Below are 57,671 nucleotides of genomic sequence, written 5' to 3'. Positions count from 1 at the left end.
GAGAAATCATTGATGTTCAGAAAGGTATTTTCACCAGTTATCCAAATGGAGAAAAACTTGTTGCTTCTGATCACAATATATTACATAACGGAAGACCAATTATTGGTGCCAGCGGAATTGGGCATAATGAAATGACTGCCACCGGCTTCTTTAATAGAAAATACCAAAATCCAAGTTTATCAAAAGCAGAAGTATTACTTGAAAATAGTGAAAACAACTTTATATTGTTCCGTTATGGAGAAGTTCTTCTAAATGAAGCAGAAGCTGCATTTAACATTGACGACAAGAAAAATGAAGCACTCATTGCAATTAACAAAATTCGCGATCGGGCCGGAGCGAAATTACTCACGATGGACGAGTTAACAGTAGATAATATAAGACGTGAGCGAAGAATGGAACTAGCGCTAGAGAGCCAAAATTTCTGGGATATTCGGCGGTGGAGAATTGCTGATTCTGAGATCAATAATAAGCAATTCACGTCTCTTTGCCCATATTATGTTGAGGACGAAAATAAGTATATCTTCACCAAGGAAAAAATCGGAGGAAATCTTACATTTCAACCAAAGAACTACTACGTAAAAATACCAGGAGAAGAAATTAGCAAAAATCCAAACTTAATACAGAATCCAGGTTATTAATTATAAAAAACATTAGCAATGAAGATTCATAAATTGATATTAGGCTTACTAATTCTGCTTACTGCCTGTCAAGTGGACAACTACGATGAGCCGAACCACACACTTACAGGTACACTAAAAGTAAAAGGGTCGGATGAAAACTTTGTATCAGAGCAACCCAACGCATATAGGATTAAATTGCTTGAAACAAGTTGGTCAGATAATCCAGAACCTCAGTATTTCTGGGGAAAAGCTGATGGCACCTTCAGAAATACCAGACTATTTGCAGCGACATACAAAGTACAACCCGTAGAAGGAGCATTTTTCCCGGTAGATGCTGTTGAAACGGAAATTAAAGGGACAAAAAACATCGATTTTACAGTTATACCTTATCTTGAATTTGAGAATGTAGATATTACAAAGTCGGGGAATTCGCTTAACGTTTCTTATCGCCTAAAACGGCAACAGGCGGGAGATAAGATTATCGATACAAGAGTGTTTATATCAAAAAATCCAAGTGTTGGAAACAACGTTTTCAGCTCAGAAATCAGCCCAATGGTTGATTTGCAAAATATCTCCGATGAAGAGATTCTGCAAACCACATTCAATGAGTCAATTAGTAACTTCGAGTCCAATTCTATTTACTATGTAAGAATTGGGGCAAGAACAGATAATGCACAAAAACGATATAATTTTACAAAGATTGTTAAAATTGAAATGTAGTATCTGAGTTAATACTAATTAAATAGATAGAGTATTTCAAATCATTGATACACTCTATTTTAGACTTGCAACAAAGAGGCTGTAAAATGAACTCTGTCTTACAAAATTAATACTGTTGGACGGAGTTTATTTTACAGTCTCTAATTCTACTTTTACAGATTTCATAAAATATTCAGTTCCAATTTTTTCTGCTTTCCATGCTTTTCCTTCCCAGATGAGAGTTCTCATAGCATCAATATTTTGATAAGCTTCTGGATTTGAGTAGTTATGCGGTTGTCAGCTCCACAGAGTTTCTTCATTAAACTGGATATGTTCTTTTTCAATTCATCCAAACACCATGGCGCCAAGCCTCCCTTTCCTAGGAGGAAGGGTTTTCACCCCAATGTTCAGGTGGGTTTTCGTACCACAGCTTATTGTCATGTCCACCCTAGCAAAAAGCAGGTTCTGCTACAAATAATAAAAGAAAAGTGATGTAACCGCTTTTGGTATTCATAGTTTGAATTAATTGTTTATTAGGGCTTAATTTTGACTGTACAATTCTTACTATGTTACGAACCCATATAAATCGGTTTTTGGCTGTCTGCGTAAAATAAAATCAACGCATCCATCAAAAGATTAAATACGTTGACTTTGTATTCATTTATCTTCTTTCAAAAATGCTTAATCAAAGCAAACTTTGACCATTAACTCTTCATTTTATATTATTGAATCTTTAAGACATAGGCATAACTACAAGGCTTCTGCTCTGGTAATTCAACTTTTAGCTCATCATCGTTTTGTTCCCATTTGATTTTTTGCGTGCTACCCAAAACTTCAATACTTATAATCGGAGTTTCGCCGTATAATGCTTTAGATAACGATTTTATGTTAACAACATTATTCTTTGGCCAGTCCATAAAAATAGCATACAAAGCATCCTGTTTTTTTGTAAACCGAATATCTTCACTGGTAAATGGCTTTTTGTTTTGCTGAAATTCTCCTTCCGGCACTATTGACGGGCCTTCTCCAAATTTCTCCCAAGGGCGGGTGTCAAAAATTGCTTCTCCGTTTACTTTTAGCCATGCTCCGATATTTTCGAGGCTTGTCATTTCATACTCCGGAATTTCTCCATCAGCAGTCAGGCCTACATTCAGCAGGTAATTTCCGTTTTTGCTAACCACATCACACAGGTTGTGGATAATGACAGTGTCGCTGATTTCGTTATGAGGGTTCCCGTTCCAAAACCATGTGCCAGATAAGGACGTATCGGTTTGCCAGGGGAACTTCTGAGTATCCGTATTCCCGCTTTTCTCAAAGTCGGCGGTAAATGCTTTTTTGTTGGGTATCGGGAAACCTTTCCATTCTTTAATTGCAATTACAGCATCATTTTTTCCGTTGTTCCAGGTAGGGTTTTCATTGAAATAGTGAGCTGCCATTCGTAACCCGTATTCTTTTGTCCATGACCTCGATTTGGCGCAAGCTTCGGTGGTTCCCATAATTGGGAGTGGCCCATCGAAATAAATCAAGTCAGGGTGATACTTGTCTATCAGTTCAATGGTGCGGTTGTACCATTTTTCGCAGTATTCTTTCGTAAATGTGGCCGACGAATCGTGTGGCGTTGTATATAGGTCAGCAGGGTCGTATCCTTCCCACCAAAGTCCTTTGCCATCTTCTTTTGTATCCCATCCATCGTATTTTACTCCTTTCATTGGGCCGCTTACATCGCTTCCGAATGCGGGTTCTAACCAGGTCCAGCTGCGGTCGTTATGAGACGAAACCCCGAAGCGAAGTCCGTATTTTTTTGCTGCCTCAGCCCATTCTCCGATAACATCACGTTTCGGCCCCATATTAACAGAATTCCATGGTTGGTAGGAAGAATTGAATAAGTCGAAGTTGTCGTGGTGAACTGCCACCGGAACGATATATCTTGCTCCAATTTCCTTATACAGTTTCACTATTTTGTCAGGATTCCACTTCCTTGCTTTCCAAAGAGGGATAAGGTCTTTGTATCCCGATTCTGAAGGATGTTCATAGCGCTCCAAATGTTTTTGATAGTCTTGCCCCCATTCGTTATTAACCTGCATGTACATATGGCGGCCATACCATCCGCTATTACCTTCTACAACACTCATTACCCCCCAGTGCATGAATATGCCAAATTTAGCATCTCTAAACCATTCCGGGCACTGGTGCTGTCCTAATGATTCGAGCGTTGGCTCGTATTTGATTTGCGGTTTTCTTTGTTCTTTGCAGGTAATAAATAGTACAGCCAATGTAATAAGTCCTGCATATTGAATTAGGAGGAGAATCTGATTTTTTTTCATAAGGATTTAAGTTCAGTTTAGTTAGAAAAATATATGTTGATCGGAAGGTTGGCGTTTTTGTCTGAGGCAGTTAGGGTGATTGTCATATCATTTCCATTTAAATCAATTGTAGCAGTTGCTTCCGATTTTACTTCTTTCACTTTTAATCCATCCGGCACATGCACAAATATCTTCATTGGCTCGCCGCCGATCAGCTTTGTTACAAACGATAGCTCCCGTCGATTCTTGTTCCATTCCTCATTCTCAACTTCAAACATCCCGCACATTACATGACGGTTTGTGCCAATAATCTGAGGATATGCTTTTAATTCTTTTACTGAATAAATAAGAGCTTCACCCTTATCGAGATGGCGGACAAATGTGTCGTTCCCCGAATAGACTCCCAAGCTTTTGCTGTTCCAAAAATCAAATACAACATATTTTCTCTCTGCATTGCATCCCATTGATCCGGTGGCTACCTGATCGCCCGAAAAAGGTGCCGAAATATCCTGAGCATTCTTCGTGTCGTTGTTAACCATGATCAACTGTTTCCACCCTGGAACAACATCATATACATATACAGAAGGGTGTTCGTTCCCGAGAAAACAATCCACCGGGCGAAAAGATTTGCCATTCGGGAGGGTAGGGAACATGCGGGTAAGGTCGTAGAACATACTGTCGGTCATCGACCCAATGCTGGTTCCCAGTTCAATGCGGCCTGACAGTAACCCTACCAGTGTAAGGAAAGTCCTGCGGTCTTTGGCGCTGAGTGCAACACCCTTTAGGTAGAAACTTTTCCCATCGGGGTAATAGCGATATGCCACTCCCTGTTTGTACCATCTAAGTCCCATTCGGGAAGCCATCTCCGGCTCGAAGTGGCTGGCATCGCCCCAAACACGCTGTAAATCAACAATGCCAACAGTGCAATCTAACCGCGGCGCATTTTCATGAGTCTTTCCTCCCAGGTTTCTTTCATGAATAAATGCTTCTTTGCCCATGCCCTCGCGGCAGAGTTTAAAAACTTCGCGGTAAGCAGAAGTGGTTGTGAATGATTTATCGTCGAAGCCACCCCCCGATGCCCAGGCTGTTTCCGGGTAATCGAATTTAATGCCTTTTACTCCATCGTTGCCCAGTCGCGACCACATTGCAAGCATGTATTTCTGAAAATCGTGATTTGAATAGTCGTATCGCACTAAAGGGCGGTGGTGGTAATGATCGGTGTGTAACAGGGATATATCTTTATTCAACATCCAATCGGGATGTGCAACAGCAAAATCGTTGCTTGGCATAGAACTCTGAAAATAGGTAAAAACCCGTCCTCCTTTTTCCTGAACACCCGAGCTGAATTTTGAAAAGGTTTCGTAAGGCGCTTTCAGCGAACCGAATTTTGCCCAATGCTCATCGTCCCACCAACCTTGCTGCGTATTTCCAAAATCTCCATAGCAATAAAAATCGGGTTCGAGGCGCACAGCTAACGAAGTGTATTTGTTCAAGCCTCTTTCCCGTGCCAACTCCATTTGGTCGACCAAAGCCGGTGAATTGTTGATTGGCTTTCCTTCGCCGAGGCTTTTGGTAGAAACCATCCAGCCACAAAGTGTCGGAAAGTTATATCTGTTTGGATTGGCATGGTTTACTTTGGCCAGTTCCTTTCCGTATTGCTCCAGTGAAATAAAAGGATCTTCAGTAATAAAATCAAGATAATAACTGTCTTCTGAAACCCATGTTGTATGTGGGGCAATGCGCTTTCCCTGTGGATCGGTAATTGAAAAAGTGATGTACGGTTGCTTGCCCTGGTAGCTGAATTCACCATCGGAAGTGCCTGTTTTGCGACCCGCATAAATTTCTATCTCCCGGTAGAACTCGGCATATTTATAACCTCCTGCCACAATTGTTCTTCTTTTACTTTCCGACAATGAATCGTTGTAAGTAAGCATTGTGCTGTTCAGTGCGTCTATTTTCCATGTTTCTTCCACGAAATTTGGTTCGGCGCCTGCACCGCCCCTCAATACTTTGGCATTGGTGGGGTGCTGTCCGTCGAAAAGCCTGCCTTCGTATAAAACATCAGCTTGGCGTACTCGTACCTCATAGTCGAAATCATTCTTTACTCCCCATCTAAAAATAATTTTCGGGCTGTTGTCGAACAGGCAGATATCTAGGAAGCGAATCGGATCGTAACCCTTTTCTGGAATGTACCATACCCGAAGTTTTTTGCCAATGGCAGTACTTATTTCTTCTGCTTTAATAAGCAGTGGTGGCAAGTTCCACATTTTCTGACCACGGTCGAGCAAAAATGTTGCATCAGAAAACATAAATGTACCGTCAGCTTTACAGACTCCGGAGTAAGTTCCAGCCTCAAGGTTAAATTCGATTTTAATTTTTTGATTTTCTAAAATGGCTTCGTTTTCTCCAACAGAAACCGTTTGTGACTGGGAGTACAGTGCGATACTGCAGAACAAGATTAAAAGTTTCAAAGTCTTCATAATTATTGATTTATCGTTAGCTACGTTTGAATGTTTTTTTCATTAAGAGTTAGTTTAACGGACTTGATTTACCGTTTATGAAAAATAGTAAAAAGACCAATTAAGCAGTCTATGGAATCGTCTGGGTATGTCATTTTTAATAATTCCAAATTAGAATCGTATTGGCTATCGAGACCGCTATATTTGAATTTCAAAATAATCATTTCCTGGGCTTCAAAGGCAATTGTAATTGAACACAAAACGAAACATGTTTGTCTAATACTCAAAACTATTGTGAGAGGATATTGTTTAACGTCTAAACCTGTTGAACAAATTTCTCTATAAACCTAAGATACTTTTTACATTTTAAAATTATTGTTAAGGGAGTGTAATCTAAACTCTGTCTGGTAATTTTCTATCAATCAAAATTAATTCATTTTCTGGATTTTTAATCGTAAAAGCTTTTTTGAACGGGATTTGAGTTCTGTCAGGGGCGGCTGAGTATGCGAAGCCATTTATATACCCTTGACAGGTTTTAAATCCTGTTTTTACTTTGCTTTTAGAGATTAAAATCAGAGGTCAAGTTTCATTCGGTCTCCAAACTTTATTTTCAACTGCTGTGCAGTAAGGCCCCAGTTCTGGAGCGGCTGTGTCCATTTTTTTGAGATATGTTCGGTTGTCAGATAAATCAGCTTCAGCAAAGCCATATCGTTGGAAAAAGCACCTTTTGTTTTGGTTACTTTTCGTACCTGACGGTGAAATCCTTCCACAGAATTGGTTGTGTAAATGAGCCTGCGGATTTGCTTATCGTATTAAAAATTAGTTCTCTTTTTCAATAGTATTTGCTCTGTAAAGCCACCATCCCCAATACTGGTCAACAATTCGAATTACATTTTTTGGTTCCCAGTCATTGTTATAAAGGCCAAAAGTGCTATTACTATTATTTATCACATTGGTAAACTCAAAACCAAAACGTGTTCCTTGCTTTAGCGCATTTTCAAGAATTTTTTCAATACCACTGTCTGAATGTGACAAGAAATCACTGCCATTTAATGTCATGTGCTCAGTAATTGCCCAGTCTTTCCCTTCATTATTTTTAACTTGCCAAACTCTATCATATGCCTTTTGGTTAGGGGCATTATTCCCAAGATGCCAGTGCCAGTTAACCTGGATAATATTAACCGACGTAAGGTGGGTTAAAAATTCAATAGGATCACCATCCCTAAACTTCTGTACTTCTTCACTTGCATCTAAGTAATCTACTGCAACATATGCTGATGCACCTGCAATTTCCCGATAAGCCTGAGCATCCCCATTAACCCATTTCGCCAAAAACTGAGCTCGAAATTTATTCCAGATAGAATTATTAACAAATTTTGATGAAACAGGAAAACCTGTAGGCATCTCAGAAGCTTGGTCTGTAATATTATTTGCCTTCCTCCAATTTACATAGGCAGTCTTTGCAGCCTCGCTATAGCACAACCTAACATCTCCCATATATTGGGGCTCAACAGTTGTTTCAAAATATAGAATCTTTTTTGTGTCAATACCACTCGCAAGATTTTTAATAAATTTACGAGTTGTTTCGCGATATCCTTTATGAAAAATAGAAACCACTGCGTTATTAAAACCATACTCCGTATCTCTTACCTCTTGGCCCTTGTCGTCAATAGCGCATGCATCAGGATAAATATCCCAAAACCCACTTGGTATCTGACCTCCTCCTACAGAATAAGTTTCAACAGACAGGCAAGGATACATTCCTCTCTGATATATAGCATTAATGAGATTATTAAGGGGAGCTAATGATTTATCAATTTCACCATCACCATTAGTATCAAAATGATGCCAATAACAATTTATTTCTATTGTATTATAAAACTTACTTCTTAACGTGTCAAGGTCTGCAATTAGTTTATCAACCTCACCTTGATTCGCAAAATTTCTCAATGGTTTGGCAATCTTTAGAAATTTCCATTTACCATTCATATAAAATTTTCCATTTTTGATTTTCCACTTTGAGTAATCGACAATTGGATTATTTTCAATATCCGGATTTGGATAAGTCTCCATTGCAAGCCCCTCTTCAATATCAGGTATCGAATCTACATCATTTGATGCTGAACAAAAATTTATAATGAGAATAACTAAGGCTAGAAATATATAAACTGTAATTTTCATTTCACACACATTAATGTTAAAATATTTTCAATAACAGGGGCACTTTCTGTTGCAAAACAACACTTCGTTTAAAGCGATAAAAAAACCCGACTATCAATCGATAATCAGGCTTTTTTTGTACCCGGGGCGGGAATCGAACCCGCACTCTGTTGCCAGAACTGGATTTTGAATCCAGCGCGTCTACCAATTCCGCCACCCGGGCATTTCCCTTTGCGGAAAATTGGTGTGCAAAACTAATTATTTAACCGGAACTGACAAAATCTTACTCCTAAATTTCATCTGTTTTAGTTTTTTTGATTTCTAAGCGTTCAAAAAACCGGAAGAGATTCATGATTTTAGCGAAAATTTCAGCATTACTGATTGCAATACCTGGATAAAAAAACATGTTTATTTCATTCAATACTTTTGTTTTCAGGAAATAACATCGTTTTTACTAAATTAGTCAGGCAGTTTTAACAGGCGTAATTAATGGACAAGCAAAGGGAAAATATTCTTCTTGCAAAAATCAGGGGAGGCGATAAGAAAGCGTTTGAAGCGCTTTTTAGACAATATTACCCCCATTTATGCCTGTATACCACTAAAGTATTAAAAAACCCGTCTGCAGCAGAAGAAATAGTTCAGGAGCTGTTTGTTCTCCTTTGGGAAAACCGGAAGAAAACTAAAATTGAATCGTCTCTACAAAACTATCTGTTCAGAGCTGTAAAAAACCATTGCCTGAATTACATCAAACACAACCAAATCGTAAACGAACATTCTAAAAAAGTGTTGGCCCAAACTGAGAAATTCTATTCCGGAGAAAACATTGACACCCAACAAGAACTGTTTCAAAAAATTGAGGAAAGCATTTCTGAGCTGCCGGAAAAACGACAAAAGATTTTCAGAATGAGCAGGGAAGAAGGATTGAAATATAATGAAATTGCCCTAAAATTGAACATTTCAGTAAAAACAGTAGAAACCCAAATAGGACTCGCAATTAGCACTTTACGTAAAAAATTGCGCCATTTTTTAATTTTCTGATTAATTTTTTCAAACTACATTCAGGGTAAAACTCAGATCATTTGTCTTCATTACAGATGAAAACAAATAATTCCATAGAAAAACCAAAGTACGAACTGCTGCAAAAATATTGTTGCCACCAGGCAAACATCGTAGAAAAAGAAGCAGTAGAAAACTGGGCATCCCAATCGGAACAAAACAAAGATGAGCTGGAAGAAATAAAAGTTTTGTTGGAAAAAACAGACGATTATTTTCTACTCAACAAATTCAATTCTGATGCGGCCTGGAAGAAAACGAAACAGCGTATTCAGCCTAAAATAACTCCTGCTTTAACACGCAGAACTATCATTTCAAAATTTTACAGGTACGCTGCAGTTATTGTTGTAGCAATACTTGCAGGCAGCGCCGCCTTCTACTTCGCACAAAAAAACCAGGGTTCAGTAAATTACAGTGAAATCATTTCGGACAAAAATCAGGTTGTTAACGAATATGTTCTTCCTGACGGAACACTGGTTACATTAAACAGCAATTCGAAACTCGAATTTCCCACAAAATTTAATAACAATGTGCGGGAAGTAACAATTACCGGAGAAGCATTTTTTGATGTTGCACACAACCCCGAAACACCATTCATTATCAATGCCGGAAATGCCCGGGTACAGGTTTTAGGAACGTCGTTTAATGTAAATGCGTATCCTGAAAGCAAAACCGTTGAAGTAGTTGTTAAAACCGGAACAGTAAAAGTAACAGGCAATAAAAACACAAATATTTCCGACTTAAAAGAGATTACACTAAAACCGGGAGAGAAAGGCACATTTATCAATTCAATCGGAAAGTTGGAAAAGTCAACCAATGCCAATCAAAACTATCTGGCCTGGAAAACCCGGATTCTGCTTTTCAACAACACTCCTCTTAGCGAAGTAATCTTCTATTTAAACGAAACATATCACACTGATATTCAATTAAAAGAAGAATATTTAAACGATTTAATCCTCACGGCCCAGTTCGACAAAAAACCTGTTGAATTCGTTCTGAACGTTATCCGGTTAACATTCGATTTGAAATTGGAAAAAGAAAACAATACCTACATTTTATCAGAAAACAGAGCAATAAACAAGTAATACTCAAAGCCATGAAAAACAATAGAAAGCCACCGTAAGCCGGCGCATCGCATCAGTGATTCAATAACCAGTAAAAACTAAAAAATTACACGATGAAAACTATTGGAACAAAAATCGGATTAATAGTGGCAATGTTGCTGGCAGTGTTGCTAACAACTTCTACTACTGGGCTTGCGCAACAACCAAACAACCAGGCGCTCGACCAAAATATCTCCATTTATGCTGAAGACGAAGCGTTATCAGATATCATCGAAAAAATCTGTAACTATTTGAATCTGGACTATTCGTACAATTCGAGTATTGTAGAAGGCAAAAAAGTCAACCTCAATATTTCGAACCGGCCCATAAAATATGTGCTGGATAAACTGATGAAAGACTTTTATCTGCTATTCGAAATAGAAGACAACATTCTGGTTGTCAGAGATTATGTTCCGCTTGAAGAAAGCATGGGATACGAAAATTCACAGAATTTTTTAAGTGCCAACCGCGGTTTTCTTTTTGACGATCCGCGAGAAAAATCAATTACCATAAAATTTAAGTCTGCCAGTAACCTAATTATCATACCGGTAACCATTAACGAGTCAGACACACTCAATTTCATTCTCGACACCGGGGTGCGTTTTCCGATTATTACAGAACTTCCTTTTGTTAATAAGTTAAATCTCAATTACCTGATGCCGGTAAAAATTCAGGGATTAGGCGAAGGCTATGATTTAACAGCATACCGCTCGGCCAACAACAGCATTAAACTGAACGGGCTCACGGCATGGAACCAGGAAATACAAATGATAATCGACGAAAACTTCCAGATTTCACACATGCTCGGTCTGCCGGTACACGGATTAATCGGATTCAACCTGTTTAAAGATTACATTGTAAAAATCGATTATTCAAACGAAAAAATAACGCTATTCCGCCCTGAACACTACAAATACCGCGACAGAAAAAAGGATATTATTTTGCCGCTGCATCTCGATGGGAACAAGCCGTTTGTGCGTACCAGTATTGTGACCGAAGATCTTCAGGAAGTTCCGGTAAAACTGCTTGTAGACACCGGTGCGAGCGATGCGTTATGGCTTTCCGAAAAATCGGACGACCGGATTGACATTCCTCAAAACCACATAGAAACTTTTTTGGGAAAAGGACTGAATGGAGATTTGTATGGCACCAAAGGAAGGATTGACGGTCTTTGGGTAGGCCCAATGGTACTGCCCAAACCAATTGTTGCTTTTCCAAACTCGGAGTTGATAGACCAGCTGATTTCTTCCAACGACAGAAACGGAACCCTTGGCGCAGAAATTCTACGCAGGTTTATTGTTACAATGGATTACAGAAACAGCAGAATGACGTTGAGGCCAACCTATCGGGTAAAAGAAGAGTTCAATTACAACATGAGCGGAATGGAGGTAATAAACCCGATGCCGGGATTACCAATTTTCACTATAACAGACATCAGGGAAAATTCTCCCGCCTATTTTGCCGGCCTCCAGGTAAACGACCAGATTCTTTCTCTAAACAACAACCATCATCAATCGATTGAACTGAATGACATCAATCTTTTATTGCAAAGCCGAGAAAACAAAAAAATTAAAATTACCGTATTACGTGACGGAGAGGAATATAAAACCTCGTTCGAACTGAAAAAAGTGTTTTAATGCATATCAAACTAATTGGGGTAGTTGTTTCCATCCTGTTGTTTTGCGTTCCTGTTACAGGCCAGCAACAGGATGGCTCCGTTTTGGAACGCCGTATTTCCATTCAGGTAAAAGACCTGCCGCTAACTGCTGTTTTAGACCAGATAAGCTGGCAGGCAAAAGTTTATTTTTCTTACGATGCCTCTTTAATCAACACAGAAAAAACGTTCAGTTTACAGCTCCTTGACAAATCTCTTTTTCATGTTCTGAAAAAAATTTTTAACCCCGAAATATTCCGGTTTACAGAACTGGAAAATCAGATTATCATCACAAAGAAAGCTCCAAAAGAAGCGTCATCTGTGGCGAGACCAGACACTGTTCCTGTTAAATATTTTTTTCTTTCCGGTAAAATTCTGGACAGAAAGCACCTCCGTCCAATTGAATATGCATCGATTTCGGTTTTCAATCAACCGGTTGGCACCATTACCAATTCTGATGGCGATTTTCTTTTAAAATTGCATCCTCAGTTTATTGACGATACAATTGCTGTTTCGAGCATGGGTTATGCACAAAAGCAAATGCCTGCAAACCAACTTCTTGATGAAGACTTAATTTTTCTGGATCCCATTTCAATCCGGATAAAGGAAATAAAAGTAACAGCGATATCGCCCGAAAAACTGCTCGAAAATATTCGTGCTAATTTCGAGGAAAACTATTCTTCGGACTCAAGGCTGATGAACGCATTTTACCGCGAAACTGTTAAACAGGATGGGAACTACATTAATGTTTCTGAGGCTGTTATCGAAATACTAAAAGCTCCGTACTACAACTCAATCAGAAATGACATTGTCCGGTTAATAAAAGGCAGGCAAAGCCAGGATGTTCAACCATTTAAATGGCTGAATTTTAAACTTCAGGGAGGACCGTTTTCCATCACACAGCTCGACATAATAAAAAACATGGAGTCGTTTATTGACCCGGATTTTCAACACTTTTACAAATACAAAATCAGCCGCGTAATTTGGTACAACAACGATCCTGTTTATATTATTGAATTTGAGCCGATTAACGGACACAGCTTCCCTGGTTTTGTTGGTGAACTGTTTGTTCACCGTGAAACATTTGCGATTGTACGCGCACAGTTTGGATTCGACAGAACCGGATTAAAAAAAGCAACACCAATATTAATTAAACGAACCCCGCAGGGCGTAAAAGCCCGACCGTCTTTTGTCCGATACACAGTAAACTACCAGCAATACCAGGGAAAATGGCAGCTGGCAACAGCGCAGGCTTCCATCAAATTTAAAATCCGCAGCCGAAAAGAAAACATCAATTCCGAGTTTCACAGTGTTTCCGATCTACTTGTAACCAACATACAAAACACCAAACTGAAACGGTTTCAACGCGACCAGTCGTTTTCCAAGCGCGACATTTTTGTTGAAATGATTGGCAGCTACGACTCGCAGTTCTGGGAAAACTACAACATTATAAAACCCGACGAAGATTTACGAAACGCCATCCAAAACCTTTCGTCAGAAAAGTGAAGAGGCGGTTTCCAATTATAACACATCGAAATATTTTCTGTAATTTTGTCATTTTGAAACAGGAAACAACGTTTATCATGGAACAATTCAGTACCAGACAGAATAAAATTTCAAGGCTGATTCAGCGCGAAATGGCCGATATTTTACTACAGTTAAATAAGTCGAAATACCACGGAAAACTCATAACAGTTAGTATTGTGCGGGTTACCAAAGATATGAGTATTGCACGTATTTTTCTGAGTATATTTCCATCGGAATTTGCCAAAGAAATTCTCGGAGAGATAAAGCAAAACAGCAAAGCCGTGAGGGGTGAGCTGGGTCGCCGGATTGGTAAAAGCGTTCGGATTATTCCGGAACTTGAATTTTATATTGACGACAGCCTCGATTACATTGAACATATTGATGAGCTGCTTCAAAAATAGCTTTCAATAAAATATCTAAATTCCCGTTTAATAGCAAAAAAGCTTGAACTTACCACTCTTTATAGCGCTACGGTATTTGTTTTCAAAGAAAAAACAAAACATCATCAATATTATTTCCGGAATATCGGTTTCCGGAATTATTGTAGGAACCATGGCGCTTGTAATTGTGTTGTCGGTTTTTAATGGGTTTAACAGCCTGATCGGTACGTTCTTCAGCAATTTTGACCCCGACCTGAAAATTACGCCAACTCATGGAAAAATGTTTGTTGCTTCCGACAGCCGGTTCGACAAAATAAAAAACCTGCCCGGGGTGTTGCACTACGCAGAAGTAATAGAGGAAGTTGCGCTTCTGAAATACGGAAACCAGCAATACCCGGCCGTTGTAAAGGGCGTGCCGCCAAATTATTCGAGCTACACCAACATCGATACGCTAATTGTTGACGGCATTTTTATGCTGGAAGACGAAGGTATTGATTACGCGGTAGTGGGGCAGGGAGTTGCATACAATCTGGGGCTGGGGCTCTCGTTTGTAGATCCCATTCGCATATTTGTTCCCCAAAAAGGAAAGCAAACATCTGTAAACCTGGCGCGGTCTCTCAATTACGACTATATTTTCCCGTCAGGCGTTTTTTCTGTGTTGGAAGAAATTGATTCAAAATACATGATTGTTCCCTACCATTTTGCCGCCAGCCTGTTTGAAAGCGGAAACCAGGTTTCGGCAGTAGAATTGGGTATCGATCCGAAAGCAAATGGGAAAAAGCTACAGAATCAAATACAGGAAATACTGGGAGATTCGTTTCACGTGAAAAACAAATACCAGCAGCACGACCTGATTTTCCGCACCATGAAATCGGAAAAATGGGCTTCCTATTTAATCTTGGTTTTCATTCTCATTGTAGCGTCTTTTAACATGCTGGGGAGTTTGTCCATGCTGATAATTGACAAAAAAGAAGACCTTTTTATTTTGCGCAGCATGGGCGCCGATTCCAAACTTATTCGCAAAATATTTTTATTCGAAGGGTGGCTAATTTCAGTATTTGGAGCTGTAATTGGCTCCTTATTGGGAGTCTTTATCTGCTGGCTTCAAATCCGGTTCGAAATTGTTACCCTGCCCGGCGCAGGCTCATTTATCATTTCAGCCTATCCGGTAGAAATTGTTTTTTCCGATATCCTTTTCATTCTAGGCATTGTACTAGGCATCGGGTTCGTTGCTTCGTGGTACCCTGTTCGTTTTATTTCTCACCGGTTCCTCTCCAACGAAAACATTTAAAACACTTATTTACAAAGCATTAAACCAGAATTATTTTTCTTTGCGTTTACTGAGTTTCATTACCATTTACCGCAATATTTTATACTAAATTGCGTGCAGTTTTCGTAATAACTTATCAAATAAAAACACCGTGAAAGCACTGGTAAAAAGCAAGGCAGAAAAAGGAATTTGGATGGAAGAAGTTCCTATGCCGAAAGTAGGACCAAACGACGTTCTCATCAAAATAAAAAAAGCAGCCATTTGTGGAACAGATTTGCACATTTACAAATGGGATGAATGGGCGCAACAAACCATAAAAACGCCGGTAACAATCGGCCACGAGTACATGGGAACTGTTATAGAAACAGGTTCAGAAGTGACCCGCGTTAGGGTAGGGGAGAGGGTTACGGTTGAAGGACACATATCGTGCGGCTTTTGCAGAAACTGCCGCCGGGGAAGACAACACATCTGCGATAACACAGTTGGAATTGGTGTTCAGCGCGACGGTGGTTTTGCCGAATATATCTCGGTTCCGGCAAAAAATGTTCTACACGTCGACGCCAATATTCCGGATGAAATAATGTCAATTATGGATCCGTTTGGAAACGCTACCCACACAGCCTTGTCATTTCCGTTGCTCGGCGAAGATGTATTGATTACCGGAATTGGCGGCCCGATTGGTGCAATGGCTGCAGCCATTTGCAGATTTGCCGGCGCCCGAAATGTAATTGGGACTGACCTCAGCCCGTTTCGCCGTGCACTAGCCAGAAAATTGGGGGCAACGCGCGTTATAGACCCAACCAAAGAAAGCATTACAGAAGCCATGCAAAAGCATAATATGGTTGCTGGTTTTGATATTGGGTTAGAATGCTCTGGCTCGCCTGCCGCTTTTAACGACATGGTAAACCACATGTACAACGGCGGTAAAATTTCACTACTTGGTATTCTGCCTCAAAAAACGCAAATAAACTGGAATAAGGTCATTTTCAAAGGGTTAACACTAAAAGGGATTTACGGCAGAGAAATGTACGAAACCTGGTATCAAATGGAAATGATGCTCACGTCAGGATTGGACATTTCACATGTGATTACACACCGCTTTCCTGCCGATGATTTTCAACAGGCATTCGAAATAATGGAACAGGGCGATTGTGGAAAAATAATACTGGATTGGGAGTAAAAGCGCATTGTTTCACGTGGAAACGAATGTGACTCAAGCAATCAAGACAACATATCCTCTATTTCGTTCCAAAAAACTATTTTTGCAGTAAAATTAGCGATGTGAAAAGAGGTTTAGTCATAAAAACTACCGGCAGTTGGTTTACTGTTGAAGACGAAAACGGAGATATTTTTGAATGCAAAGTAAAAGGAAATTTCCGCATAAAAGGGATAAAAAGTACCAACCCGGTTGCTGTTGGCGACCGGGTTATTTTTACTGTCCAAACCGATTTAAAATCGGCTTCGGATTTAAATACCGGGTGGATCACTTCTATTGAAGACAGAAAAAATTACATCGTCCGGCGTTCACCCAATCTCTCAAAGCAATCACACATTATCGCAGCAAACATCGACCTTGCTGTTCTGGTTGTAACTGTTACCTCGCCGGTAACTACAACAACCTTTATCGACCGCTACCTTGCCTCTGCAGAAGCGTACCGGATTCCGGTTCTAATTGTTTTTAATAAAACTGACCTTTACAATAAGGATGAACAACAGAAAATGGCCAAACTCATTTCGATGTACTCCAAAATCGGCTATCCGTGCATGCACACTTCTGCAAAACAACAAATGGGAATTGAAGAGCTAAAAAGCCAATTAAAAGGAAAAACTAATGTAATTAACGGACACAGTGGGGTAGGGAAGTCGTCGCTCATAAACCTTATTCAACCCGGATTAAATCTGAAAACGTCTGAAATATCCGAAATGCACAAAACCGGAAAGCACACCACTGCATTTTCGGCAATGTACAAACTACCATCAGGAGGTTATATTATTGATACTCCAGGAATTAAAGGATTTGGAATGCTAAATATGGAAGCCTGGGAAATAGGACATTACTTTCCTGAAATATTTAAAATTTCAAAAAAATGCCAGTATAATAACTGCTCGCACACACACGAACCGGGGTGCGCCGTAAAAAATGCAGTAGAAGAATCTGAAATAGCTCAAAGTAGATACAACAGTTATTTGGGATTGCTGGAAGGTGACGACAAATACAGAAAACCGTACTGATTACTCTGAGCCCTCTATAAAACCACCGCCCAGCACACAGTCATCCTCATAAATTACGGCTGTTTGCCCTTTTGCAACCATTGCGAGGGGCTCTTTCAATTGAACAATTGCCCGGTTTTCGGGCAACAACGTAATTGTACATAAATTTTCCTGTAGGCGATATCTTATTTTTACCGAATACGTTTTATCCGACCTCACTAATTTTTCTTCAACAAAATGAGTATTTTCAAGAAAAATTCTGTTCCGGTACATTGTATCAAAATCTGATAAAAACACCTCATTTGACTCCACCCTTATCTCAGAAACAAATAGAGGTTTATTCATTTGAAGGCCTAATCCGCGCCTTTGGCCGATGGTGTAATAGTAAATGCCCTTATGTCGCCCCAAAACATTTCCCTGTAGATCAATAAAATTGCCGGGACTACCAGTCAATCCATTATCAATCAGAAAATTACGATAATTATTCCCTTCTATAAAACAGATACCCAGGCTTTCCTTTTTTTCATTTAATGATACAAAGCCTCTTTCTTTCGCATACTGGCGAATATCTTGTTTAAGCAAATCTCCCAAAGGGAAAACCAGCTTTTCAATTAACTCCTTTTTTAGTCCCCAAAGGAAAAAAGCCTGGTCTTTGTCTCTATCTCTCCCGGAAGAGATATACTTAATTCCCTGCTTCTCGGTAATTCGAACGTAGTGACCGGTTGCAATAAAATTGCAGGAACAATCAGACGCTATTTTCTCAAGAAACTTAAATTTTAATTGCGGATTACAAACAGCGCAAGGAAAAGGCGTTTTTCCTGACACATAATCATTTATAAAATAATTAATTACCAACTCCTTAAATTCTGTTCTTAAATCAACAACAATATGACTAATTCCCAATGCGTCTGCCAATGATTTAGCCGCCTGAGAACTGTGGTGAGAATTCGATTCTACATCTCCGGAAAAAATAAAAGTAACGCCCATTACTTCAAATCCGCGCTCCTGAAGTATCATTGCCGCCACAGAACTGTCAATACCGCCACTCATCCCCAACAGCACTCTCTTTTTCATGCCTGTTCTTTCGAATTGAAGTACCGAAAAACGATGTCACCTTTTGACAAACCAACAGATTTGATTATAGCTTCTTTGTCAGACTCTTTTATATTTTTTACCGATTTAAAATCCAAAAGCAATTTTTTGGCAGTTTTATCACCAATTCCTTTAATCTGATTCAATTCAGAAGTTGAAATACTTTTCGAACGCTTACTCCGGTGAAACGTTATCCCAAACCGGTGCGCTTCATCTCTTAACTGCTGTATTATTTTTAATGTTGCAGAATTTTTATTGATATATATAGGAACTGAATCACCTGGAAAATAGATTTCCTCAAGCCTTTTTGCTATTCCTATTATCGAAATCTTATCTCGCAGATTAAGCTTCTCCAACGCTTGCACAGCAGACGATAGCTGCCCTTTACCACCGTCAATTACTATCAACTGGGGCAAAACCTTGTTCTCTTCCGTCAACCTTTTATATCGCCTGTAAACTACTTCCTCCATCGAAGCGAAATCATTTGGACCTTCTACCGTTTTTATATTGAAATGGCGGTATTCTTTTTTTGCCGGTTTGGCATTCTTAAATACAACACATGCGGCTACCGGATTTGAGCCCTGAAGATTACTATTGTCAAAACACTCTATTTGAACAGGAAGTTCAGTCAACTGAAGGTCTTTTTTAATTGTAGTCAAAATCCGCTCGTCCCTTACTTTCGGATTTTTTAAAACCATCTGCTTATCCTTCTCCAAACGAAAATACTTCGCATTCCTATACGACAAATCGAGCAATTTCTTTTTGTCTCCTCGTTGTGGAACTCTAAAACCCACGTTATCCAGGTTTGCTTTTACTCTAAAAGGAACAAGAATTTCGCGGGCATTACTAAAAATCTTTTGTCTAATATCAATTATCCCGGCAACTAAAAGCTCTTCAGCAGATTCATCCAATCCTTTTTTTATCTCTAAAGTAAACGTTTGGATTATGGCGCCTTTAATTACTTTGAGATAATTTATATAAGCAAATTTCGAATCCTGTTCTATTGTATACACATCAACATCTGTAACAGTAGGCGAAACAACAGTAGATTTACTCTGATAACGCTTTAACGCATCGTATTTCTCTTTGATTTCCTGAGCGCCTTCATAGTTCATTTCGCTTGCCATTTCGTCCATTCGAAGCTCTAAATGCTTAATTACGCCCGAAATATTTCCTTTCAAAATATCAACAATATCTTCAATACCCCGGTCATATTTCTCTTTAGAAACCAACCCTTCGCAAGGACCTTCGCAACTTCCAATATGATATTTTAAACAAACTGAATATTTACCAAACTGAATATTTTCGTCGGACAATTGGTAATTACAAGTACGTAACTTGTATTCAGACTTAAACAACTCAAGTAATGTACGAACGGTATAGGTAGACGTATAAGGACCAAAATACTTTGAACCATCCTTAAACAAATTTCTGGTTTTAAAAACGCGGGGAAACGGTTCATTTTTTACACAAATCCAGGGATAACTTTTATCGTCTTTTAACCTGATATTGTAGCGCGGCTGGTACTTCTTTATGAGATTGTTCTCCAGCAAAAGGGCATCTTGTTCGGTTTCAACAACCATGTGCCTTATGTCTGCAATATTCCGAACAAGTAGCGCCGTCTTTCGATTTTCGTGCTGTTTATTAAAATAACTGGAAACGCGTTTTTTTAAATTAATAGCTTTCCCTATGTAAATAATCTTTCCTGTACTATCAAAAAACTGGTATATTCCCGGCTTACCGGGGAGTACGGAAAGCAGTTGCTTCAAATAATCAATATTCCCGTTATTTGTCTGGTATTTCACGAAAAAGAATTAATACTTCACCAAAATATGTGGATTCAATTTATAAATATTGCTTTTCTCCGGAGTTTGAATGAATTCCAAATCACAAACAAAACTAAAATAGACTTCTTTCACTCCTGCCTTTTTCACAATATTAAATACGGCATTTGCAGTTCCACCAGTCGCAAGCAAATCATCATGAATCAAAACAACATCATCAGAAGAAAGGGCATCTTTATGCATTTCAATTGTATCTACACCGTACTCCAATTCGTAAGATTCAGCAATTGTTTCAGCAGGCAATTTCCCTTTTTTTCGCACCGGAACAAAGCCAGCACCTAACTCTTTTGCCAATGCTCCTCCAAAAATAAAACCCCGAGATTCTATCCCCAGCACCTTGGTAATGTTTTTCGTTTTAAACTCCTCAACAATATTATCAACCACGCAGACAAAAGCCTCTTTTTCTTTCAAAAGAGTGGTGATATCTTTAAAACTAATCCCTTTCGTAGGGAAATCTTGAATCTCTCTTATTTTGGTTTTTAAATTCATTTTTATTTTTTGGTTTTGTTCCACGTGAAACAATTAGTTATCGACCGAGCAAAATTAGTAAAACATTTATGTCGGAAGGAGAAACTCCGGAAATACGTTTTGCCTGCCCAATTGTTTTAGGATTTATCTTTTCTAATTTCTGACGTGCCTCTATTGATAATGACTTCAATTTACTATAATTAAACTTATCTTCTATAGCAATATTTTCGAATTTATCAAGCTTTTCGGCAAGTATTTTTTCTCTGTTTATATACCCTTCGTATTTGATAAAAATCTCAGCTCCTTCAATAATTTCTTCTTTTCGAGCGTCGGGAACCCTGCCAAGAAACGATTTAAACGGGGTGATGACCTCGATTAAATCAAATATCGAAATCTGAGGGCGTAAAATAAGGTCATGCAACTTCACTCCTTGTTTCAATTCTGTTGTGCCTTTATCTATAAGTAACTGATTTACAAACTGTGGCTTCACGCTAAATTTCTTAGCATACTGGATTATCTCGGAAATAAAATGTTTTTTTTCATCCAACAAATTTTTGCGTTCCAGAGAGGCCAACCCCAATTCATAGGATTTTTCGGTCAATCTAATATCCGCATTGTCTTGCCGCAACAAAATTCGAAATTCTGCTCTACTCGTAAACATTCGATACGGTTCGTCAACACCTTTTGTAACCAAATCATCTATTAATACCCCAATATACGCCTCGTCCCTTTTTAAAACGAATTGGTCGTTAGGATTATGACTTTTTAAATGAGCATTAATCCCAGCCATTATTCCTTGTGCTCCGGCCTCTTCGTACCCGGTAGTTCCATTAATCTGGCCGGCAAAAAAGAGATTCTTAACCAACTTCGTTTCCAACGTATGATAAAGTTGGGTGGGTTCGAAATAGTCATACTCGATTGCATATCCCGGCCTGAAAATTTTAGCATTTTCCAATCCGGGAATTTTACGCATTGCTTTGTATTGAACCTCCCAGGGCAAAGAAGATGAAAACCCATTCAAATAATATTCAACGGTAGTTTCCCCTTCAGGCTCCAAAAAAAGCTGATGTTGTTGCTTTTCGGCGAAGGTTACCAGTTTTGACTCGATGCTCGGACAATACCGCGGACCAGCACCCTGAATAGTTCCATCAAACATGGGCGAAAATTCGAAACCTAATTCAAGTTCGCTGTGAACCGCAGGATTAGTATAGGTAATCCAGCAAGCGCGCTGTTTCAACTTAGATTTTGTACAAGGCAAATAGGAAAACTTATAATGATTATCGTCGCCATGTTGCTCAGTAAGCTGGGAAAAATCGATAGTTCGCCCATCAATACGAACGGGAGTTCCGGTTTTTAAACGGCCGGTTTTAAACCCGGCAGCGAAAAGCTGCTCGGTAATATTATAGGAAGCGGCTTCGCCAATTCGCCCGCCGGCCATGTGGGAAGACCCGACATGAATTAGGCCATTGAGAAAGGTACCGTTGGTTAAAATAACCGTACTTGACCGAAAATCAACTCCAATTTTTGTCCGAACTCCTTTCACCTGATTGTCTTCAATAATTAGTCCGACAACAGCATCCTGCCACAAATCGAGATTTTCGATGGATTCCAACGTCTCTCTCCACAATTCAGAAAACCGCATTCGGTCGTTTTGCGCACGGGGACTCCACATGGCCGGACCCTTTGAAAGGTTTAGCATCCGAAACTGAATGGTAGACTTATCCGCAATTATTCCGGAATATCCGCCCAAAGCATCTATTTCGCGAACAATTTGTCCCTTAGCAATTCCTCCCATAGCAGGATTACAGGACATCTGAGCGTACTTTCCCATGTCCATTGTAATCAACAACGTTTTCGATCCTAAATTAGCGGCAGCGGCAGCGGCTTCACATCCTGAATGGCCACCACCAACTACAATTACGTCATATTTTGGTATCATTATTTCTCCTCCTAAAACCCGGCTTTCACCAGATAAAAATCTTCCTTTCCCCTCATTACAACCTTCTCTTCGTCGGTTTTATCTTTATAGCCTACCAAGTGTAAAACCCCGTGCAGTACAACCCGGCTTAACTCTTTATCGAAATCAACTCCCAATTGCCCGGCGTTATCTTCCACTCTGTCGACACTGATAAATAAATCGCCCGAAATAACGGAATTTTCAACATAGTCAAAAGTTACTATATCAGTATAGTAATCGTGATGAAGGTATTGTTCATTTATTTTTAACAAATAATCATCAGAACAAAATATAACAGAAACTTCTCCGGGAAGTTTACCTTCATTCTCAACTAAAAAATCTACTGCTTGTTGTATTAGTTTTCGATTTAGTTTTAGGGGTTCAATTTCTTCGAAATAGAATTCTATCTTACTCACTTTAAATCAATTTTTATCTCTACACTTTTTCCCTGATTACTATATTCAACTTTATCACATAAAGACTTCATAATGTGAATTCCCCGCCCGGTTTCCTTTTTAATATTATTACACTCGGTTGGGTCATCAACCAACTCATAATCGAACCCTTCGCCTTCGTCATGCACATTAACATGTATAACACCATCTTCAGTAAAATCTATATGAATGTCGACTTCTTTGCTGGTATCATTTTTATTACCATGTTCAATTGAATTGACCACAGCTTCTGAAATACAAAGCAAAACTCTGTTAAAGCAGGATTTTGGAAGCCCTTCATTTTCGAAAATAGTGAGAAGAAACTGTTCTACCTTCTCCAATTCCTTTTTATCTGATTTAATGGCAAGCACCTCAGGGCGATTTTTCATATGATAAAATTGTTTTTCTACGATCTGTATAAAATTTTTTGATTTCTAAAATTTCAAAAAATTTAAAGACATTCAGAAACTTACAACTCAATTTTAACTACTTCTATAAACTATCGATGCACGTTTCATATTAGTCTTTTTGCATATTATTTAAATATTGTTTGTACTTCTTATTATAAAAATTATTCAACCTGTGAGAGTCGCGATTCAGATACTCCAACGTTGAATTATCTCGAATTTCATATTCAAAAAACTCGGCAGGATTACTATGAAATTCTTCGGCACTTCTACTCTCTCTTTCGTCTTCAAACTCACGCTGCAACTCTGCTTTTTCGGCTTCAAGCAATCGGGTTGTTATCAGGTTTTGCCGATTGATCATGTTGGCATGTACATTTTTGTTTACTAATTGCCGACGATTTTGTTCCAACATGTCATCGATTTCCTGAAGAGCTTTTCGGGTACCGCTGCCAACGCTTCCATTGTTCATGATTTCGCGCAACATTTGCTGCATCATTTCGTGTTGCATAAGCGACTGGCCCATTTGCTGATTCATATTTTGAGGAGAACCATTCTTCATCTGCTGAATCATTTGCTCCAACTGTTGTTTTATACTCTCAGATTGTTGTTTGAGCAAATTCATTCCGGACTGACCCTGCCCGGGATTTTCGCACTGCTGATCGCCCGGCTGAGCATTTGCCATCTGCTTTTCCAGGTTCTGTAACGCTTCGTCCAGCATCAATGCCAAATTATTAGAGGCAGTCATAACAAATTGCTGACTGGCCCTGGCTTTCGGATATAAACCTTCAGTCATCTCATCCATGGCTTTATCCAGATTAAGCTCCATTGTAATTAGCTCATTATTCACCAGGCTGGTAATTTGCGGAGTACGCTTTGAAAGCGCGTAAAGCGAATCTTTAACTATCTGGCTCTGATCTTTTATCCGGCGCTGCTGCAGATTTAATTCGTTCAACTTCGGGTCAATGGAATGAATATCCGACAAATCATCTAAAACACTTTCCTGCTGAAACGACAAATACACCAAATTGCTTAATATTTGCCTGAGGTTTTGAATGTTTTCCATGTTTTGCTTTTTGGTATTGGAATTGAGCATCTGCTGCATGGCAAAAGCAGTATTTTGCATTTTCTCTGAATTCTCCTTAAACCCGGAAGCCGATTTTTTTCGATTGTTTTTCTGAAGATCACTCTGACTTTCTTCCATACTCTTTTGGATATCGTCGAACTCTTCGTCAAAATCATCAAAATTCATGGGCTTTTCCAACTCTTTATTCATTTGCAATGCATCCTGAATTTCGTTTCTAAGATTTTCCAACTCCTTTTTATGCTCATTAAGCTTTTCTTCAATTTTATCGTGTTCGGCTTTGTTGCTGACATCTTCTGCCATTTTACTCTCTTCTTCAGCCATTCTGTTCATCTCATCGATTACATTCTGCAGTTTCTGCTCCACTTTCATTTTTCGCAACATCTCCAGATTTTTATCCAACTGCTTCTGCAAATCTTCGTAGGTAAAATTCATTTGCCGGGTTAATTCGTTCAACTTTTTATTGTCGAACTCTTCGGCCAGGTTCTGAAACTCTTCCAGCAACTTCTTTAGTTCATCCGTAAAAACCTCGTTAAACAACTCTTCAATTTGCTTTTGCTTTTCCTTTATTTCCTCGTTTTGCTCACTAAATGAGTCCAAATAATTATTCAGCTTCTGGTTATCCTGTTTAATTTTTTCGTACAAATTCTCCAGTGCACTTTGCTTGGACAAAATCTGATTTACCATTTGAGATTTTTCCCAGTCAGACACATTTGTATCCATATTTTTTAACTGCAGGTTTTCTAGATCTTTCTGAATATCGCGGGTTAATTGTTCGCTTTCCTGAAGCATTTTTTCCAAATTCTTAAACTGCTCTTTATCGCTGGAAGCAACTTCTTCTTTATCCGGAATGTTAAAAACAAAATTATCAGAAGTGGTCGTTTTAAACTTGTTCAGCACATCGTTATCTGATACAGAAAAGTAATAAGAAACCGCGCCAGTTTGCTTTTCCAAATCAGCAAAATCAAAACTGAAATAAAAATCCTGATCATTCAGGTTTTTCACAAAAGGAATTGCAATTGCCGAATCGGCATTATTTATATTGTAATGAAAATTAAGCCCGGAAAAACCGTAATCATCTCCAATTTCTCCTTTAAAAAAGAAACGGGTCATTTTCAGCGAATCCTGAATCTGAACGATTTTTATTTCCGGATACAAGTCAGGCAAAACGTCAACACCATAGGACAACGCCAGTTCAGGCTCTGTCAGATTATTTTTTATATAAACATGATAAGCCGACGCTTTAAAAAACTGCTTTTCCACTTCAAACCCCAATAAGTTTTGCGCTGCCCCAACATTTACAGAGTCTGAAAAATTCAAATAAAGCGTATCAATATCAATCCCCTGAAAATTCCATTTTACTATTGTTCCATGTGGAACCTGTAAATCTCCTACATTTTCGTGCTCCAAAACCGGAAGCCCGGTGTACGAAGGAGGCGAAACTATTACATCGAAATGATTAATCCCGGGTTTCGGCAAAAGCTGCAAAGAATAACTGTCGGAATTGTACTTTAAATCGGTAAAATAAAACTTCACCGGATTTATTACCGAAGCCATCTCGAATTCGAAAAACCCGGCAGCGGAACTTTTCATCAGATAATTGTTCCCTTCTATATTAATGTATACAATTTCGGGAAGCTCGTCGCCGCTTACTTCAACTTTAATAGTGAACGAATCGCCTTTGCGAGCCCGCAAACTCTGGTTAACCAGATTAAACTCAAAAGGCGCGGGTTTAACGTACTGCGTATTATAATGAATAATACGTTGCGGCGCAGTGGCAAAAACTGACCTGTTAACAACAAAAACAGAGACCGTAACTAGTAGACTCACAAGAAAATAGAATAACACTATCTTCAGATTTTTATATTGTACAGCTTGTTTGAAATCGAAAACACTTAGTTCGTCAATTTTCTGGTCGATACTTGCTAACACAATATCATTTGAGTACGAAGTATCTTCAATATTCGATAACTCAATGATATTCAATAATTTATCTTCCACTTTAGGGAAATATCTCTGTATAATAGCCGAACTGGTTTTAACATCGATGGGTTTTAATATGTGCAACAACCTAAATAACGGCACAAAAACAAACTGTACTGTTAGTAACCCACTAAAAATAACAAAGCCAAAAAAGAGAATTTTACGTATTTCAGAAGAAAGGTAAACAAAGTATTCAACCAAAGAAAATACTGTAAATAAGGCAAGTAAAAAGAATAAAGTAATAATTATTCCTTTCAGTAATTTGAAAGAATAGTACTTAGTTCTAAAAGCATTAAGTTTATGAACAAGTATGTTGAAATTTTCTGTCATTTTTTTACAATTTCTTTTCATCCAGCCTATTGGTAGAACTATCAATTGTTAGTAATTGTTGCAAAATCAGATGAAAAAACAAAAATAATCTTTTAAAACAATATTTGCATTCATCCCAATTTTATCCAATAAGATTAATTTTGAGATCAGAAAAAATTTAAGCCAAAAAATAACTTCAATATTTCCACAAAAAATGAACTGGTAAAAAAGAACCTTAATCCGCTGAACAACGTTATAAACACCTGTTGAAAACAAATATTTTCGTGCTGAATACAAACTGAATAGATACAAAGTTGCTGTTTACATTTTGGAAGATAAAAAGTGAACTCTATCTTTATAAAAAATTACAACTAGAAATTAACAACTATAAACAAGCCATTATCATTTACATTATTTATTTATTTAAAGTATATAATTAATAATACAGAAGAAATTGAAAATACTGTTAGTTGAAGATAACCTGTTAAATCAAAAAGTAGTCTGCTTTCATTTAAGAAAATTTGATTACGACGTTGTTGGTGTTACAAATTGGAAAGACGCAATGAAAGAAGTAGCCGACAACCGTCCAGACTTAATATTAATGGATATAATGCTTCCGGAAAAAAACGGCTTTGAAATAACTGCAGACATCCGCGAATACGAAAAAAGCACAGGCATTAAACAAGGAGTTCCCATTGTGGCGCTTACAGCTAATACCCTTGATAACGACAAAGACAAATGCTTGCAGGCGGGCATGAATGAGTATTTACCCAAACCCTTTTCGCCTGATGAACTTTACGCTGTAATTGAACAATTTACTACACCTGGTAAATGAGTGAAGAACTGGATATAAGAGGAAATTTTTACCCGGATACAGAACGGGAACTTGACCGTAAATTGCGGCCATTGTCATTCAACGATTTTAAAGGGCAGCGCCAAATTGTTGAAAACCTGAAAATTTTTGTAAAGGCAGCTGCCATGAGAAACGAAGCACTCGACCATGTTTTGTTGCACGGCCCACCCGGACTTGGAAAAACAACACTATCGAATATTATTGCCAGTGAATTGGGAGTTGGAATAAAAATTACATCAGGGCCTGTTCTGGACAAACCCGGAGATTTGGCAGGTCTTCTTACCAATCTGGAAGAACGAGACGTGCTTTTTATTGACGAAATTCATCGTTTATCGCCCATTGTGGAAGAATACCTCTATTCGGCAATGGAAGACTTCAGAATCGATATAATGATTGATAAAGGCCCCAGTGCGCGTTCTATCCAGTTAGAATTGCAACCTTTTACTCTTATCGGGGCAACTACCCGATCCGGATTACTTACTTCGCCTCTGAGAGCGAGGTTTGGAATTAATTCGCACCTGGAGTATTACGACAATACGGTGCTTACCGGCATAGTAAAACGTTCTGCCCGTATTCTGGATGTGAAAATAACCAATGAGGCTGCAGATGAAATTGCCGGAAGAAGTCGTGGTACACCGCGTATCGTAAATTCATTGTTGCGACGCGTTCGTGATTTTGCCCAGGTTAAAGGGAATGGAAATATTGACATTGATATTACCAAAACGGCTTTAGAAGCAATGAATATTGATGAGCATGGGCTGGACGAAATGGACAACCGTATTTTGCTCTGCATTATTGATAAATTTAAGGGAGGCCCGGTTGGTATTTCTACCATTGCAACGGCAGTGGGCGAAGACAGCGGAACCATCGAAGAAGTTTACGAACCGTTTCTTATTAAAGAAGGTTTTATTAAACGTACTCCGCGTGGAAGGGAAGCTACTGAATTAGCTTACAAACATCTGGGACGAATAAATTATGGCGGAACACCAACGCTATTTTGATTCTATCAGCTCAATTTCGAACATGCGGGGCCACCATTTTCCGGTAACAAAAAGACGTTTGTTTTCAGAATCGTAAGCAATGCCGTTTAGGTAGTCAACGGTGTCATTCTGATTGGTATACATATTTAATATGCCTTCCAGGTTGATTTCAGAAAGCACTTTTCCGGTTTCCGGTTCAATTTGTACAATCAGGTTGGTGGTATAAACATTTGCATAAATAGTTCCGTCAATGTATTCCATCTCGTTCAGGTAGTTTACAACTCCTTTGTTATTAGCTACCTGAACTCTTTTTACTTCGGAAAAATCAGTCGGATTCAGCCAAATTAATTCGTGGCCTCCGTTGTTCATGATCAGATAAGTGCCATCGTTTGTCAGGCCCCACCCTTCTTTTGAGTTGTACGAAAAACTGTCAACCAGGGCAAAATCGCTCAGGTTGTACACAAATCCTTTTTGGGCTCGGTAGGTGAGCTGGTAAATCTTATCGTTGAAAATAGTAATCCCTTCACCAAAATATTTGTCATCCAGGTGGTGTTGCATAATTGTTTCCCCGGTGTTCAGGTTTACTTTAAATAGTCCGGATGATCCATTTTCTCCGGTTCCTTCGTAAATATGCCCGTTGTAGAATTCAAGTCCCTGGGTATAAAACTTATGGTTATGCGGGTAATCTTTTTGTATTGAATAAGAATATTTTTTTGGCGCAATGTCAGAAACAACGTTAAAAGCAACCGAGCGAGTATTGTTCACACCATCGGTTTTTGTAGCTACTACATTCAGTGAGTTTTCTCCTATTTCATTAAAAGTTATATCCGAAACGGTAAAATTAAGCTCGTTGCTTTCTTTTAACAGCTTCCCCTGGTAGAATAACTGAATGTTATCTATTTTTCCGTTTTTGACCTTGGTCTCTACGTTTACAGCAACTTTGTTTCCGTAGATATAGTTTTTGGCTTTTGGAGTAATGGTAATTGTACTAACAGGTTTACGCGAACGCTTTGGCTTGTTTGAACATGAGAAAAAGGTAATAAACAAACTAAAAATTAGTACAAAAGGAAATACAGATTGTTTCATGCCGGCTTTTAATTACGCATTTTAAACTGATTAAAATACTGCTTTTTCGGCATAAAATTAATAAATAAACGAAGTGGTGCAATTGAAGAAGATGTCAAATGAATACTATCTTTGTTTCAAAATTAAACACTTTTGAATCCTTTTAAAAAATTAGCGGGTGACACGGCCATTTACGGCATGAGTAGTATTGTAGGCCGTTTTTTAAATTGGTGGCTGGTTCCGTATTACTCATTTATTTTTATACCCGAAGTTTACGGGGTAGTGACAAACCTGTATTCGTATGTTGCATTTTTTCTGGTGTTGCTTTTGTACGGAATGGAAACCTCCTTTTTCAGGTTTGCATCCAAGAGCAAAAATCCCGAGAATGTTTACTCAACATCACTGATATCAGTGTTTTCAACTTCAGCAATGTTTGTGTTGCTGGCAGCTGCGTTCAGTAAAGAAATTGCTTCGTTTATCAATTATCCTGAGCATTCTGAATACGTGGTTTGGCTGGCAATTATTTTAGGAATCGACGCTTTTACTGCAATTCCTTTTGCCCGGTTAAGGCTGAATAATCGACCCGTTAAATTTGCTGCAGTTAAGGTAATTAACATAGCATTTAATATTGGTTTCAATCTGTTTTTCCTTTCGGTTTGTCCAAAAATATTGCAAGGAAATCCCGATTCAATTGTGCGAATTGTTTACTCTCCCGAAATTGGAGTAGGATATGTTTTTATTGCTAATTTGCTGGCTTCTATAATAACCTTTATTCTGCTTTTGCCGGAAATTTTTAAGGTTTCATTAAAGTTCGAAAAAGAACTTTTGGCACAAATGCTCAGTTACGGTTTTCCAATTTTAATAGTTGGTTTGGCCGGAATGGTTAATCAAAATATCGACAAAATACTTATTCCTTTTTTGGTGCCCGAAGATCAAAACCCCATGTTTCAGTTGGGAGTTTACGGAGCCAATTATAAACTGGCGGTTTTAATGAATATGTTTATTCAGGCATTCAGGTATGCTTTCGAGCCGTTTTTCTTTTCGCGCGGCGAATCAAAAGACGACCCCCAGGTTTACGCCACTGTAATGAAGTACTTTGTTATTTTCGGGCTATTCATTTTTATAGGAATGGTGCTCTTTATCGATGTCATTACATTGGTTATTAGCTCCGGGTATCACGAAGGGTTAAAAGTTGTTCCCCTAATTCTGATGGCAAACCTCTTTTTCGGAATTTATTTTGCCCTTTCGCTGTGGTACAAATTAAAAGACATGACGAGATACGGCGCATATATGGCATTAACAGGTGCAGCCATTACACTGGCCTTAAACTTTTTATTGATACCTGTTTTTGGGTATATGGGATCGGCCATCGCAGTATTTATATGTTATCTGGCAATGATGATAATGTCCTATTTTATTGGGCAAAAGTATTACCCGATTCCGTATGATTTAAAGCGAATTGCCACCTATTTTTTAATTGCTGTAGCCATTTACGGTTTATCGTGGTTCTCAGCCTCATTGCCAACCGTATTAAAGTTTTCTGTGAACACTTTGCTTTTGTTTGCTTTCGTTTATGCTGTTTATAAGCTGGAAAAAAAGCAGTTAAAACGATTATTTAATCGAAATCTGACAAAATAAATGAATTAAATATCAAAAAGTATTAATTTTGCACGAATGAAAGAGTTGAGAGGAAAGACTATTGCCATTGCCAGTGACCACGCAGGTTTCGACAAGAAACAGGTTATCATCAGGTTTTTTAATGAAAACAATATTTCGTATAAAGACCTTGGCTGTTATTCAAATGAAAGTTGTGATTACCCCGACTTTGCCCATCGTATTGGCGATGCCATCGATAAAGGTGAATATGAAATTGGCATTACCTTTTGCGGAAGCGGTCAGGGAATAAATATAACTGCAAACAAACATCAGAATGTACGTTCTGCGTTATGCTGGAAACCGGAAATAGGAGCATTGGCCAAACAACACAACGATGCTAATATTTGCGCAATTCCTGCTCGTTTTGTTACTGACGAAGAGGCCGTAGAAATTGTAAAAGCTTTTCTGAATGCTGAATTTGAAGGTGGGCGACATGCCCGTAGAATTGAAAAAATTCCTTTGAAAAAGTAACGCAGAAATGCTCATTTTGATGGAATAGAATTTAAAATTATTGATATGCTGTCTAATACTTGTAAATATGCATTAAGAGCCCTGATTTATCTTGCGAAGTTTTCGAAAGAGGAAAAAATGATCGGGATAAAAAAAATCTCAGAAGACCTGAAATTGTCTTCACCTTTTCTGGGCAAAATTTTGCAAAACCTGGTAAAACAAAAATTGCTGGTTTCAACCAAAGGTCCCAATGGCGGATTTGCTCTGGCAAAACCAGCGAGCGAAATCACCTTGTGGGATATTGTTACTAAAGTAGATGGTGAGGAGTTTTTTACAAATTGTCTTATCAGATTGGAGCCGTGTCGTACACACGACCCGTCCAAACCTTTGTGCCCTGTGCATTCGCAGTACGATAGCTTACGTAACGAAATAGGTCAGTTTTACCATGGAACTACCCTGGCAATTGTTGGAAAAGACATTGAAAAGTACGAAGACCTGGTAAAACTCTAAGAACGCCACTTAAAAGTATTTTTCCCATTTTCTGCCCGACACAAAAAAGTAAAAGAAAAACGCCGCTGCGAAAATGCCGGCGCTGTTTGCGATAAAATCGTACAGGTTACTGCTTCTCGATGCTGATATCATGTGCTGCGTTCCTTCCAGAATTGCTGCAAAAAGCAGAGAAATAGCAGGTGCGTAAAACAAATATTTTGTTTTTAGCTTTTTAAAAGGCACAAAAAGTAACAGGCAAAACATAAAGAACAGTCCAAAATGGACAAGTTTGTCGAAATGGGGAATACTTAAAAATGGTTTTTTGGGTAAATCGTTGGCAGGGACAAACAGTCCGTAACAAATTATTGCTAACCAGATTAAGGGTTTTATGAAAATTCTTAATATCATCAGGTGTATTTTCATTAACACTGCAAAGTAACAAAAATCTATGGCAGGAATTTATATACATATCCCTTTTTGCCGGCAAAAGTGTTACTACTGCGATTTTTATAAAACAGTAAATGTCACTCAAACAGATAGCTTTATTGCTGCCTTAAAAAAGGAGGCAGCGCTTCGAAAAGCTTACATCGCAAAAGAGAAAGTAAAAACAATTTATTTCGGAGGAGGAACGCCTTCGGTGTTAACCGGCTCTCAGTTGTCGTTTATTATGAAGTTTTTGAACTACTATTTTTCGGTTACGCCCGATGCTGAAATCACCTTCGAAGCAAATCCCGATGACCTTACAAAAGAGTACCTTCATGTACTTAAAAATGAAGGAATAAACAGATTGAGCATCGGAATTCAGTCGTTTCAGGATGAATTTCTGAAAAAAATGAACCGCAGGCACAATGCCGAACACGCAATAGAATCGATAGAAAATGCAGCGTCTGCCGGGTTTTCAAATCTTAGTGCCGACCTTATTTACGGGTTACCCGGATTAACCCAACAGCAATGGAAAATGAGCCTGCAGCAAATGTTCAGCCTTCCGGTAGAACACCTTTCTGCTTACCACTTAACCTATCACGAAGGAACTCCTTTCTACACCTGGCTGAAAAAAGGTACATTGAAAGAGCTTGCTGAAAACGAAAGTGTAAATCAGTTTAATTTACTGCTCGACGAAACTGCCAAAGCAGGTTTTGAGCAATACGAAATTTCCAATTTTGCACAAAACGGAATGTACTCCAAACACAATTCGGCATATTGGACAGGCGAAAAATACCTCGGACTGGGGCCATCGGCTCATTCGTTCAACGGAGTTTCGCGCCGTTGGAACATTGCCCACGTAGACGGTTATTTGCGTGGCGTCGAAAATGAATCGGGTTGGTTCGAAGAAGAACAACTTTCTGAAAAAGATAAGTTTAACGAATATATTTTAACTCGAATTCGGACCAAATGGGGAATTTCTGTCCGCGAGATTAGCGAACGGTTCGGTAACGAAATTGGCAAGCAGGTAAAAACCATTGCAGGTAAATTTCTTCAATCCGGAAAAATGATTGAAAATTCCGGAATTTATACCCTCACCAGAGACGGGCTTTTTGTTTCGGACGACCTGATGACCGATTTTATGATTATTTGATTGTTAACCAAATGTTTGAATGGTATTTCAATGAGATAAATATTGTTAATGAATATGGGGTCTGTTCTAAAAATCCTATCTTAGCGGGTCTTTAAAAAAAGCTGATAATGATAATTAAAATAGTAAACGAGTCGAACAACCCGTTGCCCGAATACAGTACAGAAATGTCGGCCGGAATGGATTTACGCGCCTATCTGGAAGAACCGGTTGCTCTGAAACCAATGGAAAGAAAACTGATTCCGACAGGACTATATATCGAATTGCCAAAAGGTTTCGAGGCGCAAATAAGACCCCGAAGCGGACTGGCCATCAAAAAAGGAATTACCGTATTAAATTCTCCGGGAACAATTGATGCTGACTACCGGGGCGAAATAAGGGTGATTGTAATTAACCTTTCGCAGGAAGAGTTTATTATTGAAAGCGGCGAACGCATTTGCCAGATGGTTGTTGCGTCACACGAAACCGTGGAATGGAAACCCGTGGAAGTGTTAAGCGAAACACAACGAGGAGCAGGTGGTTTTGGGCATACCGGGAAAAACTAGAAGAATGAGAAAAACAACGATAAAGTGGTTTGTGCTGTTCCTTTTTACAGGTTTGCTTTTTGCTTGCTCGGGAACGAAAAAAGCCGTTAAAACAGAAAAAGCAGACGATGCGCCATCGGAGGCACAGGTAAAAACTGAAAAACCTCCGATAGAAGAGCAGAAACAAATGGAGTTTGATTATCTGTTTGTGGATGCTATCAAAGAAAAAAGTTTAGGCAACAGGCAAAAAGCCATTCAGCTTTTGTCAGGCTGCCTCGAAATAGATCCCAATTCTTCGGCTGCGATGTACGAGCTGGCAACATTACATGCCGACAATAACGATTTTACCAGCGCTTCGTTGCTGCTCGAAAAAGCCATTCAGCTTAATCCGGAAAACAAATGGTACAGTTTGTTACTGGCGCAGATTTACCAGCAAACACGCCGGTTTAACGATGCAGCAATTATTTATGACAAGCTTTTGCAGAAAGAACCCGACAACCTGGAGTTTTTGTATATGAAAGCGGCTCTGCTTGCCGGTTCAGAAAAAAATACGGAGGCAATTGTTGCTTACAATAAGCTGGAGGAAAAACTTGGCGTAAACGAACAGATTTCGGTTGCAAAACAACAACTCTATGTGAAAAACGGAGAGGTTGAAAAAGCGTTCGGAGAAATTGAAAAACTGATTGAGAGTAATCCCGAAGAACCAAAATATTACGGGTTAATGGCTGATCTTTTTCAAAGCCAGGGTGACTCTGTAAACGCGCTTAAATACTACAAAAAAATTAAAGAAATTGACCCCGAAAACGGGTTTGTACATTTTTCGCTAGCTAATTATTACCTGCAAAACGGGCAGCCCGAAAAATCTTTTGAAGAAACAAAAAAAGGTTTTCGGAGTAACGAAGTTGATTTGCAAACCAAACTTCAGTTGTACCTGATGTTGACCGCAAATCCTGCGCAATCGGGAATTAAACCGGAGCAGGAAAAAGAGCTTGTCGATATTTTGCAGGAGGCGCATCCAAACGAATACCTCGTGTATACCGTAAAGGCCGAAAGCCTTTTAAAAAGCGGAAAGCTGAAGGAAGCGCGTTCAGAGCTTTTGGAAGCTACCAAAATGGAAAAAAACGATTATGCGCTTTGGGAACGGGTATTGTTTATTGACAACGATTTGCAGGACTGGCAAGGTTTGTACAGCCACAGCAACCAGGCAATGGAATTGTTTCCCAACCAGCCGCAGGTTTATTTCCTCAATGCAGTAGCCTGTATTCAGCTCGAAAAATATGACGAAACAGCTTCTATTGTTGACGAAGGACTCATGTATGTTGTAGACAATAAACGGCTGGAAGGCCAGTTCCTGATGCTTAAAGGTGAGGCGCTTTACAAAACCGGGAAAATGAAAGAAGCTTTTGGTTTGTTTGACAAATCAGTGGATTTGGATCCGGAAAACTACATTGCCCTGAATAATTACGCATACTATTTGTCGCTTACCGGAGACAGCCTCGACAAAGCAGAGAGAATGAGCGGAAAAGTAATCGAACGTTTTCCTGAAAATTCGACTTATCTTGATACCTACGCATGGGTTTTGTTTAAAAAAGGCGAGTACAAACTGGCAAAGTTTTATATGGAATCTGCCATAAAAAATGATAAAGACCAAACTGCTACTCTTCTGGAGCATTACGGAGATATTCTGTTTAAGCTTGAGCAGACTGACGAGGCAGTAAAGTACTGGGAAAAAGCCAAAAACATGGGCGATGTCTCAGAGCTTTTGGACAAGAAAATAAGGGAACGAAAATATTTTGAAGAGTAGATGAAGAAGCTATTTTTGACCGGGCGCAGCAGTATTTTTATTTTGTTTTTGGTTGTTGTGGCATTTTCTTCGTGCCGCACTTCCCGGGATATTTCATCCGGCGCAATACGACCTTTGGCAGCCGAAAGATTGCTGGAACAGGTGGAACAAAATGCGTTTGATTATTCCGATTTGACCATTCGCAGGATAAATGTGCAGTTTTCAAACAACAACTCAAAAACCAGTTTTAGGGCTAATCTGAAAGCCGTAAAAGACGATAAAATTCTGGCTTCCATTAGCAAAATCAATATTCCGGTAGGAAAGGTTCTGCTTACTCCGGATCAGTTAACCTACGTTAATTATATTGACCGGAATTATTTTGAGGGAGACTATTCGTTTTTAAGTAATTTGCTGAATTTCAATCTCTCTTTTGAAACCATACAGGCCATTATTTCCAACAATGCGATTTCCTATCACTCTAAAAATCAAAAATTCAACTCTTTTATTGAAGACGGAAAATATGTTTTGCAGTCGGCAAATAAGCAACAGAGCGTAAAAACAGGGAGGTTGAAGAATTTTTTTTCCGGACTTGGCCTGCACGAACTAAAGTCTGAAGAGAATACAGAAAACAGTCTTGTTCAGACCATGTATTTCAATCCTCGAAATTTTACGCTGGAAAAACTGGTTTTTGATGATCCTGAAAATGACTGGCACCTGGAGGCGAATTTTAGAGATTTTGAACGCGTTGAAAAGAAAGATTACCCGGGAACCATTAATGTGAAAATGATGTCGCCCGACGAAACAATAGAGCTGAAAATAAAGTTGAACGGTTTTTCTACCGAAACAATCGATTCAATTAATTTAAATATTCCTGACAGTTACAAACGAATCAGGGCGCGCTAGCGTTTTATATAGAAATCCGGAAATCCATCGGGATATGAGGACACTGGTACTAGCAGGCATATTCATATTTTTACAGGCTTCTGCAATGGCGCAGTCGCTAACTGACTTGCAGCAACAAAAAGAAAAAGCAGCAAAGGAAATAGAATTAACTGCCAGTTTGTTAGGCCAGATTCAACAAAAAGAAAAAGCGTCTTTAAGCGGGTTGCAGCTGATTAACAGCAACATTAACCGGCGCAACGTTTTAATATCGAATTTTAACGCCGAAATAAAGCTTTACCAGGAGTTTATTCAAAACAATACGCTTGCTGTTGATTTGCTTTCAGAAGACCTCGACAAGATGAAGGAAGAATACGCCAGGCTTATCAGAATGGCGTACCTCTACCGAAATGCCCAAAATCAGTTGTTATTTTTGCTTTCTGCCGAGAATTTTAACCAGGCTTACCGCAGGTTACTATACATGAGAAGGTATACTTCGTTCAGAAACAACCAGGCTGCCACCATGAAAACAATGCAGGCTTTGTTGAATGAAAAGGTTGAAAAACTGGAAACTCTGAAATCTACCCGGCAACAACTACTGGCAGAAACCCGCAACGAAAATCAGAAGCTAGCGCAGGAAAAAGCCATTCAAAACCAGGAAATTCAGCAATTAAAAAGTCAGCAGCGCGACTTGCGCCGGCAACTGGCACAGCAGCGGCAGATTGAGCAGCAGCTGGAACGGGAAATTCAACGAATGATAGAAGAAGAAGCCCGCAAAAACAGAGCCGCCGGAGAGCCGGAGTACGCACTTACGCCTGAGCAAAAGCTGGTGGGCGAAAAGTTTGAGCAAAATAAACAACGGTTGCCGTGGCCGGTAGAACGGGGAATTGTTACCGAAAAGTTCGGTATTCATCGTCATCCGGTTTTGGAGAATGTGCAGATACGAAATAACGGAATTAATATTGCGACGGAAATTGGAGCCGGAGTGAGAGCTGTCTTCAACGGAGAAGTATCACGTGTATTTGGTATCTCAGGCGGCAATTCTGCCATTATTATTCGTCACGGGAGTTATCTTACGGTTTATTCCAATTTGCGCGAGGTAACCGTAAAAAAGGGCGATAAAGTAACTACGCGTCAAAAAATAGGCACCGTATTTACCGATTTTGAAGATGGTAATAAATCAGTCCTCAAGTTTCAAATTTGGCGCGAAAATCAAAAATTGAACCCTGAGGACTGGATCAGCAGATAGTTTTATTTTGATACCACATAATAAGCTGCAGTGGTAAAAAAATTCCGAACCCATGGAATTGCTGAAATCAGGTGTATTTGCCGGCGTGGTTTTAATCCGAATTTAGTTTCGTAATTGGGGTTAATCAGAAAAAATGTTCGTTTATCAATCGAGTAGTTTTCTTTTTTCAGAATTCGTTCTAAACGTTCAATCGAAATTCCTGTTTCTTTAATTTCCATTAAACTTTCCACCCGCGCCTCATTTTTTTCAAATGTTTTTAAAACCTGCCTGTAAACTGGTTTTGGAAGCAGATGAAAATACGGAAGTTTTGATAAAAATTTATTTTGACAAACCTGCTGGTGTCCTCCAAAAGGGTTTTGCCACGGCGGAAATCCCAAAAACAATTTGCCGTTTGGTTTCAGAAACTTTTTCACATAAACCAGAAATTTTTCCTGATTTGGGATGTGTTCAATCACATCGCGCATTACAATTATATCGAATTTTTTTCCGTCCAAATCTGTTTGGTAAATGTCGCTGCAAAAGAGTTGAAGGTTCTGTTTTTGCGGGTGATCTGCAAAAAACTCTCTGGCCAGTTCAACTCTTCCGCACGAAATATCTACACCTGTTGCTTTGCAACCCAAATCCAGAAAAGGTTTCAGGTTTCCGGCTTCGGCACAGCCAATTTCCAACACTTTGATACCCGGCCCTATTTTTAATAAACCGGTTAAGTACGGAATAACATATTTTTTAGTGGTTCGCTCCTGTTCTGCGAAATACCGTTTTTTGTCGTTGTGGCGTTCCTGCATGAATTTTTAAATGTTGGCAACCCGCCGCAGTCCGGGCGTATCCAGAAACTTGATTTTGCGGCCTTGCAGCTCTATCATCCTGTCCTGTTTAAACTCTGAAAGCAGCCTGATAACTGACTCGGTTGCGGTACCTACCATATTGGCAAGTTCCTCGCGGGTGAGCGAAATTTGCAGGGTGTTTTGGTTATCCAGCTCAAAGTTTTCTTTCAACAGCAACAACACTTCCGCAAGCCTCTCCCGAACTGTTTTTTGCGCAATATCGGTAATATAATCGTTGGCTTCCCGCAGTTCACGACAAACAATTTGCAACATGTGGTGCGAAAACTGCCAGTTGTTTTTTATCAGGAAAAGCAGCGTTTGATACGGAATATGGCATAAAATAGCTTCTTCTATAACTTTTGCTGTGGTGCACGCCAGCTCCTGACTCAGCAACGATCGGTAGGCAATAATTTCGCCGCGTTTTGCAAACCTGATGATTTGTTCTTTACCGTCAATCCCGGTTTTAAAAATTTTTACAATACCACGGGTCACACAAAAAAAGCCTGTAAGCCTGCTGCCTTCGCGGTAAATAACAGTTCCTTTTTTGTATAGTGAACAGGTTTTTTCGTAATTCAACCGGTTAAATTCCTCGTCGTCAAGTTTTTTAAATAGTTGGAAACCGCTTAAATCAGTTTCTTCTTCGGTAGGCCGTTTTAAAATACTTCTCATTTTAATTCAAAATATGTTTTAGTTAACTGGATATTGGTTTTCAGATCTGTTACAACTCCCTAAAAATATACAATTTCAATGAATATTCTAAAAACTATTTATATAGATAATTATATATGGTATCTTTGCACTGCAAATTAACTGAAAAACCATTAAAAGAAAAATTTCATGAAACAAGTTGTTGACATGTCGTGGATCGACAAAATGGCTTTTGAAACAGATATGGATGGACATAAGGTTGTTATCGATGCTTCAGAAGAATCTGGTGGTAGCGATTTAGGTCCGCGACCCAAAAAATTAATGCTGACTGCTTTGGCCGGCTGTACCGGAATTGATGTAATTCTGATTTTGAAAAAGATGAAGGTTGTGCCCGAAGCTTTTAATGTAATTGTTGAAGCCGATGATACAGAAGAACATCCCAAACATTACTATAAAGCAAAAATTATATATCAGTTTAAAGGGAAAAACCTGCCCAAAGATAAACTGGAAAAAGCAATTAAACTTTCGGGAGAAAAGTATTGCGGAGTAGCTGCTGTGTACAAAAAGGCCATGGAAATGGAAACTGAAATCAGGATAATAGAATAAGGCAAAAGACTTTATAAGGTGCAAAGCAACGAATTTCGTTGCTTTTTTTATGTTTGAACAAAATAAAGACTTTTTTGTCTTTTATTGTCAACAATTACAAATTTGAAAAAGTATGAAGACAATTGGAAAATTAACAGGTATTATTGCGTTGATCGCCATCTTTTCGGTGCAGGTATTGGCAACAAATTATAATGTCGATAAATCGAAAAGCACTGTAAAATGGAATGGCAAGAAAGTGACGGGAGAGCATTACGGCACCATCAATTTAAAAAGTGGAACCCTGGAAGTGGCAGATAAAATGATTAAGTCAGGTACTTTTAAAATGGACATGACAAGTATTGTTTGTGTGGATATTACAAGCGAATCTACCAACCAGAAACTTGTGGGGCATCTTAAATCGGACGACTTTTTTTCAGTGGAAAAACATCCGGTTTCTACACTGGTGTTGAAAAAAGTAAAAAGCAAATCAGGAAAGGTACATACCTTTTCCGGAGATTTAACCATCAAAGGGATTACTCACCCCGTTACTTTTGATGCAGAGGTTGCGTTACAGGACGAAACTTTGCAGGCAAAAGGAAAAATTGAAGTCGACCGCACATTGTATGATATCAGGTATGGTTCGGGTAAGTTTTTTGACAGCCTGGGCGACAACATGATTCACGATACATTTACGCTCGATTTTGATGTTGTTGCATCCGGCTCATCCGGTATGGCAAACATTAAATAAGGTAATTCCCGTTAAATAAAAAAGAACTGAACCCCGGAGCAATTCGGGGTTTTATTATTAAAATGGTTTTTATGGAAAAGATAGTTCACAGGAGTTCAGAAAGAGGTTTTGCTGATCACGGCTGGCTGAAAGCCACACATTCGTTTAGTTTTGCCAACTATTTCGACAGAAATAAAATTCAGTTTGGTATGCTCAGGGTATTTAACGACGATGTTATCGCTCCATCAAGAGGATTTGGAATGCATCCGCACGAAAATATGGAAATCATCACCATTCCGCTTTTAGGCGCATTAAAACATGCCGATAACATGGGAAATGAAGCAGTAATCACTGCCGGCGAAGTTCAGGTGATGTCTGCCGGAACAGGTGTTTTTCATTCCGAATTTAATGCTTCTGAAACTGAACCGGTAAATCTTTTTCAGATTTGGATTTTTACCGATAAAAATGGTCACCCGCCGCGTTACGATCAAAAACGGTTTTCTCCAGACGAAAGGCAAAACAAATGGCAGCTGCTGGTTTCTCCTGACGGAACAGACGATTCTCTTTGGATTCACCAAAATGCCTTTATTTCGGCGTTCGATTCTACTCAAAATACTGAAACTTTCTACAAACCAAAATCTGCCGGAAACGGAGTTTACATTATGGTTGTTGACGGGGCTGTAGAAGTTGAAGGAACAGAGCTTTTTAAGCGGGATGCCGCCGGTTTTTGGGCATTTGATGATTCGCTAAAAATTCGGTTTAATAAGCCTTCTGGTTTGCTGGTAATTGAAGTTCCCATGGATTAATCTGCATTTTCAACAACCCGGGTTCGTCTTTTTTCGTAGTAGTTTTTGTAATTTAGTTTTTTATTCTAATTCAAATCCTGAAATTATGATGAGATCGATTAACCCTGCCACCGGGGAGATAGTTCAGGCGTTTGAGGCGCATTCTGAAAAAGGGGTTGAAAAAATAATTAATTCAGTAGATAAGTGTTGGCAGCAGTGGAGAAAAACTACGTTTTTCCAACGAAGCCAAATGATGCAAAACCTGGCGACCTTGCTGAAAAGTAAACAGGAAGAACTTGCCCGGCTTATGGCCAGAGAAATGGGTAAAGTATTGCGCGAAGGAGTTGCTGAGATTGAAAAATGTGCCTGGGTTTGTGAATATTATGCGGCACATTCCGAAAACTTTCTGGAGAATGAAACCATAGCCACCAACTTTTCCAAATCGTATGTCAGCTACCAGCCGTTGGGAACAATACTGGCCGTAATGCCCTGGAATTTTCCTTTCTGGCAAGTGTTCAGGTTTGCTGCGCCTACTTTAATGGCCGGAAATACGGCTGTTTTGAAACATGCCAGCAATGTTCCCGGATGTGCAATGGCCATTGAAGACCTTTTTCGTGAAGCCGGATTTCCGGATAATGTTTTTCGAACTTTACTTATTAGGAGCAATTTGGTGGAGGCAGTTATTAAGCACCCCGCCGTTAAAGGCGTTAGCCTCACCGGAAGCACGCCGGCAGGTAAAAGCGTGGCTTCGGTTGCCGGCAGCGTGTTGAAAAAATGCGTTCTGGAGCTGGGGGGCAGCGATCCTTACCTTATTCTGGAGGATGCCGACCTGGTTTCGGCTGCTAAAATTTGTGCTACCGGAAGGCTTCTAAACGCAGGGCAGAGTTGTATCGGAGCTAAACGTTTTATTGTGGTCGACAAAGTATATTCAGAGTTTCTGGAATATTTTACCTACGAAATGAATAAGGCCAACTTTGGCGAGCCCTGGGAGCCGGACATTACCATGGGACCCATGGCTCGGATCGATTTGCGTGATGAATTGCACAAACAGGTTTCCGATTCGGTAAAGAAAGGCGCCGAAGTGGTTATTGGCGGGGCACGGCCAGAACGAAAAGGTGCTTATTATCCACCTACTATTCTTGAAAAAGTGAAGCCCGGTATGCCGGCATACGACGAAGAATTGTTTGGTCCGGTAGCGTCGGTTATTCGGGTAAAAGACGAATCTGAAGCCATTTCTGTGGCCAACGATACTGCTTTTGGCCTGGGCGCTGCTGTGTTTTCGAAAAACCTGAAACGAGCTGAACACATTGCAGAGACACAATTGCAGGCCGGATGTTGCTTTGTAAACGACTTTGTAAAATCTGATCCCCGGCTGCCGTTTGGCGGGATTGGAGAGAGCGGATTTGGCCGGGAACTATCTTCTCACGGAATCAAGGAGTTTATGAATGTAAAAACAATTGTAGTAAAATAAGCTGCAGAATAAATTTTGATCTAGATTAAAATCAATTGTTCTTTTTGAAAATGCAACTGTACTGGCTTTTTCTGTACGGCCAAACCGACCATATTTTGCGACCGAGAAACTGCCCCATGAAAAAGCTTCCCAAAAGGAAAGGCGCCAGTGACCATGTTAATTCGAGGCTGTGAAACTGGCGAATGAGAATAACCAACGGCACCGGGGCGTGAATGGCAATAAACCAGCAAAGCGACAGTTTTTGAAGCCCGCCACGCAGATACCCAAATGGCAGATTTATAATAATAGTGGCCACGCAGGTGTAAAATATTCGCCATTCGAGGCTCAGCATGTTTGTAAAAAACAGGGTGTGGTTGGCTACGAGGCTCATTTGGGTTCCGGTTTAAAGTGAATCCAGTCTATTCCTTTTTTCAACAGGTTCAATGTTTCCTCCTCGAAGCTTCCGGATTCGGGGGAGTAATTGTACTCCCAGGCTGCGTTTGCCGGAAGGCTGGTGAGGATTGATTCCGTATTTCCTCCCGATTCCAGTCCGAATTTTGTGCCGCGGTCATTAATCAGGTTAAATTCCACGTACCTGCCGCGCCGCAATGCCTGCCATTTCTTTTGACGTTCGGAGTAGGGGCGGCTGCCGTATTTTTTCATGAAACCGGTATAAACGGCCGGGTAGAGTTTTGCCAGGCTAACCGTAAATTCAAAAAGTTTATCAAACTCCACAGGCTGTCCGGGTTTTAATCGATCGAAAAAAATACCGCCCACGCCACGGGTTTCGTTCCGGTGAGGCAGGTAGTAGTAATTGTCGGCCCACAGTTTAAATTCGGGGTAGAAACCGGTGTTAAACTTATCGCAGGTGTTTTTTAATGCCAGGTGAAACGCAGCGGAGTCTTCCGGATTAGCGATGTGTGGAGTCAGATCAATTCCCCCGCCAAACCACGAAATATTGTTGTCTACGGCAAAGTACCGTACGTTCATATGGATGATTGGCATCCACGGGTTTTCGGGGTGCAGAATGGATGAAATTCCGGTAGCGGCGTAATTTTGTGCTTTTTCTCCCAGCAGGTTTTCCATTTGCGGCGTCATTTTTCCTTTTACAAACGAAAAGTTAACTGCTCCTTTTTCAATAATGTTGCCTTTTTCGATAACAGCAGTGGTTCCTCCGCCAATCTCTTTTTTCCACTGGTTGCGCGAGAACACTCCTTTTCCGTCCGCTTTTTCCAGGCTGTTGCAAATTTCCTGTTGAAGCGTCTGGTAGGTTTCTGCTATGTGTTGAATTTTGTCCATTTTCCCTTTTCTACATACAATAGATGGAAACACCAATTCACAGAAAAAGATTAAAAATTTTTAGTGATTTGGCGTTTCTTTTTCTATGTGTTTTGTTTCCAATCTGCGGTTTTTACCCAGTTGGCCAAAAATTTTGCATTGTCGTATGGAAGTCCGGGGATGAAACCATGCCCCAGGTTAAAAATCCAGTTTTGGTTTTTACTTCCAAATTCGAGGTAACTGTTCAGCGTGTTTTTAATTTCGTTTTGCTCAGCAAACAGCAGGCGAGGATCGATGTTGCCCTGCAGACCGATTTGCGGGTGCACCAGCTTGCGTGCTGCCGGCAGCGATGTTTGCCAGTCGATGCTCAGAAAATCGCAATGCTCAGGCGTTATTTCGGCAATGCCGGTTCCCAGTCCTTTCGGGAAAAAGATGAACGGAATGTTTTCTTCCCGAACAGCAGTAGCAATTTGTTTTGTTGCAGGCAAAAACAACTTTTTATACAGTTCGAAAGGCAGTAATCCGGCATGGGTATCAAAAAGTTGGAAAACCTCTGTTCCGTGTTTAATTTGTTCTTTTGCATAAATTATAGAAAGCCCGGTAATGGCATCCACCAGTTTTTTTGTGGCTTCCGGATTTTGATAGATAAATTTTACAGCATCCGGAAAATCACCTTTTCGCCCAAGTCCCTGCAACATAAACAGCAGCACGGTGAGTGGCGCTCCGCAGAAACCAATCAGTGGAATATTTGCAGGCCGGGTTTTAATAATTTCATCAATTACGTTGTAAATGTAGTCGAGCTTCGATGGGTCAGGGTTCAGGCTTTCCAGCGGATTGTCCCGCTGGGCAAGCGGTTTTTCAAAAACCGGTCCGGCGTCGGTAAAATCGAGCCCCATTCCCATGGCGTAGGGGATAACCAGAATATCGCTGAACAGAATAGCGGCATCCACTCCCAAATCGCGAACAGGCAGAAGGGTTACTTCTGCTGCTACCTTCGGGTTTTGCATCATTTGCCAGAACGTATATTTTTCCTTTATTTTCAGATACGATGGCAAAACCCTGCCTGCCTGGCGCATAAACCAGACCGGAGGGCGCGAAGTTGCTTTTCCTTTTAACGTTTGCAATAAAATGGGTTCCTGCATAATTATTCTTTCAGTTTTTTCATGGCCATGTAACTGGCTTCAACCGTTTTTTGAATATCCTCTTTGGTGTGTGCTGCCGAAATAAAGCCGGCTTCATACTGCGATGGTGCCAGGTAAATTCCATTTTGCAGCGACATTTTAAAGTAGTTGGCAAAACGGGTGGTGTCACATTTTTTTACATCAGCAAAAGATTTTACGCTGTTTTCTTTTGTAAAAAACAGTGTAAACATGGAACCTACCCTGTTGATTACTCCATCAAAACCAAGCTCTTTCATATTATTTTGCAGACCTTCTTCCAGTGAGGCAGAGGTGTTTTCCAGGTTATCGTAAAAATCGGGTGTTTTGTCCAGCAGGCGCAACGTGGTAATTCCGGCAGCCATTGCCAGCGGATTCCCGGAAAGTGTTCCTGCCTGGTAAACCGGGCCTTTGGGCGCCAGCATATCCATAATTTCCTGCTTGCCGCCATATGCACCAACGGGCAGCCCGCCGCCAATTATTTTACCAAATGTGGTTAAATCCGGAGTGATGCCAAGCAATTCCTGTGCGCATCCTTTTTTTATGCGAAAACCGGTCATCACTTCATCAAAAATGAGAACGGTTTTATTTTCGTCACAAAGTTTTCGCAATCCGTTGATGAATATTTGGTCCGGAATAATAACGCCCATGTTTCCGGTGATTGGTTCGAGAATTACAGCTGCAATTTCATTTTTGTGATCTTCAAACAGCCGTTCCACCGAGGGCAGGTCATTGTATTGGGCAATTAGTGTATCATGTGCCGTTCCGGGTGTTACACCCGGCGTGTTGGGCGTTCCGAAGGTCAGAGCGCCCGAGCCGGCCTGAATCAGGAAACTGTCGTTGTGACCGTGGTAGCAACCTTCAAACTTGATTACCAGGTTTCGGCCTGTGTAGCCCCGCGCCAGACGCAACGCGCTCATGGTAGCCTCTGTTCCGGAGTTAACCATTCTAACCATGTCAATGGAAGGTACCAGCTTTTTTATGAGTACTGCGATTTCGGTTTCCAGCTCAGTTGGTGCCCCAAAACTGGCTCCCAGCGCAGCTGTTTCCTGAATGGCTTTTACCACATCTGGATGTGCGTGGCCTAAAATCATTGGTCCCCACGAACCAACATAATCGATGTATTCATTCCCGTCGATATCGGTAATTTTGGAACCCGACGCTTTGGCAATAAAAGGCGGGTTTCCGCCCACGCTGCCAAACGATCGAACAGGGGAATTTACGCCTCCAGGAATGTGTTTTTGTGCTTCGTGAAATGCTTTTATGCTTTTATCAAATATCATTATTTGTTTTTTATAAATCCTGAATAATTTCCTGAGTGTGGTACGAAATGATGATGTCGGCGCCGGCGCGTTTCAGTCCGGTAAGCAGTTCGTGTACAATTCGTTTTTCATCAATCCAACCTTTGGCAGCTGCGGCTTTCACCATGGCAAATTCGCCACTTACGTTGTATGCAGCTACCGGCATGTTAAAGGTATTTTTCACCCTGAAAATGATGTCCATGTAATTTAAAGCGGGTTTTACCATTACAATGTCAGCGCCCTCTTCAATGTCGAGCTCTACTTCGCGCAGGGCTTCGTCTCCATTTGCCGGATCCATTTGGTAAGTTTTGCGGTCGCCAAACTGCGGCGCACTTTCTGCTGCTTCGCGAAACGGGCCGTAAAATGCCGAGGCGTATTTTGCAGAATATGCCATGATGGGAGTGTTGAAAAAACCGTTTTGGTCAAGCGCAGTTCGAATAGCCTGAACACGGCCGTCCATCATGTCGCTGGGGGCAACCATGTCAACTCCGGCTTCGGCCAGAGAAACAGACTGTCTGGCCAACGTGTCCAAAGTCATGTCGTTGTGTACATCGCCGTCTACAATGGTGCCGCAGTGCCCGTGTGTGGTGTATTCGCAGTTGCAAATGTCTGCCACGAGATGCAGGCCGGGAACCTCTTTTTTCAGCGCCCGGACAGCCTGTTGTACAATTCCGTTGTGCTGGCAGGCTACTTCACCTGTTTCATCTTTTGTTTCCGGAATTCCAAACAGCAGAACAGATTGAACGCCTTTGTCGTATAATTCCTTTCCTTTTTCTACCAGTTTATCAACCGAAAGTTGCGAGTTGCCGGGCATGGAAGAGATGGGATTGTCAACGCCTTTGCCGGGGCAAACAAATAGCGGCATCATTAAATCGTTACGGGTGAGGGTGGTTTCGCGTACCAGGTTGCGTATTACTTCTGAATTGCGCAAACGACGGAGTCTTGTTACAGGAAATGTCATGATTATGTTTTTTAAGTTTTTGAAATATAATAATTTAATATGGACTCAACGATTCCTTTTGATGAGCTGTTTTCTGCTACAATCAAAGGGTGGAATCCGTTGTTGATGGCAGCGCCGGCAGTAATATCGCCAATGCATGCCATTGATATATTTTTCAATTTAGGAAATGTTTTTACAAAGTTCCGGATGCCCGATGGACTGGTAAAAATAAGCATGTCGTACCGGTTATTTTTAATGCGTTCTGCAATATTTTTATCCGTTTTCAGGGGCATCTCTGTCTGGTAGATATTAATTCTTGTGCAGTTTGCAACTTCTTTTAAGCTGCTTTGAATTACGGTGCGGGCAAGGTTGCCCACCGGTAAAAGTACTTTCGGTTTTGTTGTTTCTGTTTTTAAACGATTGGCAAATGGTTCGGAAAAATCCTCAGCCGTTGCACCGGGATTTACAAACGCTGCACGGTATCCGAAACTCTCCAGGGTTTCTTTTGTTTTTTCGCCAATTGCAGCAATTTTAAGGTTTTCAGGAAGCTTTTGGTTTCCGTTGATTTCCTGCAAAATTTCAAAAAAAATCCACACGCCGTTGGAGCTTGTCAAAATCAGCCACTGAAATTGATTCAGCCGGGTAAACTGCTTTTTTTCTGTGAAAGACAACTGCGTTTTACTGATTTCGATGAGTGGAAATTCCAAAACTGCAGCCCCTTTTTCAGTTAATAAACAGTTTATTTCGTTTGACATGCCTGCAGGTCGGGTTGAAATAAATACTTTATTTTGAAGCGGTTGGTTCATTGTTTCCTTATTCCGTCCAATATTTTTGCAGCGCCCCTTTCAATGAGTTTTTGCGCCAGTTTTTCGCCGGTGGCTCTCGAATTGGAAACTAAACCTGTTTCTGTTTCAGTGAGGAATGCTGTTCCGTCCACCGATGCAACAAAGCCGGTTAACGTAATAGTGTCGCCGTTTATTTGGGAATAGCATCCTACGGGAACCTGGCAGCCGCCTTCGATGGCACGAAGAAATCCGCGCTCAGCTTCGCCTGCATTCCAGCTTGGAACATGGTTGATGGCAGCTAGTAATTCATTAGTAGCAGCATCGTCAGCTCGCGATTCGATGGCAATAATTCCCTGGCTGGCCGCCGGGATAATCGTTTCAGGATGAACGATTTCGGTAATGTATTTATCGAGGTCCAGCCGTTGCAGCCCGGCAGCAGCCATAATCATAGCATCGCAATATCCTTCCTCCATTTTCTGAATCCGGGTATTCACATTTCCGCGAATATCAATAATATTGAAGTTTTTATTGAAGCGTAAAAGGCCGGCTTTTCTGCGTAAACTTGAGGTCGCAATTACGTCGTTTTCTGTTAGTTCATTCAGCTTCCGTCCGTCTTTGCTAACAAGCGCATCTCTGAACTCACCCCGTTTCAGTACCGCGCCGAGCGTTAATCCTTCGGGAAGGGTAGTGGGCAGATCTTTCAGGCTGTGTACGGCAATGTCCACTTCATTTGCCAGTAGGGCATTTTCAATTTCTTTTGTAAAAAGGCCTTTGTCGCCGATTTTTGAAAGAGCCACGTCAAGTATTTTGTCACCTTTGGTTTTAATAACAACAATCTCAACGGTGATTTTAGGGAATTTTTCGTGCAACTCTTTTTGGGTTAATTTGGCTTGAAAAAGAGCAAGCTGGCTCCCCCGGGTGCCAATTTTTATGGTTTTTTTATTCATGGAAACAGTTATTCGCTAATGCTAAAAAGTTCGTTGACTAACTTCAGTGTTTCGGTTTTTTTCCCGTTGGCGGTCATCTCTTTCAGGTTTTTAATGAACAGGCGGGTGTACTTCTGCGCCATGTGTTTTGAAAACTCACCAATGGCCAACTGAATTTCTTCCGAGTTTACTTTGTTGTATCCGGAAAGCTCTTCTTTGGTTACTTTCTGTAAATTGTATGTAATGGTTTCTATGGCCGGCCTGAGCGAGCGGCTGGCTAACCATTCGGAAAATTCGGTACTGATTTCTGCAATAATTTCGTTGGCTGTGTCAATGCTGTCTTTTCGTTTTTCCATGTTGGTGCTGATGACTTTCTGAAAATCGTCGATGGTAAACAGTTGAACAGGAGCCAGTTCTTCAATTTTTTTATCGATGTTGCGCGGCACCGAAATGTCGATAAATACCTGTTGGTCGTTGTTTCTTGTTTTTAATGATTCCTCAACCATTTTGCGGGTTACCAGTGGCACTTTTGAACCGGTCGCAACAATTATTATATCGTAAAGAAACAAATGGGCAGGCATCTGTTCAAACGGTAACAGCGTGCAGTTGTGCTTTTCCGAAAGTTTGCGCGCCTTCTCTTCGGTGCGGTTGGTAACGGTAATTTTCGGGTTTCCGTTTTTGTGAAAATTTTGTAAAACCAGGCTTCCTGTTTCGCCAGCGCCAATCATCAGTACCCGTTTGTTGGAGAGGTCGCTAAACAGGTTAATGCATTTTTGAACCGCCGCTCCGCTTACCGATGTAGTTCCCATTTTTATCCGGGTTTCGGTGCGAACTCGTTTTCCGGCTTCAAACGATTTTTGGAACAGTCGCATTAAAACCGCATCAGTAAGAGCAGCTTCGGTGCAAAGCATGTAGGCCTCTTTTATTTGCCCGATGATTTGGTCCTCGCCAATAATCATGGAATCAATACCTGAAGAAACCTCGAAAAGATGTTTTACGGCGTCGTCGTCGGCATAACTGTAGAATGTATGCCAGTACTTGTTTTCAATTCTTTTGAAGTGTTTTAGCGTTTTGTATACCAGTTTGGCAGCCAGATGAAACCCGTATTTATCTTGCGAAAAATAGATTTCGGTGCGGTTGCAGGTCGATAAAACCACAAGGTCGGAAATGCCGGTTTCTTTTTGCAGAAGTTCCGAAAAGGAGATGATTTCTTCTTTTGCCAGCGAAAATTGTTCTCGTACTTCAACGGTTGAAGTTTTGTAACTTATTCCTATAAGGCCTATCATAATTGTGTTTTACTGATAAGGTTTGGATAAAAATGAAATAGAAAGAATGCGAAATTCGAATGAATATGACACCTTAATTTCGGGCAGATTCGATTGCCTGCACAGAAAATAAAACTATGATAAAACCGGAGGAGGACGATTGAACAGTGCTTGTGAATAATAGCACTTCCGGATGTTTTCCGGGAAAAATGAAGTATATGAAATGTTCTTCTTATCAGCAAAAAAACAGGTACCCGGAGAAAAAAGCCCGGCTCCTTGTGAGTAATGAAAATTGGAGAAATTTGCTGTGTCGGCTTCTGAAAATATATCTACAGCCTGTGCTTTGAAAACGATGTTGTTTTCTCCCCAGTCGATTTCACCCGAAGAGGCCTTGTTTACTCCAAAAAGCAAAAAGAAAGCATAGAACACTGCAAAAGCAATGTATGGGATATGCGTGGTGAAAATGCCGATTGTGAACATTTCGTTTCTTTTTGTCTTGGTAATGCGCTAATGTATAAAAAATAAGTTGGATAATTGTTTAACGGTTTCAACAAATAAATTGTTTGAACTCAAACATCAACCAATATATTGAGATATGTCAATGTGTTGCGGTTTAGTGAGCGAAAGGTTCTAAAAGAAGCACTCAACCATTTAGGCTTAAGCCATAATATGAAACGAACATGAATTTTCTTCATTCAAAATTTACAAGAGAAATGATTAAAATTTATGTGAGTTCCTGAATGTCTTCAAATTTTTTGAACATTCAGAAATCAAAAAATTTTATACAGATGAAACGAAAAACAATGGAAGAACTGGAATCGCTGTGTTTCAATAATTGAAATAGTCAAGACTTTGACTCCGCTCAGTCTGACAATCCGGGGTTATGTTGAGCGTAGTCGAAACAAACCCGGCAGCCATTTCCAAAAGATCATGCCTGACATGATATTAATTCTCAATTTGTTTCATTACCTGCTCTTTGTACCCACGGCTTATCGGTAATTGTTTTTTCCCTATTTCGATGTATTCCGAAGTAAAAGAATCGATCGACTTTTTGGCTACAATGTATGAACGATGAATCCGAAGAAAATCGTGGCGAGGCAATTTGGCTTCAATGCTGCTTATGGTTTCACGCGTGACCACATTTTTATCCTGAAGGTATATTTTGATGTAGTCTGCCAGGCTCTCGATGTACAAAATTTCACTGAAATTAATCCTCACCATTTTCCGTTCGGAACGCACAAAAAACGATTCCGTTTTTTCGTCTTCAGCATCATCAAAAACAGGATTTTGTATCTGTGTATTTTCGCTCAGGTATTTATTTACACTTTGTAACAATCGCTCCAGCGAAATTGGCTTCAACAAATAATCTACGGCCTGCAAATCAAAGCCTTCAACAGCATATTCGCGATAGGCAGTAGTAAAAATAATTTTAATGTTTTTGTTAATCGAGCGCGCAAGTGACAATCCTGAAATTTCGGGCATATTAATGTCCAGAAAAATCAGATCAACCTGTTTTGTACCGATCGCCTGGAAAGCCTCCAACGCATTTTTACAACTTGCCACAACTTCAATCGTATCAATTTTGGCAATATGGCTTTCGAGGATTTCCCGCGCTACCGGTTCGTCATCTACAATTATACACCTGGTTTTTGTTGTCATTCTGTTGGCTTCCTTAGTTCAGTTATAATTAATTTACTGTAATACCAGTTGTTCTCTGTTCGGCTGTTCAAAGTATACCTTCCTTTGTAATTCAGTTCCAGTCGTTTTTCCGTATTTTTTAATCCTATTCCGCCGCCCTTCTCTTCTTCCTGGTTCAGATAGGTATTTGCAATTTCAAAACGGAGTTGCCGGGTTACAAGCCTGATTTCAATTTTAATCTGCAAGAAACCATCCACTAAATTACCGTGTTTAAATGCATTCTCAACAAAGGGAATCAGCAACATTGGCGCAATTTCAATGCTTTCATCAATTTCATCAGACAGGAAGATTACTTTCAGCGTATCTTTAAAGCGGATTTTTTCCAGATCGATATATTCTTTTATATGCAGCACTTCTTCCTTCAAGCTTACTCGTGGTTTGTCAATCTGGTATAATATATAATCGAGCAAGTTCGACAGCTTCAGAATTATTTCGGGAGTTTGTACCGACTGTTTTAGCGCGAAACCATAAATCGTATTCAAAGTATTAAAGAGGAAATGCGGATGAATTTGCCGCTTCAAATAATGCAACTCCTGTTCTTTTAGCTGAAGTTGCGTTTCCAGAATTTTATTCTGAAGTTCCTTGTTTTTCGATAGTGTTTTGAAATTATGATTCAACAAGCTTGCAAAACTTACGAAACCCACCACCAAAATGACAAGCACTAATACAAACGTAAAATTCTTGCTCATGGGCGGCATATTGGTTATATCAAAATTCAGAAGGAAATAAAGACAACCGTATAGCAACAAGACAATTTCGTACGAGGTAAATACAACCAGGTAAAAGGTGTAAAGACCAAACTTCCAGTATTTTTTTGTGAGCAAATATCGCGGAATTAAAAAATAAACCATAAAATAAGTAACGCCCATGGTAAGCGGAAGCAAAAGACTTGAGAACCAAAGGATGTAGCGTGTATTATCGTTGTTGTAACTAAAAAAGTATACGAAGAAAAACCACACGGCTACCCACAACAACAGGTGTACCAGCACCAACCTGGCCTTAATAAATCGCAACAAATTCATACAAACAATGTTACGCATTTTCTTTGAATCGCAGGCTCTTTATAGACCAATGAACTGTTTTTTGCGATGTTTTGCAGTTTTTAAGTTGAATTTCATTTTATACCTTTAAATCCGTTGAAAAGCAACGGAATCGGTAACCCTGTCGCAATAAAAAAATTGGGTATTAAATATTCTGTACATTCGATTCAGTATTCACAAAAAACAAAGTTATGTCGCATCTTATTGAAATTCTCAACGACGGAGGTGTTTATATTACGTATCCAATTCTGATTTTATTGCTTGTTATGGTTGTGTTGTTTGTTCGGGCAACACAGGGAAAAGCAGATTTTGAAAAAACAAAATCGCTCATCGTTTCCATTTCGTGGTTTTGCATTGCGTGGGGTTACTTAGGGAGAACCATCGGTTTGATTTCGGCATTCGACAAAATTCAGGCTGCCGGCGATATCAGCCCAAGCATGTTTGCAAGTCATTTAAAAATGGCTTTGGTTGGCCCGCTGGTTGGGCTTCTTACATTTTTAATTGCCCGCGTTCTCATCGTTATTTTAGTGGCACTGAAAAAATAAACGAAAACTTACATTATAAAAATGTAACTAAAGCTTTTGAATTAAGTGGTAACGATTATTACAAGAAAAGAATCGAAGGTCTTAAAGTGAAAAAAAATAACTGAGGTTTTGTATAAGTAATGGCAGGAAAAGTGCAAAATATCAAGGTTTTCAGCCCGCTCAAATTGTGTAGTGGTTTGACAAGAAACTGCCACGCAATCTGCTATTAATTATACAAGTGACCGATAGATTTGCTGAGATGTTGTTCTTCTTTTTCAGTAGAAATGTGGCTTTTTGAGGTAGCATAGAAGGAGGAGTTGGTTTAAAAGTACCGCCTTACTTTTTTCTTGTAATCCAGGTAAGTTTTGCCATAGTATTTTTCTAAAAATTTTTCTTCTTTCAGAATAAAAAAATGAATGCTGACCAGTGTTAGCAAAGCCATGACCAGAAAGAAAATACTGGGGAAAAACAGCGCCAGACCGGCAAAATAAAGGTCGATGGAAAGGAAAAATGGATTTCGCGAAAAGGAAAAAACGCCTTTTGTGATGAGTTGTCCCTGGTTGTTGTTGCTGAGTCCAAATCGTAAAGAATGCCGGAAATGGACGAGTGTAAATGACCACAGAACGAGCGCAGTAATAATTAGTGTTACCCCGATATTATTCAGTATGTTGTGTTTCATTTGAATTTTAGTGAGAAACTCGGGAAGTACTGACCACGAAAACTGAAACAGCGGTTTTGTTAGTTCGGTCAGCCAAATCAAAAAAAGCAGGGCAAAAACCGGATAAAGCAGCAGCAGTTTCAGCTGTTCTTTTTTGTTTTGTGCGCTTATCACAACTCCTTTTTTGCGCAAAAGAACAACTCTGGAGGCAACTGACGCAATCAGATAAAGAAAGCTTAAAAAAGGAAAAATGCTCAAAATATCCATAACCGGCTTTTGAGCATTAAAAGTAAAAGTTTTTTGTTTTCGTGAAGGATGAGACAGTGTTGATTTATAAAATCGTTTTGTTTTCTGTTAAATGTTTGGGAATGAGAAACCAAAGGTAACCGGCACCAGTTCGGGGCCACGATCACTTTTGAAAAGCGGGGTCATTCCGTAGTTCACAAAAATGCAGAAGTCGCCAAATCCAATTCGTCCGGTCAGGTCGTATTTAAACTGGTTGAGATTGAAGTTGCTGCGTGCTTTTTCTTTGTCCTTACGATATTTGTATTTGGTGTGAGAGCCGATGTTTAATCCTCCGATTACTCCTCCGGCAAGGTACAGCCTGGAACTTCCCATGCGCAGTGGTGTTTTTACTTCGAGCAGTAGTGGAGCCGTAAGATAGGATATACTAAGCTTGGTCTTTTTTAGTCCGTCGGGGTCCAGGCTAACCGGCATAATAATTCCTTCACCTCCTGCTTTTGTAATGGTAATCGGCTGGTCAAAAGTTAAATCCATAAAACTTAAACCCAACCCTGTAACAAGCCCGAAGGTTTTGGCTTCGTTTTTAAAAGCCCATTCGGCAAAATTCAGGTTTACGGTAATGGATTTTCCGTAGTTCAGATCCATAAAATCTTCCGGTACCAGGGGGCCAAAATGGTTGTACAACGAATAGTCTGTTTGACGGTACATGTTCATTCCAAACTCCAGCCCGGCCCAGTGCGGGTTAAAACTTCCGGTCCATTTTTTTTGCTTTTCTTCTTTGTCCACTTTTACGTAAGTGCCGTTTCCGTCGTCAATAACTTTAAATGTACGGCGGCCAACCCGCACATGCGTTGTATCTCCCCAGTCATCTGTAAGAACCTCCACTCCGCGGTCGTTGCCAACTTTTACGTGTGTGGTTTTTCCATCTTCAACAACGGTTACAACGTTTTTCTTTGCAATCTTAACTTTTGTTGTGTCAGATTGTGCAAAAAGATTCATGGCCAGTATGCTGCATAAAACGAAGCTGATTAATTGTTTCATTTTTTTCTGTTTTTAAACGTTTTGCTATTCAGACGGGCAGAGGTAATAGAAAGTTACAGAATATGAAAATTTAATTCTGAAAAAGTGTGGACAATAACTTCGGGATATGCAACAGGAAATACATCGTGAAGTCAATCATCAATTTTTATCGGTGATTTACGAGGGTGCAGACGACTGTTAGTTTTTTGTAGGAATGGAAAAGGCCAGCAGACGTGAGTCGTAATTTAATTCGGTGATTTCTCCTCTGGAGTTTGTCTGGTAACTGAATTTTTCGTTAGAAACATTGGAAACCAGAGTGAGTCCGGCTTTGGCTACTTTGTTCAGCGATAGATTGCCAATTCCGGTTTTTTCCCGGATTGTTTCTGCCAGCAGGCGCTCGTCGTCAAACTTTGCCGGAGCTTCGTTAATAACGGTTTTTGTTTGAGCCAGACCAACATTTGGTTGCAGAACAGTAAGCGATGCATTTAGTCCCGATAGTTTTTCGGGGATTTCAACCGGCATGCGGGCTTCTGCAATTTTTTCGTGCTCCATTCGTCCTTTTGTGTTTTCGCGCAGGCTTTTTACAGGCTCTGTTTTGGTCTTTGCTTTTTTTACAGGTTCTGTGGTTTTGTTTTTATCCTGTTCTTCCGGTTTTTCTTTTTCAGTTTCTTTTTGGGCAACAGGTTTTTCCTGCCCGGTGTTTGTCTCATTTTGCGAAACTGCAATCTGGTTTTCAGGAATAATATTTTCTGTGGAAATGAAGTCGGTTGCATGGTACGCAATAAATGCCAGGATGAGAACCGCAGCAATTCTGGTTGCCCAGAGCAAAATTGTTTTTCCGCCCGAGCGATGATAGAGTCTTTTTTTCTTGCTGAAAATAATAGATTGGTCGGCTTTTAGTTTTGTCTTTTCAAAAAGGGATGCTTCTTTTTGTTTTTCAGGATGTTTTGCGAGGTAGTTCCGGAATTCTTTTTCATCTTTTTCAGAGAGATCCCCTTCCATGCGGGCAACTGCTGCATGGTCGAATTCTGCTTTTAGGTCGTATTTTTCTTTGTAAAGCTTCTCTTTTCCTTTAAAGGAAATATTTTCCATTTCAACTTTTATGGGAGCTACCATTTCCAGCTCGGCTTTTAGATCGGGGTTTTGCCGGAGGAAATCAATAAAATCATCCACCAGTGTTTCTTCCAGTTCACCTTCCAGATAATCCAGAAAGTATTCTTCGTAATTATTTCTCGTAATCTTCATTTTAAACCACCGTTTCCATTTTACCAATATAATTCTTTAAAAATACCCTCGCACGAT

The 57,671-nt window shown here is 39.9% G+C and carries 54 protein-coding genes, 1 tRNA gene and 1 pseudogene (2 of these 56 cut by a window edge); 25 read left to right on the top strand and 31 right to left on the bottom strand.

Annotated elements, in window-relative coordinates; all coding sequences use genetic code 11:
- Positions 1 to 638, top strand: the final stretch of a protein-coding gene (locus BUB08_RS16755) for a RagB/SusD family nutrient uptake outer membrane protein (RefSeq protein WP_073003063.1). It extends 1,132 nt beyond the left edge of the window; only the last 638 of its 1,770 coding nucleotides appear in the window; the start codon falls outside the window, past its left edge; the stop codon is at positions 636 to 638.
- An 18-nt stretch (positions 639 to 656) separates the two neighbouring features.
- Positions 657 to 1,340, top strand: coding sequence for a DUF3823 domain-containing protein (locus BUB08_RS16750; RefSeq protein ID WP_073003062.1), 684 nt, complete (start codon positions 657 to 659; stop codon positions 1,338 to 1,340).
- A gap of 701 nt (positions 1,341 to 2,041) precedes the next feature.
- On the opposite strand, the gene BUB08_RS16740 is transcribed toward BUB08_RS16750, so the two are convergent.
- The 5 genes and pseudogenes from BUB08_RS16740 to BUB08_RS16720 form a co-directional block, all read right to left on the bottom strand.
- Positions 2,042 to 3,643 (bottom strand): alpha-L-fucosidase, encoded by a 1,602-nt coding sequence (locus BUB08_RS16740; RefSeq protein WP_073003060.1) that lies wholly within the window; start codon positions 3,641 to 3,643, stop codon positions 2,042 to 2,044.
- Between the two features lie 17 nt (positions 3,644 to 3,660).
- On the bottom strand, positions 3,661 to 6,102 hold the full coding sequence (locus BUB08_RS16735; RefSeq protein WP_139249770.1) for an alpha-amylase family protein: 2,442 nt from the start codon (positions 6,100 to 6,102) through the stop codon (positions 3,661 to 3,663).
- A 551-nt stretch (positions 6,103 to 6,653) separates the two neighbouring features.
- Positions 6,654 to 6,893, bottom strand: a pseudogene (locus BUB08_RS16730) (transposase); the annotation flags it as partial.
- 7 nt (positions 6,894 to 6,900) lie between these two features.
- Positions 6,901 to 8,262, bottom strand: coding sequence for a hypothetical protein (locus tag BUB08_RS16725; RefSeq protein ID WP_073003058.1), 1,362 nt, complete (start codon positions 8,260 to 8,262; stop codon positions 6,901 to 6,903).
- 118 nt (positions 8,263 to 8,380) lie between these two features.
- Positions 8,381 to 8,464: transfer RNA gene (locus BUB08_RS16720), tRNA-Leu, on the bottom strand.
- Positions 8,465 to 8,730: 266 nt separating this feature from the next.
- Between BUB08_RS16720 and BUB08_RS16715 the strand changes: the two genes are divergently transcribed.
- The 8 genes from BUB08_RS16715 (at position 8,731) to rsgA (ending at position 17,460) form a co-directional block, all read left to right on the top strand.
- The gene (locus BUB08_RS16715) at positions 8,731 to 9,279 is read left to right on the top strand and encodes an RNA polymerase sigma-70 factor (protein ID WP_073003057.1); all 549 of its coding nucleotides are present in this window, start codon (positions 8,731 to 8,733) and stop codon (positions 9,277 to 9,279) included.
- 56 nt (positions 9,280 to 9,335) lie between these two features.
- Positions 9,336 to 10,379, top strand: a complete 1,044-nt coding sequence (locus BUB08_RS16710; RefSeq protein ID WP_073003056.1) for a FecR family protein — start codon at positions 9,336 to 9,338, stop codon at positions 10,377 to 10,379.
- 92 nt (positions 10,380 to 10,471) lie between these two features.
- On the top strand, positions 10,472 to 12,034 hold the full coding sequence (locus BUB08_RS16705) for an aspartyl protease family protein (RefSeq protein WP_073003055.1): 1,563 nt from the start codon (positions 10,472 to 10,474) through the stop codon (positions 12,032 to 12,034).
- On the top strand, positions 12,034 to 13,557 hold the full coding sequence (locus BUB08_RS16700; RefSeq protein WP_073003054.1) for a carboxypeptidase-like regulatory domain-containing protein: 1,524 nt from the start codon (positions 12,034 to 12,036) through the stop codon (positions 13,555 to 13,557). Before BUB08_RS16705 ends, BUB08_RS16700 begins: the two co-directional genes overlap by 1 nt.
- Before the next feature lie 77 nt (positions 13,558 to 13,634).
- Positions 13,635 to 13,979, top strand: a complete 345-nt coding sequence (gene rbfA / locus BUB08_RS16695) for a 30S ribosome-binding factor RbfA (protein WP_073003053.1) — start codon at positions 13,635 to 13,637, stop codon at positions 13,977 to 13,979.
- Between the two features lie 43 nt (positions 13,980 to 14,022).
- Entirely contained in the window at positions 14,023 to 15,249 is a 1,227-nt protein-coding gene (locus BUB08_RS16690) for an FtsX-like permease family protein (protein ID WP_073003052.1), read from the top strand.
- Positions 15,250 to 15,379: 130 nt separating this feature from the next.
- Positions 15,380 to 16,408 (top strand): L-threonine 3-dehydrogenase, encoded by a 1,029-nt coding sequence (gene tdh / locus BUB08_RS16685; RefSeq protein ID WP_073003051.1) that lies wholly within the window; start codon positions 15,380 to 15,382, stop codon positions 16,406 to 16,408.
- A 101-nt stretch (positions 16,409 to 16,509) separates the two neighbouring features.
- Positions 16,510 to 17,460 carry a ribosome small subunit-dependent GTPase A gene (gene rsgA / locus BUB08_RS16680; RefSeq protein ID WP_073003050.1) on the top strand — a complete coding sequence of 317 codons (951 nt, stop codon included), beginning with the start codon at positions 16,510 to 16,512 and terminating at the stop codon, positions 17,458 to 17,460.
- On the opposite strand, the gene mnmA is transcribed toward rsgA, so the two are convergent.
- From mnmA to BUB08_RS16645, 7 genes are all read right to left on the bottom strand, one after another.
- Complete coding sequence (gene mnmA / locus BUB08_RS16675) at positions 17,461 to 18,513, bottom strand: tRNA 2-thiouridine(34) synthase MnmA (RefSeq protein WP_073003049.1); 1,053 nt, start codon at positions 18,511 to 18,513, stop codon at positions 17,461 to 17,463.
- Positions 18,510 to 20,336, bottom strand: coding sequence for an excinuclease ABC subunit UvrC (gene uvrC, locus BUB08_RS16670; RefSeq protein ID WP_083570822.1), 1,827 nt, complete (start codon positions 20,334 to 20,336; stop codon positions 18,510 to 18,512). The genes mnmA and uvrC overlap by 4 nt, the downstream gene beginning before the upstream one ends.
- A 9-nt stretch (positions 20,337 to 20,345) precedes the next feature.
- Positions 20,346 to 20,864 (bottom strand): adenine phosphoribosyltransferase, encoded by a 519-nt coding sequence (locus BUB08_RS16665; protein ID WP_073003080.1) that lies wholly within the window; start codon positions 20,862 to 20,864, stop codon positions 20,346 to 20,348.
- A 37-nt stretch (positions 20,865 to 20,901) separates the two neighbouring features.
- Positions 20,902 to 22,782: a tRNA uridine-5-carboxymethylaminomethyl(34) synthesis enzyme MnmG gene (gene mnmG / locus BUB08_RS16660; RefSeq protein WP_073003048.1), complete on the bottom strand. Its 1,881-nt coding sequence runs from the start codon at positions 22,780 to 22,782 to the stop codon at positions 20,902 to 20,904.
- A gap of 11 nt (positions 22,783 to 22,793) precedes the next feature.
- Positions 22,794 to 23,216: an rRNA maturation RNase YbeY gene (ybeY, locus tag BUB08_RS16655; RefSeq protein ID WP_217651642.1), complete on the bottom strand. Its 423-nt coding sequence runs from the start codon at positions 23,214 to 23,216 to the stop codon at positions 22,794 to 22,796.
- Positions 23,213 to 23,623 (bottom strand): ATP-binding protein, encoded by a 411-nt coding sequence (locus BUB08_RS16650; protein ID WP_073003047.1) that lies wholly within the window; start codon positions 23,621 to 23,623, stop codon positions 23,213 to 23,215. Before BUB08_RS16650 ends, ybeY begins: the two co-directional genes overlap by 4 nt.
- Before the next feature lie 130 nt (positions 23,624 to 23,753).
- On the bottom strand, positions 23,754 to 27,035 hold the full coding sequence (locus BUB08_RS16645) for a DUF4175 family protein (protein WP_139249769.1): 3,282 nt from the start codon (positions 27,033 to 27,035) through the stop codon (positions 23,754 to 23,756).
- Positions 27,036 to 27,468: 433 nt separating this feature from the next.
- Here BUB08_RS16645 and BUB08_RS16635 point away from each other — a divergent pair, with 433 nt between their 5' ends.
- Entirely contained in the window at positions 27,469 to 27,849 is a 381-nt protein-coding gene (locus tag BUB08_RS16635) for a response regulator (RefSeq protein ID WP_073003044.1), read from the top strand.
- Entirely contained in the window at positions 27,846 to 28,868 is a 1,023-nt protein-coding gene (ruvB, locus tag BUB08_RS16630) for a Holliday junction branch migration DNA helicase RuvB (protein WP_073003043.1), read from the top strand. The genes BUB08_RS16635 and ruvB overlap by 4 nt, the downstream gene beginning before the upstream one ends.
- On the opposite strand, the gene BUB08_RS16625 is transcribed toward ruvB, so the two are convergent.
- Positions 28,860 to 29,933, bottom strand: a complete 1,074-nt coding sequence (locus BUB08_RS16625) for a glutaminyl-peptide cyclotransferase (protein WP_073003042.1) — start codon at positions 29,931 to 29,933, stop codon at positions 28,860 to 28,862. The genes ruvB and BUB08_RS16625 overlap by 9 nt on opposite strands.
- A gap of 132 nt (positions 29,934 to 30,065) precedes the next feature.
- On the opposite strand from BUB08_RS16625, the gene BUB08_RS16620 reads away from it, so the two are divergent.
- From BUB08_RS16620 to BUB08_RS16610, 3 genes are read left to right on the top strand one after another with little or no spacing between them, the layout of a single operon-like run.
- The gene (locus BUB08_RS16620) at positions 30,066 to 31,550 is read left to right on the top strand and encodes an oligosaccharide flippase family protein (RefSeq protein ID WP_073003041.1); all 1,485 of its coding nucleotides are present in this window, start codon (positions 30,066 to 30,068) and stop codon (positions 31,548 to 31,550) included.
- 36 nt (positions 31,551 to 31,586) lie between these two features.
- Entirely contained in the window at positions 31,587 to 32,039 is a 453-nt protein-coding gene (locus BUB08_RS16615) for an RpiB/LacA/LacB family sugar-phosphate isomerase (protein WP_073003040.1), read from the top strand.
- Between the two features lie 45 nt (positions 32,040 to 32,084).
- A complete protein-coding gene (locus BUB08_RS16610) occupies positions 32,085 to 32,528 on the top strand; it encodes an RrF2 family transcriptional regulator (protein WP_073003039.1) in 444 nt (147 codons plus the stop codon).
- Positions 32,529 to 32,537: 9 nt separating this feature from the next.
- On the opposite strand, the gene BUB08_RS16605 is transcribed toward BUB08_RS16610, so the two are convergent.
- Positions 32,538 to 32,915 (bottom strand): VanZ family protein, encoded by a 378-nt coding sequence (locus BUB08_RS16605; protein WP_139249768.1) that lies wholly within the window; start codon positions 32,913 to 32,915, stop codon positions 32,538 to 32,540.
- A 40-nt stretch (positions 32,916 to 32,955) separates the two neighbouring features.
- On the opposite strand from BUB08_RS16605, the gene hemW reads away from it, so the two are divergent.
- The 5 genes from hemW to BUB08_RS16580 all read left to right on the top strand — a co-directional run bounded on the left by hemW (position 32,956) and on the right by BUB08_RS16580 (position 38,515).
- Positions 32,956 to 34,083: a radical SAM family heme chaperone HemW gene (hemW, locus tag BUB08_RS16600; protein ID WP_073003037.1), complete on the top strand. Its 1,128-nt coding sequence runs from the start codon at positions 32,956 to 32,958 to the stop codon at positions 34,081 to 34,083.
- Between the two features lie 107 nt (positions 34,084 to 34,190).
- Positions 34,191 to 34,625, top strand: a complete 435-nt coding sequence (gene dut, locus BUB08_RS16595) for a dUTP diphosphatase (RefSeq protein WP_073003036.1) — start codon at positions 34,191 to 34,193, stop codon at positions 34,623 to 34,625.
- A gap of 4 nt (positions 34,626 to 34,629) precedes the next feature.
- Entirely contained in the window at positions 34,630 to 36,408 is a 1,779-nt protein-coding gene (locus BUB08_RS16590) for a tetratricopeptide repeat protein (protein WP_073003035.1), read from the top strand.
- Positions 36,409 to 37,290, top strand: a complete 882-nt coding sequence (locus tag BUB08_RS16585) for a lipoprotein insertase outer membrane protein LolB1 (RefSeq protein ID WP_073003034.1) — start codon at positions 36,409 to 36,411, stop codon at positions 37,288 to 37,290. It begins immediately after the preceding gene.
- Between the two features lie 34 nt (positions 37,291 to 37,324).
- Entirely contained in the window at positions 37,325 to 38,515 is a 1,191-nt protein-coding gene (locus BUB08_RS16580) for a murein hydrolase activator EnvC family protein (protein WP_083570821.1), read from the top strand.
- A 2-nt stretch (positions 38,516 to 38,517) separates the two neighbouring features.
- Here BUB08_RS16580 and BUB08_RS16575 read toward each other — a convergent pair whose 3' ends face one another.
- Positions 38,518 to 39,300, bottom strand: a complete 783-nt coding sequence (locus BUB08_RS16575; protein ID WP_073003032.1) for a class I SAM-dependent methyltransferase — start codon at positions 39,298 to 39,300, stop codon at positions 38,518 to 38,520.
- A gap of 6 nt (positions 39,301 to 39,306) precedes the next feature.
- On the bottom strand, positions 39,307 to 40,008 hold the full coding sequence (locus BUB08_RS16570; RefSeq protein WP_073003031.1) for a Crp/Fnr family transcriptional regulator: 702 nt from the start codon (positions 40,006 to 40,008) through the stop codon (positions 39,307 to 39,309).
- A gap of 168 nt (positions 40,009 to 40,176) precedes the next feature.
- Here BUB08_RS16570 and BUB08_RS16565 point away from each other — a divergent pair, with 168 nt between their 5' ends.
- From BUB08_RS16565 to BUB08_RS16550, 4 genes are all read left to right on the top strand, one after another.
- Positions 40,177 to 40,593, top strand: coding sequence for an OsmC family protein (locus BUB08_RS16565; protein ID WP_073003030.1), 417 nt, complete (start codon positions 40,177 to 40,179; stop codon positions 40,591 to 40,593).
- Between the two features lie 112 nt (positions 40,594 to 40,705).
- Entirely contained in the window at positions 40,706 to 41,320 is a 615-nt protein-coding gene (locus BUB08_RS16560; RefSeq protein ID WP_073003029.1) for a YceI family protein, read from the top strand.
- A gap of 71 nt (positions 41,321 to 41,391) precedes the next feature.
- Positions 41,392 to 42,105 (top strand): pirin family protein, encoded by a 714-nt coding sequence (locus BUB08_RS16555; protein WP_073003078.1) that lies wholly within the window; start codon positions 41,392 to 41,394, stop codon positions 42,103 to 42,105.
- A gap of 85 nt (positions 42,106 to 42,190) precedes the next feature.
- Positions 42,191 to 43,555, top strand: coding sequence for an NAD-dependent succinate-semialdehyde dehydrogenase (locus BUB08_RS16550; RefSeq protein ID WP_217651641.1), 1,365 nt, complete (start codon positions 42,191 to 42,193; stop codon positions 43,553 to 43,555).
- 31 nt (positions 43,556 to 43,586) lie between these two features.
- Here BUB08_RS16550 and BUB08_RS16545 read toward each other — a convergent pair whose 3' ends face one another.
- The 11 genes from BUB08_RS16545 to BUB08_RS16495 all read right to left on the bottom strand — a co-directional run bounded on the left by BUB08_RS16545 (position 43,587) and on the right by BUB08_RS16495 (position 53,906).
- Complete coding sequence (locus tag BUB08_RS16545) at positions 43,587 to 43,925, bottom strand: hypothetical protein (RefSeq protein WP_083570820.1); 339 nt, start codon at positions 43,923 to 43,925, stop codon at positions 43,587 to 43,589.
- Complete coding sequence (hemF, locus tag BUB08_RS16540) at positions 43,922 to 44,833, bottom strand: oxygen-dependent coproporphyrinogen oxidase (RefSeq protein WP_073003027.1); 912 nt, start codon at positions 44,831 to 44,833, stop codon at positions 43,922 to 43,924. Before hemF ends, BUB08_RS16545 begins: the two co-directional genes overlap by 4 nt.
- A gap of 83 nt (positions 44,834 to 44,916) precedes the next feature.
- A complete protein-coding gene (gene hemE, locus BUB08_RS16535) occupies positions 44,917 to 45,954 on the bottom strand; it encodes a uroporphyrinogen decarboxylase (RefSeq protein WP_073003026.1) in 1,038 nt (345 codons plus the stop codon).
- A 2-nt stretch (positions 45,955 to 45,956) separates the two neighbouring features.
- Positions 45,957 to 47,252 carry a glutamate-1-semialdehyde 2,1-aminomutase gene (gene hemL, locus BUB08_RS16530; RefSeq protein ID WP_073003025.1) on the bottom strand — a complete coding sequence of 432 codons (1,296 nt, stop codon included), beginning with the start codon at positions 47,250 to 47,252 and terminating at the stop codon, positions 45,957 to 45,959.
- 10 nt (positions 47,253 to 47,262) lie between these two features.
- A complete protein-coding gene (gene hemB / locus BUB08_RS16525) occupies positions 47,263 to 48,231 on the bottom strand; it encodes a porphobilinogen synthase (protein WP_073003024.1) in 969 nt (322 codons plus the stop codon).
- 11 nt (positions 48,232 to 48,242) lie between these two features.
- A complete protein-coding gene (locus tag BUB08_RS16520; protein ID WP_175550031.1) occupies positions 48,243 to 48,965 on the bottom strand; it encodes a uroporphyrinogen-III synthase in 723 nt (240 codons plus the stop codon).
- A gap of 47 nt (positions 48,966 to 49,012) precedes the next feature.
- Positions 49,013 to 49,942 carry a hydroxymethylbilane synthase gene (hemC, locus tag BUB08_RS16515; RefSeq protein WP_175550030.1) on the bottom strand — a complete coding sequence of 310 codons (930 nt, stop codon included), beginning with the start codon at positions 49,940 to 49,942 and terminating at the stop codon, positions 49,013 to 49,015.
- 8 nt (positions 49,943 to 49,950) lie between these two features.
- Entirely contained in the window at positions 49,951 to 51,207 is a 1,257-nt protein-coding gene (gene hemA / locus BUB08_RS16510; RefSeq protein WP_073003021.1) for a glutamyl-tRNA reductase, read from the bottom strand.
- A 114-nt stretch (positions 51,208 to 51,321) separates the two neighbouring features.
- A complete protein-coding gene (locus tag BUB08_RS16505) occupies positions 51,322 to 51,666 on the bottom strand; it encodes a hypothetical protein (protein ID WP_073003020.1) in 345 nt (114 codons plus the stop codon).
- Between the two features lie 465 nt (positions 51,667 to 52,131).
- Positions 52,132 to 52,845, bottom strand: a complete 714-nt coding sequence (locus tag BUB08_RS16500; RefSeq protein ID WP_073003019.1) for a LytR/AlgR family response regulator transcription factor — start codon at positions 52,843 to 52,845, stop codon at positions 52,132 to 52,134.
- Entirely contained in the window at positions 52,842 to 53,906 is a 1,065-nt protein-coding gene (locus BUB08_RS16495; RefSeq protein WP_073003018.1) for a sensor histidine kinase, read from the bottom strand. The genes BUB08_RS16500 and BUB08_RS16495 overlap by 4 nt, the downstream gene beginning before the upstream one ends.
- Before the next feature lie 209 nt (positions 53,907 to 54,115).
- Here BUB08_RS16495 and BUB08_RS16490 point away from each other — a divergent pair, with 209 nt between their 5' ends.
- Positions 54,116 to 54,469, top strand: a complete 354-nt coding sequence (locus tag BUB08_RS16490) for a MotA/TolQ/ExbB proton channel family protein (RefSeq protein WP_073003017.1) — start codon at positions 54,116 to 54,118, stop codon at positions 54,467 to 54,469.
- A gap of 301 nt (positions 54,470 to 54,770) precedes the next feature.
- Here BUB08_RS16490 and BUB08_RS16485 read toward each other — a convergent pair whose 3' ends face one another.
- The 4 genes from BUB08_RS16485 to BUB08_RS16470 all read right to left on the bottom strand — a co-directional run.
- Positions 54,771 to 55,373: a methyltransferase family protein gene (locus tag BUB08_RS16485; protein ID WP_073003016.1), complete on the bottom strand. Its 603-nt coding sequence runs from the start codon at positions 55,371 to 55,373 to the stop codon at positions 54,771 to 54,773.
- A gap of 87 nt (positions 55,374 to 55,460) precedes the next feature.
- Positions 55,461 to 56,390 (bottom strand): outer membrane beta-barrel protein, encoded by a 930-nt coding sequence (locus BUB08_RS16480; RefSeq protein WP_083570819.1) that lies wholly within the window; start codon positions 56,388 to 56,390, stop codon positions 55,461 to 55,463.
- A gap of 177 nt (positions 56,391 to 56,567) precedes the next feature.
- Positions 56,568 to 57,614, bottom strand: a complete 1,047-nt coding sequence (locus tag BUB08_RS16475) for a hypothetical protein (protein WP_139249767.1) — start codon at positions 57,612 to 57,614, stop codon at positions 56,568 to 56,570.
- Position 57,615: 1 nt separating this feature from the next.
- A protein-coding gene (locus BUB08_RS16470; protein WP_073003013.1) for an RNA polymerase sigma factor crosses the window boundary here: on the bottom strand, positions 57,616 to 57,671 show its 3' end. It continues 430 nt past the right edge of the window; the window shows 56 of its 486 coding nt (coding positions 431-486); the start codon falls outside the window, past its right edge; it ends in the stop codon at positions 57,616 to 57,618.

Origin of the sequence: Mariniphaga anaerophila (assembly GCF_900129025.1) — a bacterium.
Taxonomy (GTDB): domain Bacteria; phylum Bacteroidota; class Bacteroidia; order Bacteroidales; family Prolixibacteraceae; genus Mariniphaga; species Mariniphaga anaerophila.
Note: the sequence above shows the minus strand (reverse complement) of the source record. Positions and strands in the feature narration are given on the sequence as shown.

Bases quoted from the DNA above. Each gene is read 5' to 3' on its own strand.
- BUB08_RS16750 (WP_073003062.1), top strand. From the start codon at position 657: ATGAAGATTCATAAATTGATATTAGGCTTACTAATTCTGCTTACTGCC.
- BUB08_RS16740 (WP_073003060.1), bottom strand. From the start codon at position 3,643: ATGAAAAAAAATCAGATTCTCCTCCTAATTCAATATGCAGGACTTATT.
- BUB08_RS16735 (WP_139249770.1), bottom strand. From the start codon at position 6,102: ATGAAGACTTTGAAACTTTTAATCTTGTTCTGCAGTATCGCACTGTAC.
- BUB08_RS16725 (WP_073003058.1), bottom strand. From the start codon at position 8,262: ATGAAAATTACAGTTTATATATTTCTAGCCTTAGTTATTCTCATTATA.
- BUB08_RS16715 (WP_073003057.1), top strand. From the start codon at position 8,731: ATGGACAAGCAAAGGGAAAATATTCTTCTTGCAAAAATCAGGGGAGGC.
- BUB08_RS16710 (WP_073003056.1), top strand. From the start codon at position 9,336: ATGAAAACAAATAATTCCATAGAAAAACCAAAGTACGAACTGCTGCAA.
- BUB08_RS16705 (WP_073003055.1), top strand. From the start codon at position 10,472: ATGAAAACTATTGGAACAAAAATCGGATTAATAGTGGCAATGTTGCTG.
- BUB08_RS16700 (WP_073003054.1), top strand. From the start codon at position 12,034: ATGCATATCAAACTAATTGGGGTAGTTGTTTCCATCCTGTTGTTTTGC.
- rbfA (WP_073003053.1), top strand. From the start codon at position 13,635: ATGGAACAATTCAGTACCAGACAGAATAAAATTTCAAGGCTGATTCAG.
- mnmA (WP_073003049.1), bottom strand. From the start codon at position 18,513: ATGAAAAAGAGAGTGCTGTTGGGGATGAGTGGCGGTATTGACAGTTCT.
- BUB08_RS16665 (WP_073003080.1), bottom strand. From the start codon at position 20,864: ATGAATTTAAAAACCAAAATAAGAGAGATTCAAGATTTCCCTACGAAA.
- mnmG (WP_073003048.1), bottom strand. From the start codon at position 22,782: ATGATACCAAAATATGACGTAATTGTAGTTGGTGGTGGCCATTCAGGA.
- BUB08_RS16650 (WP_073003047.1), bottom strand. From the start codon at position 23,623: ATGAAAAATCGCCCTGAGGTGCTTGCCATTAAATCAGATAAAAAGGAA.
- BUB08_RS16645 (WP_139249769.1), bottom strand. From the start codon at position 27,035: ATGACAGAAAATTTCAACATACTTGTTCATAAACTTAATGCTTTTAGA.
- ruvB (WP_073003043.1), top strand. From the start codon at position 27,846: ATGAGTGAAGAACTGGATATAAGAGGAAATTTTTACCCGGATACAGAA.
- BUB08_RS16625 (WP_073003042.1), bottom strand. From the start codon at position 29,933: ATGAAACAATCTGTATTTCCTTTTGTACTAATTTTTAGTTTGTTTATT.
- BUB08_RS16615 (WP_073003040.1), top strand. From the start codon at position 31,587: ATGAAAGAGTTGAGAGGAAAGACTATTGCCATTGCCAGTGACCACGCA.
- BUB08_RS16610 (WP_073003039.1), top strand. From the start codon at position 32,085: ATGCTGTCTAATACTTGTAAATATGCATTAAGAGCCCTGATTTATCTT.
- BUB08_RS16605 (WP_139249768.1), bottom strand. From the start codon at position 32,915: ATGATATTAAGAATTTTCATAAAACCCTTAATCTGGTTAGCAATAATT.
- hemW (WP_073003037.1), top strand. From the start codon at position 32,956: ATGGCAGGAATTTATATACATATCCCTTTTTGCCGGCAAAAGTGTTAC.
- dut (WP_073003036.1), top strand. From the start codon at position 34,191: ATGATAATTAAAATAGTAAACGAGTCGAACAACCCGTTGCCCGAATAC.
- BUB08_RS16590 (WP_073003035.1), top strand. From the start codon at position 34,630: ATGAGAAAAACAACGATAAAGTGGTTTGTGCTGTTCCTTTTTACAGGT.
- BUB08_RS16585 (WP_073003034.1), top strand. From the start codon at position 36,409: ATGAAGAAGCTATTTTTGACCGGGCGCAGCAGTATTTTTATTTTGTTT.
- BUB08_RS16580 (WP_083570821.1), top strand. From the start codon at position 37,325: ATGAGGACACTGGTACTAGCAGGCATATTCATATTTTTACAGGCTTCT.
- BUB08_RS16575 (WP_073003032.1), bottom strand. From the start codon at position 39,300: ATGCAGGAACGCCACAACGACAAAAAACGGTATTTCGCAGAACAGGAG.
- BUB08_RS16570 (WP_073003031.1), bottom strand. From the start codon at position 40,008: ATGAGAAGTATTTTAAAACGGCCTACCGAAGAAGAAACTGATTTAAGC.
- BUB08_RS16565 (WP_073003030.1), top strand. From the start codon at position 40,177: ATGAAACAAGTTGTTGACATGTCGTGGATCGACAAAATGGCTTTTGAA.
- BUB08_RS16560 (WP_073003029.1), top strand. From the start codon at position 40,706: ATGAAGACAATTGGAAAATTAACAGGTATTATTGCGTTGATCGCCATC.
- BUB08_RS16555 (WP_073003078.1), top strand. From the start codon at position 41,392: ATGGAAAAGATAGTTCACAGGAGTTCAGAAAGAGGTTTTGCTGATCAC.
- BUB08_RS16550 (WP_217651641.1), top strand. From the start codon at position 42,191: ATGATGAGATCGATTAACCCTGCCACCGGGGAGATAGTTCAGGCGTTT.
- BUB08_RS16545 (WP_083570820.1), bottom strand. From the start codon at position 43,925: ATGAGCCTCGTAGCCAACCACACCCTGTTTTTTACAAACATGCTGAGC.
- hemF (WP_073003027.1), bottom strand. From the start codon at position 44,833: ATGGACAAAATTCAACACATAGCAGAAACCTACCAGACGCTTCAACAG.
- hemE (WP_073003026.1), bottom strand. From the start codon at position 45,954: ATGCAGGAACCCATTTTATTGCAAACGTTAAAAGGAAAAGCAACTTCG.
- hemL (WP_073003025.1), bottom strand. From the start codon at position 47,252: ATGATATTTGATAAAAGCATAAAAGCATTTCACGAAGCACAAAAACAC.
- hemB (WP_073003024.1), bottom strand. From the start codon at position 48,231: ATGACATTTCCTGTAACAAGACTCCGTCGTTTGCGCAATTCAGAAGTA.
- BUB08_RS16520 (WP_175550031.1), bottom strand. From the start codon at position 48,965: ATGTCAAACGAAATAAACTGTTTATTAACTGAAAAAGGGGCTGCAGTT.
- hemC (WP_175550030.1), bottom strand. From the start codon at position 49,942: ATGAATAAAAAAACCATAAAAATTGGCACCCGGGGGAGCCAGCTTGCT.
- hemA (WP_073003021.1), bottom strand. From the start codon at position 51,207: ATGATAGGCCTTATAGGAATAAGTTACAAAACTTCAACCGTTGAAGTA.
- BUB08_RS16505 (WP_073003020.1), bottom strand. From the start codon at position 51,666: ATGTTCACAATCGGCATTTTCACCACGCATATCCCATACATTGCTTTT.
- BUB08_RS16500 (WP_073003019.1), bottom strand. From the start codon at position 52,845: ATGACAACAAAAACCAGGTGTATAATTGTAGATGACGAACCGGTAGCG.
- BUB08_RS16495 (WP_073003018.1), bottom strand. From the start codon at position 53,906: ATGAATTTGTTGCGATTTATTAAGGCCAGGTTGGTGCTGGTACACCTG.
- BUB08_RS16490 (WP_073003017.1), top strand. From the start codon at position 54,116: ATGTCGCATCTTATTGAAATTCTCAACGACGGAGGTGTTTATATTACG.
- BUB08_RS16485 (WP_073003016.1), bottom strand. From the start codon at position 55,373: ATGGATATTTTGAGCATTTTTCCTTTTTTAAGCTTTCTTTATCTGATT.
- BUB08_RS16480 (WP_083570819.1), bottom strand. From the start codon at position 56,390: ATGAAACAATTAATCAGCTTCGTTTTATGCAGCATACTGGCCATGAAT.
- BUB08_RS16475 (WP_139249767.1), bottom strand. From the start codon at position 57,614: ATGAAGATTACGAGAAATAATTACGAAGAATACTTTCTGGATTATCTG.